Origin of the sequence: Oryzifoliimicrobium ureilyticum (assembly GCF_037199735.1) — a bacterium.
Classification (GTDB): Bacteria; Pseudomonadota; Alphaproteobacteria; order Rhizobiales; family Rhizobiaceae; genus Rhizobium; species Rhizobium ureilyticus.
This window is the reverse complement of record NZ_JBBBVQ010000005.1, coordinates 57,672-115,342: the sequence shown is the minus strand read 5'-3', so window position 1 is coordinate 115,342 and position 57,671 is coordinate 57,672. Positions and strand designations below refer to the sequence as shown.

Annotated in this window: 45 protein-coding genes (2 of these 45 cut by a window edge); 25 read left to right on the top strand and 20 right to left on the bottom strand. The window is 55.3% G+C overall.

All coding sequences use genetic code 11. The features are described from left to right. From VQ830_RS09180 to VQ830_RS09150, 7 genes are all read left to right on the top strand, one after another. Window positions 1-659, top strand: the 3' portion of a protein-coding gene (locus tag VQ830_RS09180) for a lysine-2,3-aminomutase-like protein (RefSeq protein ID WP_337267796.1). It extends 400 nt beyond the left edge of the window; only the last 659 of its 1,059 coding nucleotides appear in the window; the start codon falls outside the window, past its left edge; it ends in the stop codon at window positions 657-659. A 213-nt stretch (window positions 660-872) separates the two neighbouring features. Beyond that, window positions 873-1,124, top strand: a complete 252-nt coding sequence (locus VQ830_RS09175) for an acyl carrier protein (protein ID WP_337267795.1) — start codon at window positions 873-875, stop codon at window positions 1,122-1,124. 1 nt (window position 1,125) lies between these two features. Beyond that, window positions 1,126-2,307 carry an acyl-CoA dehydrogenase family protein gene (locus tag VQ830_RS09170; RefSeq protein ID WP_337267794.1) on the top strand — a complete coding sequence of 394 codons (1,182 nt, stop codon included), beginning with the start codon at window positions 1,126-1,128 and terminating at the stop codon, window positions 2,305-2,307. 5 nt (window positions 2,308-2,312) lie between these two features. Beyond that, window positions 2,313-3,221 (top strand): amino acid--[acyl-carrier-protein] ligase, encoded by a 909-nt coding sequence (locus tag VQ830_RS09165; RefSeq protein WP_337267793.1) that lies wholly within the window; start codon window positions 2,313-2,315, stop codon window positions 3,219-3,221. After that, window positions 3,212-4,192 carry a DUF1839 family protein gene (locus tag VQ830_RS09160; RefSeq protein ID WP_337267792.1) on the top strand — a complete coding sequence of 327 codons (981 nt, stop codon included), beginning with the start codon at window positions 3,212-3,214 and terminating at the stop codon, window positions 4,190-4,192. Before VQ830_RS09165 ends, VQ830_RS09160 begins: the two co-directional genes overlap by 10 nt. A 13-nt stretch (window positions 4,193-4,205) precedes the next feature. Next, a complete protein-coding gene (locus tag VQ830_RS09155) occupies window positions 4,206-6,680 on the top strand; it encodes a glycosyl hydrolase 2 galactose-binding domain-containing protein (protein ID WP_337267791.1) in 2,475 nt (824 codons plus the stop codon). Window positions 6,681-6,751: 71 nt separating this feature from the next. Next, on the top strand, window positions 6,752-10,066 hold the full coding sequence (locus VQ830_RS09150) for an alpha/beta fold hydrolase (RefSeq protein ID WP_337267790.1): 3,315 nt from the start codon (window positions 6,752-6,754) through the stop codon (window positions 10,064-10,066). 42 nt (window positions 10,067-10,108) lie between these two features. Here VQ830_RS09150 and VQ830_RS09145 read toward each other — a convergent pair whose 3' ends face one another. The 3 genes from VQ830_RS09145 to VQ830_RS09135 form a co-directional block, all read right to left on the bottom strand. Next, entirely contained in the window at window positions 10,109-11,260 is a 1,152-nt protein-coding gene (locus tag VQ830_RS09145) for a glycosyltransferase family 4 protein (RefSeq protein WP_337267789.1), read from the bottom strand. A gap of 94 nt (window positions 11,261-11,354) precedes the next feature. After that, window positions 11,355-11,591 carry an Lrp/AsnC ligand binding domain-containing protein gene (locus tag VQ830_RS09140; protein ID WP_337267788.1) on the bottom strand — a complete coding sequence of 79 codons (237 nt, stop codon included), beginning with the start codon at window positions 11,589-11,591 and terminating at the stop codon, window positions 11,355-11,357. A 60-nt stretch (window positions 11,592-11,651) separates the two neighbouring features. After that, window positions 11,652-12,545 carry a LysR substrate-binding domain-containing protein gene (locus VQ830_RS09135; protein WP_337267787.1) on the bottom strand — a complete coding sequence of 298 codons (894 nt, stop codon included), beginning with the start codon at window positions 12,543-12,545 and terminating at the stop codon, window positions 11,652-11,654. A gap of 187 nt (window positions 12,546-12,732) precedes the next feature. Here VQ830_RS09135 and VQ830_RS09130 point away from each other — a divergent pair, with 187 nt between their 5' ends. The 5 genes from VQ830_RS09130 (at window position 12,733) to VQ830_RS09110 (ending at window position 18,526) form a co-directional block, all read left to right on the top strand. Continuing rightward, window positions 12,733-14,016, top strand: a complete 1,284-nt coding sequence (locus VQ830_RS09130; RefSeq protein ID WP_337267786.1) for an NAD(P)/FAD-dependent oxidoreductase — start codon at window positions 12,733-12,735, stop codon at window positions 14,014-14,016. A gap of 172 nt (window positions 14,017-14,188) precedes the next feature. After that, complete coding sequence (locus VQ830_RS09125) at window positions 14,189-15,178, top strand: Ldh family oxidoreductase (protein ID WP_337267785.1); 990 nt, start codon at window positions 14,189-14,191, stop codon at window positions 15,176-15,178. 148 nt (window positions 15,179-15,326) lie between these two features. Continuing rightward, window positions 15,327-16,355: an iron ABC transporter substrate-binding protein gene (locus tag VQ830_RS09120; RefSeq protein ID WP_337267784.1), complete on the top strand. Its 1,029-nt coding sequence runs from the start codon at window positions 15,327-15,329 to the stop codon at window positions 16,353-16,355. A 174-nt stretch (window positions 16,356-16,529) separates the two neighbouring features. Then, window positions 16,530-17,642: a 3-isopropylmalate dehydrogenase gene (leuB, locus tag VQ830_RS09115; RefSeq protein WP_337267783.1), complete on the top strand. Its 1,113-nt coding sequence runs from the start codon at window positions 16,530-16,532 to the stop codon at window positions 17,640-17,642. Window positions 17,643-17,764: 122 nt separating this feature from the next. Next, window positions 17,765-18,526, top strand: a complete 762-nt coding sequence (locus tag VQ830_RS09110; RefSeq protein WP_337267782.1) for a phosphatase PAP2 family protein — start codon at window positions 17,765-17,767, stop codon at window positions 18,524-18,526. A gap of 137 nt (window positions 18,527-18,663) precedes the next feature. Here VQ830_RS09110 and VQ830_RS09105 read toward each other — a convergent pair whose 3' ends face one another. Further along, window positions 18,664-20,550 (bottom strand): MFS transporter, encoded by a 1,887-nt coding sequence (locus VQ830_RS09105; protein WP_337267781.1) that lies wholly within the window; start codon window positions 20,548-20,550, stop codon window positions 18,664-18,666. Window positions 20,551-21,039: 489 nt separating this feature from the next. Here VQ830_RS09105 and VQ830_RS09095 point away from each other — a divergent pair, with 489 nt between their 5' ends. Both VQ830_RS09095 and VQ830_RS09090 read left to right on the top strand, forming a co-directional pair. Continuing rightward, window positions 21,040-22,074 carry an aspartate-semialdehyde dehydrogenase gene (locus VQ830_RS09095; protein WP_337267780.1) on the top strand — a complete coding sequence of 345 codons (1,035 nt, stop codon included), beginning with the start codon at window positions 21,040-21,042 and terminating at the stop codon, window positions 22,072-22,074. 132 nt (window positions 22,075-22,206) lie between these two features. After that, window positions 22,207-23,028 carry a lytic murein transglycosylase gene (locus VQ830_RS09090; protein WP_337267921.1) on the top strand — a complete coding sequence of 274 codons (822 nt, stop codon included), beginning with the start codon at window positions 22,207-22,209 and terminating at the stop codon, window positions 23,026-23,028. A gap of 45 nt (window positions 23,029-23,073) precedes the next feature. Here VQ830_RS09090 and VQ830_RS09085 read toward each other — a convergent pair whose 3' ends face one another. Both VQ830_RS09085 and pdxY read right to left on the bottom strand, forming a co-directional pair. Continuing rightward, window positions 23,074-23,712: a carbonic anhydrase gene (locus VQ830_RS09085; protein ID WP_337267779.1), complete on the bottom strand. Its 639-nt coding sequence runs from the start codon at window positions 23,710-23,712 to the stop codon at window positions 23,074-23,076. Window positions 23,713-23,762: 50 nt separating this feature from the next. Then, entirely contained in the window at window positions 23,763-24,635 is an 873-nt protein-coding gene (pdxY, locus tag VQ830_RS09080; protein ID WP_337267778.1) for a pyridoxal kinase PdxY, read from the bottom strand. A gap of 261 nt (window positions 24,636-24,896) precedes the next feature. Between pdxY and VQ830_RS09075 the strand changes: the two genes are divergently transcribed. Next, the gene (locus VQ830_RS09075) at window positions 24,897-29,648 is read left to right on the top strand and encodes an NAD-glutamate dehydrogenase (RefSeq protein ID WP_337267777.1); all 4,752 of its coding nucleotides are present in this window, start codon (window positions 24,897-24,899) and stop codon (window positions 29,646-29,648) included. 31 nt (window positions 29,649-29,679) lie between these two features. Beyond that, window positions 29,680-31,071 carry an MFS transporter gene (locus VQ830_RS09070; RefSeq protein WP_337267776.1) on the top strand — a complete coding sequence of 464 codons (1,392 nt, stop codon included), beginning with the start codon at window positions 29,680-29,682 and terminating at the stop codon, window positions 31,069-31,071. 144 nt (window positions 31,072-31,215) lie between these two features. Here the strand turns inward: VQ830_RS09070 and purH are convergent, their stop codons facing one another. The 4 genes from purH to htpX all read right to left on the bottom strand — a co-directional run bounded on the left by purH (window position 31,216) and on the right by htpX (window position 37,141). Continuing rightward, window positions 31,216-32,832 (bottom strand): bifunctional phosphoribosylaminoimidazolecarboxamide formyltransferase/IMP cyclohydrolase, encoded by a 1,617-nt coding sequence (purH, locus tag VQ830_RS09065; protein WP_337267775.1) that lies wholly within the window; start codon window positions 32,830-32,832, stop codon window positions 31,216-31,218. A gap of 185 nt (window positions 32,833-33,017) precedes the next feature. Beyond that, window positions 33,018-34,643, bottom strand: coding sequence for a heparinase II/III family protein (locus VQ830_RS09060; RefSeq protein ID WP_438617552.1), 1,626 nt, complete (start codon window positions 34,641-34,643; stop codon window positions 33,018-33,020). A 138-nt stretch (window positions 34,644-34,781) separates the two neighbouring features. Then, window positions 34,782-36,185: an RsmB/NOP family class I SAM-dependent RNA methyltransferase gene (locus VQ830_RS09055; RefSeq protein WP_337267774.1), complete on the bottom strand. Its 1,404-nt coding sequence runs from the start codon at window positions 36,183-36,185 to the stop codon at window positions 34,782-34,784. Next, window positions 36,176-37,141 carry a zinc metalloprotease HtpX gene (htpX, locus tag VQ830_RS09050; protein WP_337267773.1) on the bottom strand — a complete coding sequence of 322 codons (966 nt, stop codon included), beginning with the start codon at window positions 37,139-37,141 and terminating at the stop codon, window positions 36,176-36,178. The genes VQ830_RS09055 and htpX overlap by 10 nt, the downstream gene beginning before the upstream one ends. A gap of 117 nt (window positions 37,142-37,258) precedes the next feature. On the opposite strand from htpX, the gene VQ830_RS09045 reads away from it, so the two are divergent. Continuing rightward, a complete protein-coding gene (locus VQ830_RS09045; RefSeq protein ID WP_337267772.1) occupies window positions 37,259-37,480 on the top strand; it encodes a DUF1674 domain-containing protein in 222 nt (73 codons plus the stop codon). A 115-nt stretch (window positions 37,481-37,595) separates the two neighbouring features. On the opposite strand, the gene acs is transcribed toward VQ830_RS09045, so the two are convergent. Further along, window positions 37,596-39,554 (bottom strand): acetate--CoA ligase, encoded by a 1,959-nt coding sequence (acs, locus tag VQ830_RS09040; protein ID WP_337267771.1) that lies wholly within the window; start codon window positions 39,552-39,554, stop codon window positions 37,596-37,598. A gap of 218 nt (window positions 39,555-39,772) precedes the next feature. On the opposite strand from acs, the gene VQ830_RS09035 reads away from it, so the two are divergent. Together VQ830_RS09035 and VQ830_RS09030 are read left to right on the top strand one after the other, a co-directional pair. Further along, on the top strand, window positions 39,773-40,468 hold the full coding sequence (locus VQ830_RS09035) for a DUF1013 domain-containing protein (RefSeq protein ID WP_337267770.1): 696 nt from the start codon (window positions 39,773-39,775) through the stop codon (window positions 40,466-40,468). A gap of 88 nt (window positions 40,469-40,556) precedes the next feature. Continuing rightward, complete coding sequence (locus VQ830_RS09030; RefSeq protein WP_337267769.1) at window positions 40,557-41,333, top strand: FkbM family methyltransferase; 777 nt, start codon at window positions 40,557-40,559, stop codon at window positions 41,331-41,333. Here the strand turns inward: VQ830_RS09030 and VQ830_RS09025 are convergent. Further along, entirely contained in the window at window positions 41,330-41,989 is a 660-nt protein-coding gene (locus VQ830_RS09025) for a YggS family pyridoxal phosphate-dependent enzyme (protein ID WP_337267768.1), read from the bottom strand. The genes VQ830_RS09030 and VQ830_RS09025 overlap by 4 nt on opposite strands. A gap of 177 nt (window positions 41,990-42,166) precedes the next feature. Between VQ830_RS09025 and leuS the strand changes: the two genes are divergently transcribed. The 3 genes from leuS (at window position 42,167) to holA (ending at window position 46,605) form a co-directional block, all read left to right on the top strand. Beyond that, complete coding sequence (gene leuS / locus VQ830_RS09020; protein ID WP_337267767.1) at window positions 42,167-44,797, top strand: leucine--tRNA ligase; 2,631 nt, start codon at window positions 42,167-42,169, stop codon at window positions 44,795-44,797. Next, window positions 44,787-45,311 carry an LPS assembly lipoprotein LptE gene (locus tag VQ830_RS09015; protein ID WP_337267766.1) on the top strand — a complete coding sequence of 175 codons (525 nt, stop codon included), beginning with the start codon at window positions 44,787-44,789 and terminating at the stop codon, window positions 45,309-45,311. The genes leuS and VQ830_RS09015 overlap by 11 nt, the downstream gene beginning before the upstream one ends. A 253-nt stretch (window positions 45,312-45,564) precedes the next feature. Then, window positions 45,565-46,605 (top strand): DNA polymerase III subunit delta, encoded by a 1,041-nt coding sequence (holA, locus tag VQ830_RS09010; RefSeq protein ID WP_337267765.1) that lies wholly within the window; start codon window positions 45,565-45,567, stop codon window positions 46,603-46,605. Between the two features lie 38 nt (window positions 46,606-46,643). Here holA and VQ830_RS09005 read toward each other — a convergent pair whose 3' ends face one another. From VQ830_RS09005 to hemE, 8 genes are all read right to left on the bottom strand, one after another. Next, entirely contained in the window at window positions 46,644-47,531 is an 888-nt protein-coding gene (locus VQ830_RS09005; protein ID WP_337267764.1) for a ParB/RepB/Spo0J family partition protein, read from the bottom strand. Between the two features lie 10 nt (window positions 47,532-47,541). Continuing rightward, the gene (locus tag VQ830_RS09000) at window positions 47,542-48,336 is read right to left on the bottom strand and encodes a ParA family protein (RefSeq protein WP_337267919.1); all 795 of its coding nucleotides are present in this window, start codon (window positions 48,334-48,336) and stop codon (window positions 47,542-47,544) included. A 13-nt stretch (window positions 48,337-48,349) separates the two neighbouring features. After that, complete coding sequence (gene rsmG / locus VQ830_RS08995) at window positions 48,350-48,973, bottom strand: 16S rRNA (guanine(527)-N(7))-methyltransferase RsmG (RefSeq protein ID WP_337267763.1); 624 nt, start codon at window positions 48,971-48,973, stop codon at window positions 48,350-48,352. Beyond that, entirely contained in the window at window positions 48,970-50,832 is a 1,863-nt protein-coding gene (mnmG, locus tag VQ830_RS08990; RefSeq protein WP_337267762.1) for a tRNA uridine-5-carboxymethylaminomethyl(34) synthesis enzyme MnmG, read from the bottom strand. The genes rsmG and mnmG overlap by 4 nt, the downstream gene beginning before the upstream one ends. Window positions 50,833-50,898: 66 nt before the next feature. Then, window positions 50,899-52,215: a tRNA uridine-5-carboxymethylaminomethyl(34) synthesis GTPase MnmE gene (gene mnmE, locus VQ830_RS08985; protein ID WP_337267761.1), complete on the bottom strand. Its 1,317-nt coding sequence runs from the start codon at window positions 52,213-52,215 to the stop codon at window positions 50,899-50,901. A gap of 70 nt (window positions 52,216-52,285) precedes the next feature. Further along, window positions 52,286-53,551, bottom strand: a complete 1,266-nt coding sequence (rho, locus tag VQ830_RS08980) for a transcription termination factor Rho (RefSeq protein ID WP_337267760.1) — start codon at window positions 53,549-53,551, stop codon at window positions 52,286-52,288. Window positions 53,552-53,739: 188 nt separating this feature from the next. Then, window positions 53,740-54,276: a protoporphyrinogen oxidase HemJ gene (gene hemJ / locus VQ830_RS08975; protein ID WP_337267759.1), complete on the bottom strand. Its 537-nt coding sequence runs from the start codon at window positions 54,274-54,276 to the stop codon at window positions 53,740-53,742. After that, on the bottom strand, window positions 54,277-55,308 hold the full coding sequence (hemE, locus tag VQ830_RS08970) for a uroporphyrinogen decarboxylase (RefSeq protein WP_337267758.1): 1,032 nt from the start codon (window positions 55,306-55,308) through the stop codon (window positions 54,277-54,279). A 399-nt stretch (window positions 55,309-55,707) separates the two neighbouring features. Between hemE and VQ830_RS08965 the strand changes: the two genes are divergently transcribed. The 3 genes in view from VQ830_RS08965 to VQ830_RS08955 are tightly spaced (each overlapping or abutting the next) and all read left to right on the top strand, a layout consistent with a single transcriptional unit that may run on beyond the window. After that, window positions 55,708-56,529, top strand: a complete 822-nt coding sequence (locus tag VQ830_RS08965) for a pyruvate, water dikinase regulatory protein (RefSeq protein ID WP_337267757.1) — start codon at window positions 55,708-55,710, stop codon at window positions 56,527-56,529. Next, a complete protein-coding gene (locus tag VQ830_RS08960; protein ID WP_337267756.1) occupies window positions 56,529-57,158 on the top strand; it encodes a Maf-like protein in 630 nt (209 codons plus the stop codon). The genes VQ830_RS08965 and VQ830_RS08960 overlap by 1 nt, the downstream gene beginning before the upstream one ends. Next, a protein-coding gene (locus VQ830_RS08955; protein WP_337267755.1) for a shikimate dehydrogenase crosses the window boundary here: on the top strand, window positions 57,151-57,671 show its 5' portion. Its footprint extends 337 nt past the window's final position; 521 of the gene's 858 nt are visible here — the first part of the coding sequence; it begins with the start codon at window positions 57,151-57,153; its stop codon lies beyond the right edge, outside the window. The genes VQ830_RS08960 and VQ830_RS08955 overlap by 8 nt, the downstream gene beginning before the upstream one ends.

Genomic DNA, 57,671 nt, shown 5'->3' with positions numbered 1-57,671 from the left:
TGGACTATATTCGCGCCCATCCGCAGATCTGGGAGGTCATTTTGACCGGCGGCGATCCTCTGGTGTTGTCCCCGCGCAGGCTGGGCGAGATGATGGAACAGCTTGCAACGGTTCCTCATGTCAAAATCGTTCGCTTCCATACGCGCGTGCCTGTGGTGGATCCTTCGAAGATCGACGACACACTGATCGAAAACTTGAAGAAGGCCGGCAAAACGCTTTATGTCGCGCTGCACGCCAACCACCCACGCGAGTTGACGGAAAAGGCGCGGGAGGCCTGTGCCCGCCTGATCGATGCCGGCATCATGATGGTAAGCCAGACCGTTCTCCTCAAAGGCGTGAATAATGATGTGGAAGTGCTTTCGGATCTGATGAGGGCATTTGTCGAAAACAGGATCAAACCCTACTATCTGCATCATCCGGATCTAGCGCCCGGAACATCGCGATTCCGACTTTCGCTCGAAGAGGGCCAACGGCTGGTTGAAAGCCTTCGCGGTCATCTGTCCGGACTTTGTCAACCCGACTATGTCTTGGATATCCCCGGAGGTTATGGGAAAGCGCCGCTGATGTCCAAAACCGCAACGCGCAATTCTGACGGCTCCTACACCATTACCGATTATCATCGCCGGGCACACACATACCCACCATCCAAGCTGGATTAAATCGGCACAAGAGAAAATCTGTGACAAAAACGATTTGCCAAGTTAAAACCTTTATTGGGGAAGGTAAAATCTGTGATCGGAGCGGCACTGCTTCAATATATGGCAAGGTGCCGATGTTTTGTTAACGCTATGAATTAGCGGAATCTTGGCTTTTCTCTCCTATTACCTCCTCCTAACGCAGATGAAATGCGGATATAAAACGGAGAAATGGGGATGCATTCGAAAATTCGAGAGCTTCTGGCGAAATTTGGGAAGCTTCCGGTCGATATCGACCAAGTCAGCGATGACGCAGATCTTTATGCGGCGGGCCTGACGTCTTTCGCATCTGTCCAGCTGATGCTTGCAATCGAGGAAGCATTCGACATCGAATTCCCTGATAATCTACTCAACCGCAAGTCTTTCAGCAGCATCAACGCCATCATCACCACGGTCGGTCAAATCACCGGCGACCGGAAGGTCGCGTGAGATGAACCTCGCCGTCAATCTTGGAAAAGACGGCCTTGATAAACGGGTCGCCAGAGTTGCGGAAGTTGCCGCAAGACATGCTGATCTCGTCGACAGCGAGGGGCGGTTTCCCGCCGAAGCCGTCAGCGCGATGAAGTCGGAAGGGCTTTTCGGCATTCAGGTGCCGAAAAGTCTAGGCGGCGAGGGCGCATCGACATCCGAGATCGCTTCGCTATGCACCGTCCTTGGCCAGGCCTGTGCTGCAAGCGCGATGATCTTCGCCATGCATCACATCAAGCTGTCGAGCATGGTGGAGCATGGGCTTGATAGCAAATGGCACAGCATGTTCATGAGCCGGATTGCCTGCGAGCAGTTCCTCCTTGCCTCGGCAACGACGGAAGGCGGTATTGGCGGCAATTTGCGCAATTCGATCTGCGCCATTGAAGTCGAAGGCGACATATGCCGCCTAAAGAAAGATGCGACGGTCATTTCCTATGCCGTTTATGCCGATGCGATTTTGATCACCTCGCGTGCTCATGCCGAAGCGGCTCCTTCCGATCAGGTCATGACGGTGTTCCTGAAAGACCAATATCGGTTGGAGCGCACTCATGTATGGGATACGCTCGGCATGCGCGGCACTTGCTCCGACGGCTTCCTCTTTGAGGGAGAGGCGCCGACCGAACAAATTTTTCCTAAGCCTTTTGCAGAAATTGCGGCCCAGTCGATGCTCGCTTCCTCGCATCTTCTCTGGAGCGGTGTTTGGTACGGTATCGCTGTGGACGCCGTTGCCCGCGCGCAATCATTCGTCAGAGCCGCAGCGCGAAAATCTCCCGGCGTAACGCCGCCCGGAGCCCTCCATTTGGCGGAAGCCTGCACTCTGCTGCAGATGGTGAGATCCAACATTCGAAGTGGTCTCGGTGCCTATGAACAGGCAAAAGCTGATCCGGACGTCCTGTCATCGATGGCTTTCGCGGTTGCGATGAACAACGTGAAGATCGCCTCGTCTGAAACGATTTTGACCATCATCAACAAGGCCATGATCGTCTGCGGGATCATGGGCTATAAAAACGGCACGCCATTCAGCCTTGGCAGGCATCTGCGCGACGCCAATTCCGCTCAATTGATGATCTCAAACGACCGTATCCTCGCCAACACGGCGAGCATGCTCCTCATCCACAAACAAGATACCAGCCTATTGGGATAATGACGATGGACATGCAGACCTCCTTCCTAGACCGGCTTTTTGAAAGCGGTCTTCTGATTGATACGGGCGTCGACGGTCTCTACGGCCGCAGTGGACAGTTCGAAGACGTCATCTCAGGTTTCGAACGCCTCATCGGCCAATACGGCGGTGCAGATGGCGCAGAAGCCATGCGCTTCCCGCCTGGCATGAATCGCGCTCTCTTCGAAAAGAGCGGCTATATGAAGAGCTTTCCGCAGCTTGCGGGTACGGTTCATAGCTTTTGCGGCAGCGAGCTCGACCACATGAGCTTGTTGCAGTGCATAGATGCTGGCGAGGAATGGACGAAAGGCCAGGAGGCAACCGATATCGTTTTGACGCCGGCAGCCTGCTATCCCCTTTACCCGACGGTTGCCAAGCGCGGTCCGCTGCCGAACGCGGGCGCTTTGTTCGATCTGCAATCCTACTGCTTCCGGCATGAGCCCTCGAAAGACCCGGCGCGCCAGCAACTGTTCCGGATGCGCGAATATGTCTGCATGGGAACCGAAGATCACGTCACCGCCTTCCGCCAGCTCTGGATGGACCGTGGTGTCGAGATGATGTCGAAGCTGGGGCTCGATGTCGTCATCGACGTCGCCAACGATCCGTTCTTTGGACGCGCCGGCAAGATGATGGTCAACAATCAGCGTGACCAGAACCTGAAGTTCGAGTTGCTGATCCCTGTAACTTCGTCGGCCAAGCCCACCGCGTGCATGAGCTTCAACTATCACCAGGACTCGTTCGGCCAGAAATGGGGACTGGCCCTTGAGGACGGCAGCGTTGCCCATACCGCATGCGTTGGTTTCGGACTGGAGCGGATTGCGCTTGCCCTCTTTGCTCATCATGGCCTTGAGGTCGAAACCTGGCCGATAGCGGTTCGCGAAGCGCTATGGGCATAAGTACGACGATAAAAGCCGTTTTTCCTGCGCTGACACCGGAAGGTTATCGGCGCCATCGGCTGCACGAGTCTGACCGTATTTGGCCGGAAACCAATTGTTACGCCGACTTATGGATCGAGGTGCTGAACAGCCTCCAGGTCCCGCCAGAAGCCATGTTGGCTTTCACCCTGACCCAGGATTTCGAAGGCGATCAGTTTACCTTTTTCAAGGTGCCTCTCGAAGATCTCGAAACCCTTTACGATATCAGGGTCACCGAGCTGGCAATTTTCGATTCCGTGGAAGGTCATATCGAGACGCAGATCGCGCGTGGCCGCCTCTGCCTCCTGGAGATGGACTCGTTTTATATGCCTGACACGGCTGGAACGGCCTATCGCAGTGAGCATGGTAAGACGACGATCGCTGTCAATCGCCTTGATCGCACCAGCAAAAGGATCGAATATTTCCATAACGGTGGCTATTTCGCGCTCAACGGCGACGATTACGATGGGCTGTTTCAGCTGAACAGACCGGAAGGCGATCTGCCATTCCTGCCTTATACGGAATTCGCCCGTCTGCCTCAGCGGCAAGCATTGTCGAGCGAGGCCTTACGGGAGATTACCTTCGGCCTTCTGGCAAAACATTTCAAAAGAAGACCGGATCGCAATCCACTGCAGGCATTTTCGACGGTGTTTCCGCAGCAGGTAGAAGCCTTGGCGGATCGTCCCTTCGAGTTTTTCCATAAATATGCCTTCAACACCCTGCGGCAATTTGGGGCAAATTTCGAACTCGCTGGCGAGGTGCTGGATTGGGCCTCTCCGCAATTCTCGACCGCCGCCGGGGAGGCGCGCCGAATTGCAGAGGTTGCCAAATCCGTTCAGTTCCAGCTTGCGCGTGCCATCACGCGACAGAAATTCGAGCCTTTGCGCACTGCGCTTGAGCCCGCAATCGAAGCATGGGATGCGCTGATGCAGCGCCTTGCCAAGCAGCTATAGACCGGGGACGACAATGAGGGGTAGGCTAGCGGCGATCGGTGCCGATGAAACGGCGTTGAGTGAGGGCTGGAACCTCGTTCTGACTGAACCGAGTGCCTATCAGTCTCCCCAGGATCTTCCGGTAAACGCGCCGTTTGTTCCCGCGTTCGTGCCAGGCACGGTGGCGCAGGCCCTTGAAAACCAAGGACAATTTGACCGGCAAAAACCGGTGCCGCTGGACGACCGCGATGCGTGGTATATTTGCCGCCTGTTCGGTGAAGAAGCCGGCGAAGCTATTCTTCGTTTTGAAGGACTAGCCACCTTTTGCGATGTGTTTCTGAACGGCACGCAGATTCTTGCCTCGCAAAGCATGTTCAGTCGCTATGAGCTTCCTGTGACCTTGAAGGGAGGAGATGAACTCGCGCTCTGCTTTCGCGCGCTCCTGCCGAAACTCGCGGAGCCGGGCCTGCGCGCGCGCTGGCGCCCGCAGATGATCAAGCCGCAAGGCTTGAAGAACATTCGCACGACCCTTTTGGGAAGGATGCCCGGCTGGTGCCCGGAGATACAGGCCGTCGGGCCTTGGCGCCCCATCATGCTGGTGCGAAGGAAAGACATCACCTTCGACGACGTCACGATCCGGGCAGCTTTGCATGAAGACGGACAAGCAACTCTCAGCGTTTCGCTGATATCCAAGAGCCAAGAGCCGCTACATCTGCAGTGCGCTGGTTGCACCCAGCCTTTTGAAAGGGTCGGACAGGATCGCTACTCGGCAATTCTTCGTCTCAACAAAATTGAGCCGTGGTGGCCAAACACGCACGGTGCAGCGAGGCTTTATGACATAACGCTGATCGCAGGCGCCCATCAGTTTTCTTTGGGAAAGACTGGTTTTCGTCATCTGGCAGTTGAGCACGGGGCCGATAACAGTGACTTCGCCTTGAAGATCAATGGACAACGCATCTTCTGCAGGGGCGCTGTATGGACCACCGCCGACATTGTCCGTCTGCCCGGAGAGAGGCAAGACTACGAGCCATTCTTGAGACGAGCCGCTGAGGCCGGAATGAATATGATCCGGATCGGCGGAACAATGGCCTATGAAACGCCAGACTTTTTCGCCCTGTGCGACGAGCTGGGTTTGATGGTCTGGCAGGACTTCATGTTTGCCAACTTCGATTACCCGGCGAAGGACCGAGGCTTTATCGAACATGTTCACGCCGAGGCTGAGCACTTTTTGCATGCAACCCAAGCATCGCCATCGCTGACGATCCTTTGTGGCGGGAGCGAGGTTTTCCAGCAGGCGGCCATGATGGGCTTGCCGAAGGAAGTCTGGAGCGGACCGATCACGGATGAGATCCTGCCTGCTATCTCATCCCGTATGCGGCCTGACGTTCCCTTTGTTGCCAATTCTCCGTCTGGCGGCGCGATGCCCTTTTCACCCGATGCAGGCGTTACGCACTATTACGGGGTAGGCGCTTATATGCGTCCGCTTGAGGATGCACGTCGTGCCAATGTCAGATTTGCGGCAGAGAGCCTTGCCTTTTCTCAGGTTCCACAGCAGATCACGCTTGATCGGCATCTCGATGTTCCCCCCGTTCACCACCCCCTGTGGAAGGAGCGGGTACCAAGAGATCGTTCTGCCTCCTGGGATTTTGAAGATGTCCGCGATTTCTACCTTCAGCTCCTCTATGGTCTCGATCCGCAAAGGCTACGCCGCGAGGATCTAGCTCTCTACCTGGATCTGTCTCGAGCCGTAACCGGCGAGGTGCTGGAGGAATGTTTTGCGGAATGGCGGCGTCCGGCCTCAGGCTGCAATGGAGCGCTCGTCTGGACGCTCCAGGATCTCTTGCCGGGCGCAGGTTGGGGCGTCATCGATTCGACCGGAGAGCCAAAACCGGTCTGGTATGCGATGCACCGGGCCTTCCGGCCGCTGCAAATCTTGTTGAGCGACGAAGGCACCAACGGCCTTGATCTACATGTGCTCAACGAAACGCGTGAAGTGGCTGCCGTCGAGGTCGAGCTTTCCTGCCTTCGCAACGGCCGGCAGCGTGTCAATCATGCAAGCCAGGCCCTCGCCTTGCAGCCACGCTCTTCGCATTCTTTTGCCTGCACCGATCTATTCGGCGGGTTTTTCGATACGAATTATGCATTTCGTTTCGGCCCCCTTTCCCACGACGTCGTTGTAGCACGGCTAAAGAATGCAGACGGCACTGTGTTGGCCGAAGCTTTTCATTTCCCAGCGGGACGCGCAAAGCTGATGGGGCCTTCAAATATCGAGGCCACACTGCTCGGGGAAAAAGATGGACTGGCAGTGTCGCTATCGACCGACAGTTTTGCGCAATCGGTCCATTTGATGATCCCGGGCTACAGGCCTGCAGATGACTGGTTTCATCTCGCACCTGGCACGTCGAAGCTGGTTCGGCTGACACCACTTTCAGAGCGTCATCAGGAAGAAGTCATTGAAGGTCACGTCAGCGCGCTGGGTGGACCAGTGATCAATATTAGAAAGGCTTAAGGATAGACGTGCCGGTTTATCTTAACCCATTGATCGTAGGAACGAGTAGTCAAGGCGAACCAGGATAGACCATGTCGAAAGGGATCATTGCAAACTCGGTGATGAACGCCGCAGGCGGCATGTTGCTCCTGCTTGCCGGCTTCTTCTGCTCGATCCTTACGGCGCGTCTTCTTGGCCCGGAAGACAACGGCATCATCGCCTTTTCTCTTTGGCTCTGCACCACAGGTGCGGCCATTGCAGAGCTCGGCTCAGGCATCACGATGGCGCGGTTGCTGCCGCAATTGGAGGTGCAAGGCTATAGCGCCCGGCAGCGGCGTGGCTTTGCAGCGATCCTCCTCCTGCTGATGCTTGCCTCTACTCTCGTTCTCTTGGGTCTCTATACCGCCGTATTCTTGACCTCCGAGGAGCTCCATTGGGCGAAGACCAGCCCCCAAGTTGCCATTTTGACGGGGATTTTGTTCGCAGTTCAATCCGTCGGCTCTTTCGCTAAGCTGTATCTGATCGGTGAACGCCGCCTTGTCGATTTTTTCAAGCTAACAGTTGCTGCGTCGACAGTTCAGATGATCGGCGTGGGCATCGGCGCTTGGTATGACGGCGTGACAGGTGCCCTGATCGGCTACATCGCGGGGCAGATCGTCATGCTGGTGGCAACGCTTCCAACCTTTTTCGTGCGGCGCGACAAATGCGGCGTTGCGCTTGGCACTTTGACAATTTCTTCGATGGTCCTGGTCGGCCAGTATCTCATCGACTCAGTGTTTCTCAACCGCATTGAGCTTTTGTATCTGCAACAGTTTTGGTCTGTCGAAATGGTCAGCTATTACGCGATCGGCCTGTCGATTTCCAATATTGCCTTGCAGCTGCCAATCCAGCTGACCGGGAGCATTCTGCCCTACTATTCTGAAAGACGGCATCAAAGTGCCGATGGCACATTGCCAGTCGAGGTCTTTTCGTCCGTCACGCGCGCGATGGGATATCTCGTTCTTCCGATGAGCTTGGGTCTTGCGGCCATCTCCAACGAGCTTGTTGAGACCGTGTTTGGTCCTGCTTTTCGTCCTGCTGGTCCAATCGTCGCGGTTCTCGCACTGACGGCGCCTGCAAGCACCTTCATGCAAACGCTCGGCATCTATCTGCTTTCGATGGAACGCGAGCGCGACCGTTTGAAAACGGGAATTGCCGGCGCGGCTGTGATGATATTGGGATGCCTCATCCTCGTGCCCTTCTTTGCCGGCGTCGGGGCCGCGCTCGTGCGCGTATTGGCCTTTGCAAGTATGGCTCTCATCCTTTTGAAATTCACCCGGCTCAATGCCAAGCTCGGGGGACTGTATAGGGATTTGGCGCGCACCTTGGCTGCGGCCATTGCATGCGCCCTTGCCGCCTACACAACTGTTACGACCCTGCAGGGGCCGCTGGGTCTTTGCGCCGGCATCGTCGCAGGCGGTCTCATCTATTTTCTATGTCTTCGCCTTCTTCGCGTTCTACCTCAGGAGGATATCGAGGTGCTCAACTCCATCGTCAGCAGGGTGTCTCCCATCCTGCGCGGGCCGCTTTCGACGACGGTTCGCTTCATCGCACCGGAGAAAGTTCAATCATCGATCGCTGCTGACCCTGATAAGAACGAAACCTGTAAAGCTGCCATACCGGTGGTCGTCGATGGCACGATCGGTCTCTTCAAGGACACCGAAGGAAGCTTGGTACAACGCGATATTGCCGTTCTTTTTCTCAGCGCTTGGGGCTTTGAGGAAATGTGCGGCCGCAAACTCCTGCGCAATGCGGCGGAACATCTTTCAACTATCGGCGTCCCCAGCCTACGGTTCGACTATCGCGGGACGGGAGATGCGCTGGACTTTGAAGAAGGAGCGGCTGCCTGGGAGGTATGGGAGCAAAACGTTCTCGAAGCAGCAAATCTGCTACGCAAGCGAAGCGGGCGCCGCAAGATTGTCCTCGTCGTACAGTCGATCGGAGCCATTCTAGCGGAGCGCATGGCCCCTGTTATTGGCGGCGTAGAAGCTATTGTGATGATCGCGCCTGCCCTGAACGGTCGGTCCTATCTGCGTGAGGTCAAGATGTGGTCCAACATCGTTGAGGCCGATCTTGGTGTTGCCGATGATCGTCCCAATGTCGTTTCGATCGCCGGCCTGACCATGCCGAAGGAAATCGAAGCACGCCTACGCGCCTTCAATCTTTCCGCGCCGGAGAAAGCGGCGGCGCCGCAATACCTCATTCTGGAGCAACCCGGCCGAGCCGATGATATGAGTTTGGCGACCGCTCTGAAACAAAGCGGCGCGATCGTCGAACAGGACGAATTTCCCGACTATGAAAAGGCCTCGCGTAATCCTTTGATCGGGAAGGTGCCGGAAGCCGGCTTGCGCCGAATGACCGACTGGTTCGAGGCGACATTTCCGGTGACTTCGTTCACTGCAATGGCAGCTGATGGCGAAGGTCCTCAGCGTCTGACGGGACATGGATTTGAGGAATTGCCGCTGCGCTTTGGCGCACATCAGCATCTCATCGCCGTTCTCACACGACCCACAGGACCACAAACGGGTGATCCCGTTATCTTCCTTGGGGCGTCGAACGAACGCCATGCAGGATGGGGCCGTACCAATGTGACGATGGCTCGCGAACTGGCACAGCGCGGCATTCCTTCCCTGCGATTTGACGTCAGCAGTATTGGCGATAGCGCAGCAGCAGCGGATGGACCCGATCAGATCATCTATTCGGCCATGCAACTGAAAGACGCCAGGGCTGCGCTTGATCTGCTGGAAGATCATGTACCTGGTCGGCCCGTCGGCGTCGGGCGATGCAGCGGCGGTTACCTTGCCATTCAGCTTGGCTATGTCGATCCTCGCATCAAGGCAGTCGTCGCAGCGAATCCGGCTGTCTATTACTGGGATCCGTCCCGCAAGTTGAGTGAGGACTTTGATAGAACCATTCCGCGCAGCATCGAAGATTATGGCCAGCGGCTTATGAGCTTCAATACGGTAAAGCGCCTGCTTCGCGGAGAAATCAACGTCAAAGCGGCGATATGCAACCTCTTCATCGCCTGCTGGCGACGCATGTCGTTCCGGTTTTCGCCACTGGTCCGGATGTTGCCGAAGAGCGGCAAGTCCGCACGCCAGGTTCATTCGATTTTTTCAACACTGCAGACACGCAAAACGCGTTTGATCATGCTCTACAGCGAACGTGACATCGGCCTTGACGAGATGTACTTTCATTTCGGTCCGGGCGGACGCAATTTGTCTCGCTACGGCAACGTGGACCTCGTCATGCTGAGCAATGCCGACCACAATCTGACGCAAGCCGCCGCGCGCCGTGCATTCCTGGACAATGTTATCAAAGCCGTCGAGAGCTCGCAGACGATCAAGCCTGCCGATCAAGCCGCGTGAGCTGGGGAGATTAAACGCAAGCAGAAGAAGCGCCGCCAATCTTTACGAAAGAATGTCGCGGTAAAGCTCGAGGTAGCGCTTCCCGGCAAAGTCCCAGGAGTAGCCGCGGGCTTCGTTCATCAGGTTGGTCCGCACCGTCTCGTCATCACCGCTCAAGCGCTGAAACGCTGCTTCAATGGCATCGGCCGATTTTTTCGGATTATGGAAATCCGCGAGGGTGATCTCTTGGTGACGCTGCGCCAGAGTTTGAAAAGCCTCGTTGGGGTTTAGGACGGGACAGAGCCCCGCACTCATCGCTTCCAAGGCGACCAGTCCGAAGCCCTCGTAGTCAGAAGCCGAAGCAAAGATCGACGCTTGAGCCAAAAGCTCCCGGATCTGATCGTTTTCCGGCTCGACATGAACGCGTATGCGAGACGAAAGATGATGGCCCTCGATCACCTGCTCGAGATCGGAACGCTTTAAATCAGATTCCGCCCCGATAATATCGAGGGTCCATTCGCTGGGCAGAGACGCGACTGTCGCGACAAGATTCGCAAGCCCTTTGTTGAGGGAAAATCGGCCGATCGTGACGATGCGTCGCTGCGGTGTGCGTGAGGCAGAGTTGGCAAACTTTCCGATATCGACCCCATTTTCAATCAGCACGCACCGGCTGGACGCAATTTGCGCAAACTGGCTCATATCGGAAGCGCTGCAGCAGACGATATTTCGATAGGCAGACGCCGAGAACCGCGTCAGGCTGTTAAACCAAACTGTCTTTAACGCGGCATAGGCCTGCGTATGAAAAAAGCCGCCATGTGTCGTCGCGACCATCGGCTTGCGATGCATCAAACGCCCGATGGCCAAGGCGTCAAAGAAGAAATCGATGGCATGCACATGGACAATATCTGCATCACCGAGATGGCGAAAGACCGTGGGCGCTAAGGGATAGCGCGAGCTGCCGCGCCAGGGAATGCGCACAATCTCAATTCCATCGAGATATTCGTGAGGAGCCAGTTTTTGCTCGCGCGCAGTAAAGAGCGTATCGAGTGTGACGACCTTGACCCTGAAACCTGCCTCAAGCGTCTGTCGCGCCAGATTGGCAACGACATCTTCAAGCCCGCCCCGATTGGGCAGAAATTGGCGCACGACATGCGTGACAAGCGGCGAACTCTGTCCGCGGCTCGGACTGGGTGGGATGGTTGGCAAAGAGGCCAAAGATAAACCCGCGTTTCTGATCTGTCTCGATCAATAGAGGAAAGCATTTAAGGCAGCGTTTATTTACCCTTTGCTTTGGCTCGACCGATGCGGTTCAGAACGCTCTGAATGTCAGCGTCGTCAGTGACCGCACGATACCGGGAATGCTGGCAATGTTGTCATTGATGAATTTGCCGATGTCTTGACCTTCTTCGATATAAACCTTCAAGAGCAGGTCGTAGTCCCCACTGGTCGAATAGAGTTCGGACGCAACTTCCTTCTCGTAAATCGCGTCGGCAACTTCGTAGGTTTTACCGGGCGCGCATTGGAGCTGTACGAAAATCGGCTTCATGAATGTTGTGTCCGTTGTTCTGTCGGTTGGAAATCGCCATGCCGGTGAGGCTGCTAGCGGTTAGTCGGCAATGCCTGCTTCAGAAATGATCCATTTGCGAAACGCTGACAATGGCGGGTAATCTGCGCGCTCGGCACGATAAGCAAGATAATATTTTTCGGCGCTTTCTATCTCGCCGTCAACGATCGAGACGAGCTGTCCCCGCTCCAACTCCTCCGCGATGAGGAATGTCGGCAAAAGGGCAATACCAAGCCCGGCAGCAGCGGCCTGTGCCATGATAGTGAATTCATCGAACAACATGCCATGCAGGCTTTGGAACGAGACACCTTGATGAATAAACCATCGCTCCCAAGCATCCGGACGGCTATTGAGGTGCAGGAGCGGCTGATCGAGGAGCTGAGCAGCGCTCGAAACGTAGCATTCGCGACGGAATTGAGGGCTGCAAACAGGTTGGACCTTTTCTGCCATAAGAAGATCGAGCTGGGCATCGGGCCACTGCGCCGATCCCACATGAATAGCAGCATCGATGGAATCTGTCCGGAAATCAAACGGCGTGAAACGCGTCACGAGGTTGACGATTATTCCCGAATTTTCGCGCAGGAAACCGGCAAGCCGCGGTGCAAGCCAGCGCGCACCGAATGTCGCGGGCACCGCCAAATTGAGCGTTCCGCCGCGTGGATTGGCACGAAGGTTTAGTGATGCGTTCGATATCCGGCGGAGGGCCTCTCGAATCTCCCTCGCATATCCATCGCCCGCCAGGGTGAGCTTCACCGTCTGGCGCTCGCGCAGAAAGAGATCAACGCCTAGCTTTTCCTCCAAAAGACGGATTTGCCGGCTCACTGCGCTTTGCGTGAGGTTCAGCTCTCTGGCGGCAAGCGTTACGCTACCGGTCCGCGCCACGGCTTCAAAAGCCGCAAGAAGCGAAATTGACGGAAGAAACCGACGTTCATGCACCTTAGATCATTTCAATCCAGAATGAGCTCTGTCTGAAAAAGCGATATTCACGCGCTTCTGTGCTTTGTAAAGATAATGGCAGAACAAATTTGGAATGAATGCCGCCGATCGACAGGCCATGACCACTAGACCATCTTACATTGATAGTGCAACGCGCCCGTGAACGGGTTTACATACGGATATCACCATGCTCGACGATCCGCACTCGCACGGACTATGGGAAAGGTCAGCGCCACCGGCTCCCACGACGACAGAATTGGTCGACGAGCTCACTGTCGATGTCGTGATCGTCGGTGCGGGTTACACAGGTCTTTCCGCAGCGCTTCATCTGGCAGAGGCAGGCGTCAAGACTGCCGTCCTCGAAGCGACCGCCATCGGCTTTGGCGGCGCTGGCCGCAATGTGGGTTTGATCAATGCGGGCATGTGGGTCATGCCGGATGATCTTCCGGGCGTCCTCGGACCAGTATATGGCGAAAGGCTGCTCGACCTTCTGGGCAATGCGCCGCGCCTCGTCATGGAGATAATCGAAAGGCACGGGATCGACTGCGAACTGACACGCAACGGAACCCTTCACCTTGCGGTAGGCGATAAGGGACTGAAGGAAATAGAGGATCGCGCGCGCCAATGGCAGGCGCGGGGCGCACCCGTTGTTCTGCTGGATGCGGCTGAGACGGAACGACGTGTCGGAAGCAGAAGCTATACGGGCGCTCTTCTCGACAAACGCGCAGGAACACTCCAGCCGCTGGCATACGCCCGCGGGCTCGCAAAATCTGCCTTGGCCGCAGGTGCTGCAATTTTTACCGCAAGCCCGGTGACCGAAGCGATAAGAAAAGACCGTCACTGGCAGGTTGCAACGCCAAAAGGGCACGTGACGGCGCAATGGGTCATCGTTGCAACGGATGCCTATAGCACAGGCCCCTGGGAGAGGGTCCGCACAGAGCAGGTGCATCTTCCTTATTTCAACCTCGCGACCCAACCGCTGAGCGACAATCTCAGACGATCGATCCTCCCTGGTCTTGAAGGCGCATGGGACACAAAAGAGGTGCTTTCTTCCTTTCGACTGGACAAGGCAGGACGGCTGGTCTTCGGTAGCGTCGGCGCCCTGCGAAACAGCGGCAAGATGATCCACCCCGCCTGGGCGAAGCGGGCGATGCACAAGCTGTTTCCCCAGTTGGGCGACACTAACTTCGACTACCAATGGTACGGAAAGATCGGCATGACCGTTGATGCCTTGCCGCGATTTCATCGCTTCGATCAGAACGTCATCGGCTTTAGCGGCTATAACGGCCGTGGGATTGCACCAGGCACAGTGTTCGGTCGCACGCTGGCAGAACACATCTTAGGCCAACGGCTCGAGGGCGATCTGCCGCTACCGGTCTCCGATGTCAATGAACCAGCTTTCCGCACGTTAAAGGAAATCTGGTACGAAGCGGGCGCGCAAATCGCCCATATGGCGGATTCTCGCCTTTAGCGTTTGCTCGCTTTGATGGCGTCAGATCGCTGTCTCAGTGCGCGGAAAACCTGTCGGTTATTTTCCCAGCCCGGCATACCAGATCCAAAACAGCTCTTTCCGTTCTCGACATAAAATGTTTCACGTGAGACGAAGGCGCGAGGCTTTTTGCCCGCCAGAGGAACAATTACCTATGATTTTGACAATCGCGGAAGCGGAAAAGCTAGTCGTTGATGCCTTGCTGCGCAGCGGAGTGGGCAGGGACAATGCAATGTCGGTGGCAGCCGCGCTGGTTGCGGCCGAAGCGAGCGGGCAGGGCGGTCATGGTCTGCGCCGCGTCCAAGCCTATTCCGCCCAGTCGAAAGCTGGCAAAGTGGACGGGAAAGCCAAACCCGTCGTCGCCAACCCGCGGCCGGCCGTTCTCACCATAGATGCCTGCAATGGCTACGCCTATCCCGCTCTCGATATCGCGGTTTCGATGATGCCTGCTTTGGCTCGCCAGGAAGGTATTGCTGCCGCCTCGATCAATAGATCGCATCATGCCGGAGTTCTCGGGCTAACGGTCGAACGATTTGCAGAGCAGGGCCTCGTTGCGCTGATGGTGGCAAATGCTCCAGCCTCCATGGCTGCTTGGGGCGGTACGCGCCCGGTATTTGGAACCAATCCTATTGCCTTTGCAGCACCTTTGCCGGGCGAGGATCCGCTCGTAATCGACTTGGCGCTCTCCCGCGTTGCGCGCGGAAAAATCATGGCGGCCAAACAAAAGGGCGATCCCATTCCTGATAATTGGGCTTTCGACCGGCAAGGCAAACCGACAACCGATGCGACCGAAGCAATTGCCGGGACAATGGCCCCGTCCGGCGAAGCCAAAGGCGCCGCCCTTGCGATGATGGTCGAGGTCCTGGCGGGAGCACTGACGGGAGCGAACTTTTCTTTCGAATCTTCTTCACTTTTCGACGACCAGGGAGAGCCGCCAGGTCTCGGACAAATGCTGATCGTCATCGATCCTGCCGCGACAGCCGGAGGCGCTGCCGCGCAGCGATTGTCGCGGCTCGCTGATCAACTCGGCTCTGATCCCGGCGTGCGCCTGCCGGGAAAGCGCGGCCGCACGGCCCGCCAGCTGGCGCTGGAGACGGGGTTGGAGATCGAACAAGATGTGCTCAATGCCATCGCGGCTATCTGACGAGGCATCTGTGCGGACGGGCCAAGCAGATTCTTGCGACCTCAAGGAATTTTGAAAAGAAGCCGCGTCGTTAAACTTGAAATTGTTACTCATGATATTTATAGGCAGTTCACGCCTGGTTGCCGGGCAGGAACGTAATGGAGCCTTTATGAAAAACTTTATTAAGCCTCTTTCTGGCGCGCTGGTCTTTGCGGCAGCGATTTGCGGGACGGCATTGACGACATCGGGAACGGCACGCGCTCAGGATTCAGAAGGCATCGTCGTTTATAACGCGCAGCACGAAAGCCTTGGTCGCGAGTGGATCGACGCCTTTACCAAGGAAACCGGCATCAAGGTGACGCTGCGTCAGGGCAGCGACATGCAGTTTGCAAACCAGATCATTCAGGAAGGCGACGCTTCCCCGGCCGATGTTTTCCTTACCGAAAACTCCCCAGCCATGACACTGGTCGCCAATGCGGGCCTGTTTGCACCGCTCGATAAAGCGACTTTGGAACAGGTTCCGGCAGAATATAGGCCGTCCAACGGCCTTTGGACCGGCGTTGCTGCCCGCTCAACCGTCTTTGCGTATGACAAGACCAAACTCACGGAAGACAAGCTTCCCAAGTCGATGCTTGACCTCGCAAAGCCGGAATGGAAGGGTCGCTGGGGTGCATCGCCAGCCGGCGCCGACTTCCAGGCGATTGTCAGCGCACTTCTGGCGCTGAAGGGTGAAGACGAAACGGTCAAGTGGTTGAAGGCACTGAAGGAAAACGCAACGCCTTATAAAGGAAACAGCGTTGCTATGAAGGCCGTCAATGCCGGCGAGATCGAAGGCGCGGTCATTTATCACTATTATTGGTTCGGCGATCAGGCCAAGACCGGCGAAAACAGCAAGAACGTTGCACTTCATTACTTCAAGAATCAGGACCCCGGTGCCTTCGTCAGCATCTCGGGCGGCGGCGTCTTGAAGTCGAGCCAGCACATGAAGGAAGCGCAAGCGTTCCTCAAATTCATCACGGGCAAGGGCGGCCAGGACATCCTGAAGAACGGCACATCTTATGAATATGCTGTCGGCAAGGACGCTGTCTCCAATCCGAAGCTTGTTCCGCTCAAAGACCTGGATGCTCCCAAAGTAGATGCTGGCAGCCTCAACAGCAAAAAGGTCACAGAGTTGATGACAGCAGCCGGCCTCATCTAGGCCTTGGGTCCGACTGGAAAACCTCGACATGACAGCCGGCGGTCACTCCGCCGGCTTTTTTCTTCGCCAGAACCGGCCTCTGTGGCAGGAACCGTACCGCAAATGCGGCTCTTTCGCTTGAATTGCGAAAATGCGGGGGATAAGGGTTCGCCATTTCAAACCGCGGAGGCTCTCATGACAGCGCGCAATCTCTTCCTGCTGCCGGGCGACGGCATCGGACCTGAAGCAATGGCGGAAGTCCGCAAAATCATTGCCTATATGAACGACAAGATGAACGCCGGCTTTGTGGTGGATGAAGGTCTGGTTGGCGGCAGCGCCTATGACGCTCATGGCAAAGCTGTATCTGAAGACGATATGAAGAAGGCGCTTGCCGCCGATGCCGTTCTGTTTGGTGCGGTCGGCGGCCCTAAGTGGGATAGCGTTCCCTACGACGTTCGTCCGGAAGCTGGATTGCTGCGCCTTCGCAAGGATCTCGAGCTTTTCGCAAATCTTCGTCCGGCAATCTGCTATCCAGCGCTTGCCAACGCATCCTCGCTAAAGCCAGAACTTGTCGAAGGCCTCGACATCCTGATCGTGCGCGAGCTCACTGGCGGGGTCTATTTCGGAGAGCCGAAAGAAATCATCGACCTCGGCAACGGCCAGAAGCGAGGGATCGACACGCAGGTCTACGATACCTACGAGATTGAGCGCATCGCAGGCGTCGCCTTTGAACTGGCACGGACCCGCAACAACCGCGTTTGCTCGATGGAAAAGCGCAACGTGATGAAGTCGGGCGTTCTGTGGAACCAGGTGGTCACCGAAACGCATAAGGCGAAGTATTCCGATGTCGTTCTCGAACACATGTTGGCAGATGCCGGCGGTATGCAGCTGGTTCGCCAGCCGAAGCAATTCGACGTGATCGTTACCGACAACCTGTTCGGCGATATGCTTTCGGACGTCGCTGCCATGCTCACAGGCTCACTCGGCATGCTGCCATCAGCTTCGCTCGGTGCTCCGGACGCCAAGACTGGCAAGCGCAAGGCGCTTTACGAACCGGTGCACGGTTCTGCGCCGGATATTGCCGGCAAGGGTATCGCCAACCCGATCGCCATGATTGCGTCTTTTGCCATGTGCCTTCGCTACTCCTTCAACCTTGTTGAAGAAGCCGATAACCTTGAAAAAGCGATCGCGAATGTGCTCGATCAGGGTCTTCGCACAGCAGATATCATGTCTGAAGGCGGCAAAAAGGTTGGTACGACTGAGATGGGTGATGCCATTCTTGCTGAATTCAAGGCTCTGTCGGCCTGAGAGAGAGGTTCCACTGCAAAAGCGGTGATTCACGATCTCTGCAGCATTTATGTAAGGCGGGCAATATTGAAGCCCGCCTTCGTCTTTTCTATCTCCCTCAGCAAGGCGAAAAGGGAGATGGAATGAAGGCTGACGCTGAGGAGACCAAATCGTTCTGGAAACATCTTGCAAAGCGCTACCGCGCACGCGAGACGATCCATCGTCGGGTGCCTTGGAAAGGCTTCACCCTTTCGGCACTTAATGTCGTTGCGATCGCGTTCTTCGTGTTCGATCGCCCGCTTGGCCAAGCCGCCAAGTCAATATCCCCGCCACTGGTTTCCATAGCTGGCGATGTAACTGACATCGGCAGGATCGCCTGGATTTTGGCGGCACTCACAGGCATTACCGTCTGCGTTTATGCCTTACGCCACCGCCTCTTCAAAATCAGACCGAAATTCCGCTTCGCCTATTTCGGCCGGATGATCGCCTATGTGTTCACGAGTGTGGCGGCGGCCACCTTGATCGCCAACCCGTTGAAGTTTCTCATCGGCAGAGCCCGCCCGCTTCTCTATGAACAAGTTGGCGTCTTCAGCTTTCAACCCTTCAGTCTCGATTTTCTCCATCAAAGCTTTCCTTCAGGCCATTCATCGAACATCGGGGCGCTGTTTACCGCGCTTGCGCTGCTTTTTCCGCGCTACCGACTTTTGTTCATCGGCATCGGCCTATGGATGGGCGCAACCCGCGTGATTATCGGCGTCCATTATCCGAGCGATGTCGCCGCGGGCCTTGCCTTGGGCGGATGGCTTGCATTTGCAGTGTCGGTGCTGTTTGCCCGCTTGGGCTATGTCTTTTCGATCGGTCGCGATGGCTGGCCGCAGCCTCGCCTGGCCAGAGTGCTTCGTTGAATCCACTCGACCGGGGCTGCCGGCGAGCGACATGATGCTGGTAGCGAAAAAACTCACCTCCAAACGAAATCTTACATCGCCCAAAGAGAAAGGCCCGGCTCTCACACCGGGCCTCCCATGCCTTGCACTTCTTAAAGTTAATCAATCTTACTCAGGTCGCGATCCTTGGTCTCAGGCAGGAAGAGGACGCCGATGACGAAGGTGATGGCCGCAAAGACGATAGGGTACCAGAGGCCGTAATAGATATTGCCGGCGGCCGCGCTCATGGCAAAAGCCGTTGCGGGAAGGAGACCGCCAAACCAACCGTTGCCGATATGGTAGGGCAAAGACATGCCCGTATAGCGTATCCGCGTCGGGAAAAGCTCGACCAGAAGCGCCGCGATCGGCCCGTAGACCATGGTGACGTAAAGCACGAGCACGAACAGAACGGCAATCGTGCCGATCCAGTTGACCCGTTGTGGATCCGCGACCATGCTGAAAGCGCCGCCATTCGCGATGGTGTAGACTGGCATCTCCTGCGCAGCCTGCGCTTCTTCGGCCGTCAGCAACTTGTCGGTAACAAGCTGGCTGGTCGGGACAACCTGTTTGTCGCCGGCGCGAACGGTTTGGGCATTAAGCCCAAGTTCCGGGTTGGCTGCGATAAATGCATCGAGCTTGCTATCAGGTACGCGGGCGGAGGCCCGGTTCAACGGGTAGCCTGCGTCATGAAGGGCAACGTTGACGTTCTTTTCGAATGTCGCGTTCGTTGCTTTCGCCGAGGCGCCGGCTGCGACTGCGTCATAGCTTGTAATCGTCCTATCGCCGATCTTGACGGTGGCAGGCTGGCCGGCCGGACCGGAAACGACATCATAAGGCACCGAGTTTTTGGTCAGGAATGCCGTCGCAACATCGCACGAACTCGTAAACTTGGAGGTTCCCGTCATGTTGAACTGGAAGTGGCAATCGCTCGGATCAGCCGTCACTGTCGCACGGATGCTTGCCTGCGCTTCCGCAAGGGCAGGGTTCGCCATCCACGTCATCGCCTTGAACAGAGGGTTATAGGTGATCGCCGCAATCAGCAGCCCGGCCATGATGATGCCCTTACGACCGATGCGATCGGAAAGCCCGCCGAAGATGACGAAGAACGGCGCGGCCAAGGCAAGAGCAATGGCAACCATGATATTGGCCGACTGAAGGTCGACCTTCAAAACGCTCTGTAAAAAGAACAGCGCATAGAATTGGCCGCCGTACCAGACCACGGCCTGACCCATGGTGGCACCGAGGAGCGCGATTAAAGCAATCTTGGCGTTTTTCCACTGACCGAAAGCCTCCGAAAGTGGCGCCTTGGAGCCTTTTCCCTCAGCCTTCATCTTCTGGAAAGCGGGAGACTCGTTCATCTTGAGGCGGATCCAGACGGAAATGCCGAGAAGAACGCATGACAGCAGGAACGGAATGCGCCATCCCCAGGCCGCGAAAGCCTCCTTGCCGAGCATGAGTTGGACGCAGATGATCACGAAGAGCGACAGAAAAAGACCAAGCGTTGCAGTGGTCTGGATCCACGACGTGAAGTAACCGCGACGACCATGGGGCGCGTGTTCGGCGACATAAGTCGCAGCACCGCCATATTCACCGCCAAGCGCAAGCCCCTGCAGCAGGCGCAGGATGATCAGGATGATCGGTGCCGCGATGCCCATCGTCGCAGAACCCGGCAGGACGCCGACAAGAAATGTCGACAGACCCATGATCAGGATCGTGACAAGGAAGGTGTACTTGCGCCCGACAAGATCGCCGAGCCGGCCAAACACCAAAGCTCCGAAAGGACGCACGATAAAGCCGGCTGCAAAGGCCAGCAGGGTGAAGATGTTGCGCGTTCCTTCCGGATACTGGCTGAAATAGGTGGCGCCGATGAAGACGGCGAGTGAGCCATAGAGATAAAAATCGTACCATTCGAAAACGGTCCCGAGAGAAGAGGCAAAGATCACCTTCTTCTCTTCGCCCGTCATCGGCGCGGCTTTCGCTCGCCCGACGCTTGCAACATTTGCCATTGAGTGCTCCTCCAGAGTTACTGCGCTTGCAACCAAACCCGTAGGCTTGCCTCCTGCCGCAAAGCGCGTAGCTCCAGTTTGACAGAAAAGTGAAGCACAACGGAGAGATGCTTTTGGCTTATGACTTTAGTCTAATGCCGCGCCTTGCAACCGGCGGATCATCGGGTTCCCAAAGTCGAAGAGATGAAAAGACCGGCTCTGCAAAAACCTTGACTATTTCGGGGAAACTTCTATGAGCAGAGGTGGAATAGGAACGTCCCATGTCTCGCAGCGGTAACCTCATCGCCGAACTCAATGAACCGGTACATTGTGCCGGTATGGATGTTGCCGTTCCGGTTTCTTCCAAAACCAAGGCCAAAACGACGACGAAAACCGTCTGACGTTCCTGGCCTGCCGCTCTCTCCCCGGCCCGGCCGGGGACAGAAAGCGCGGATATAGTCGCGCTTTCCCCTCACCGGACAAGTGGAGAGAAGAGAAAGAGAGCTTGATATGGGTTTTAAAGTAGCAGTCGCGGGAGCAACCGGTAATGTGGGCAGAGAGATGCTCAACATTCTCTCGGAACGTGGTTTTCCCGCCGATGAAGTTGTCGCACTGGCGTCTGCCCGCTCGCAGGGCACGGAAGTCTCCTACGGCGACCGGACGCTGAAGGTTTCGAACCTCGAAAATTACGATTTCTCCGACACGGATATCTGCTTGATGTCAGCTGGCGGCGAAGTATCGAAGAAGGTTTCGCCCAAGATCGGCCAGCAGGGCTGCGTCGTCATCGATAACTCATCGGCCTGGCGCTATGATGCCGACGTTCCTTTGATCGTTCCGGAAGTCAATCCGGACGCAATTACGCAGTTCACCAAGCGCAACATCATCGCAAATCCCAATTGCTCGACGGCACAATTGGTTGTGGCTTTGAAGCCGCTTCACGATGCGGCAACGATCAAGCGCGTCGTGGTGTCCACCTACCAGTCGGTTTCGGGTGCAGGCAAGGATGGCATGGATGAGCTTTTCAACCAGACCCGCGCCGTCTTTGTTGCTGACCCCATCGAGAACAAGAAGTTCACCAAGCGTATCGCCTTCAACGTTATTCCGCACATCGACGTCTTCATGGAAGACGGCTACACGAAGGAAGAGTGGAAGGTTCTGGCCGAGACCAAGAAAATGCTCGACCCGAAGATAAAGGTCACCTGCACCGCGGTGCGCGTTCCCGTGTTCATCGGCCATTCAGAATCGGTCAATATCGAGTTCGAAAAGGAAATCACCGCCGATCAAGCGCGCGATATCCTGCGCGATGCGCCGGGTTGCCTGGTCATCGACAAGCATGAAAACGGCGGCTACATCACGCCTTATGAATCGGCCGGTGAAGATGCGACCTTCATTTCGCGCATCCGTGAAGATGCGACGGTGGAGAATGGCCTGAACATGTGGGTGGTGTCTGATAACCTGCGGAAAGGTGCGGCCCTCAACGCAGTTCAGATCGCAGAACTGCTGATCAACCGCGGATTGATTAAGCCCCGCAAGCAAGCGGCTTGACAATTAAACATTAACCATAAGTCTGATAAGAGCCCTGCTGACAAGCAGGGCTTTTTACGAGCAGGCGGACTTTTGCAGAAAGTTCTTCTTTGCTGCTTTTAACACTCAAGCGGTGGGATCGAGGTCGAAGTGATGTACCTAAGAAAACTAATCCTGGCAGCTGTCACGACGGCAGCGATTTTCCCTCTAGCCGCAGCTTCGGCGAATGCTGCGCAATGCGGCAATAACGGCGCGGGATTTGATGCTTGGGTACAGCAATTCAAACAGGAAGCGGCTGGCCGTGGCGTAAGCCGCTCTGTTCTCGATCGTGCTTTTGCAAACGTCTCCTACAATCGTCCGACGATCGCTGCTGACAGAGGCCAGAAGAGCTTCAAGCTCTCCTTCGACGCCTTCATGAAAAAACGCGGTGGAGCGGCTGTGATCGCACGTGGCCGCAGCATGAAAGCAGCCAATGCGGCACTGTTCGCCAATATCGAGCGGCGCTATGGTGTTCCGGCCGGACCGCTACTGGCCATTTGGGGCATGGAGACCGGATTCGGCGCCTACATGGGCAACCAGCACACGCTGTCTGCCGTTTCGACGCTAGCTTACGACTGCCGCCGCTCTGAATACTTCACCGACCAGCTTTATGCTGCCCTGCAGCTTGTCTCTGAGGGCTTCCTTAGCACATCTGCACGCGGTGCAGCGCATGGTGAAATCGGACAGACGCAGTTCCTGCCGCGAAATGTCGTGAAATACGGTGCGGACGGCGATGGTGACGGCCGCGTCGACCTGATTGGCTCCCGCGCGGACGCCCTCGCCTCGACAGCAAACTTCCTGGTTGGCCATGGCTGGCAAAGAGGCGCCGGCTATCAGCCCGGCCAGCCGAACTTCTCGGCAATTGCTGGCTGGAATGCCGCGACAGTTTATCAGCAGGCCATCGCCTATATCGGCCAGCAGATCGACGGACGCTGATCTGATCTCGCTTCGACGCGCGCCTTACGGCGCGCGTTTGAACCTTCAAAGCGACGGGCGCTTGAAGTCACCGGTGTCTGGATCCATGATCCAGAGTTCGCCGGTCGAGATATCGAACCAGGCGCCATGAAGACGAACATGCCCATCCGCTTCCCGCTGACGAATTTCGGGAAAGGTCCGCAGATTTGCAATCGAATTCCGGATGGACACACGCTCGAGCGCCGTTTGTCGCTCGCCCGGCGTCATCATGTGGTTGCTCTGAATCTGCTCGGCCGCTTTGCGCACCAGTGACATCCACCGGCCGATAAAATCGCCCTTCGACAAGGGTTCGGCCTCGGGGTCGAGCGCGGCGCGAATACCGCCGCAGCGTCCATGTCCCATGACGACGATATCGCTGACCTCCAGCGCATGCACCGCAAATTCAAGTGCTGCCGACGTTGAATGATATTGTCCGTCCGGCTCATAGGGCGGCACCATATTGGCGACGTTGCGGATCACGAAAAGCTCACCTGGGCCCGAATCGAAGATCAACTCAGGCGCCGCACGCGAATCGCAACAGGCAATCATCAAGGTCGTCGGCTTTTGACCGTGTTCGGCCAGCGCCTTGTACCGATCTCGTGCATCGAAGTAGCGCCCACTCATGAAGTTGCGGTAGCCGACAAGAAGAGATGCGGGAAAATTCATAGGCGGGTCACCCAATTGAGAGAGGTAGACTGTCGAAAGATGCGCGCTCCTTACCGCCTCCTTTGGGCAGGATGCATAAGATGGCGCATCTGAACCATGGCCATCGGCGCAGAAAGGCTGTCGGCGTCACGGGCAAGCGTCAGTTCATCGCTACCGCGTTTGACCGCGCGAGCAAGAACTTCAAAAACAGAGGCTGTGGCCAGCTGTAAAGCTTTTTCTTCCTCCATGCCGGACAAGAGTCGCGACAGGAAAACAGCGCCCAGAAGGTCACCCAACCCGTTCGGGGCGTTATCGACAGCGCGATGCTCGGCAAGAAGGGCATGTTTTCCGGAAAGATAAAGATTACCGATCCCGCCGACCATCATCGGAACAGCAGAGGTCACCAGCATGCGGGAAGGGCCGAGCGCCAAGGCGGCGTCGATGATTGCCGTATTGTCCATCAGTGGCGCACCCGCGAGCCATGCGAGTTCGTAGCGGTTCGGCGTTGCCAGCGAAGCGAGCGGAATGAGATAGTCGCGAATTGCCTCCGCGGTCGCAGGCGGAACATAAAGACCGCCGATATCGCCCATCACCGGATCGCACACGTAAAGAAGATCCGGGTTCTTCTCGCGCAGCGCCGCTACGAAACGGGACACCGCCATTGCCTGGGCGGCATTGCCAAAATAGCCGCTCAGCACCGCTTTGACCTCTCCGACCCATTGCGATGCCAGAAGATCGTTCAACGCCGCTTCGAAATCTGCCTCCACAAAACCAAGACGGGTGGAACGGCCGTGACCGGGGTGCCATGGCAAAACGACGGTAGGCAAAGCCCAGACTTGATGCCCAAGGCGTTCCAGAGCGAAAACAGCCGCTCGATTACCCACAGACCCGCGAACGACGTGGCTCGATATAACAACAACCGTACCCTGTACATCTTCCGGCATGGCAGGCATCCCAATTTTTGTCGCGTGTTGATGGGGTGTTGGTGCCCGCCTGTCAACTGCTCTTCACGCACAGATGAGATGCATAAAAAGCTGATTCGGCATTTCTGTCCCACAAACCGATTTTCAAGAATTTTCATGCTTTTTGATCAGAAATTGAAGAAGTTCGCGACGAAAAACACAAAATTTGCCTCTGTTTGGCAATTTTCTCATCCAAATTTCTGCTAGCTTATTGCAATCCAGTGAAACGAGGAGGGAATTTTCATGGTGACACGTCAACGTCTTAATCGGGAGAGTTTGCTGGCCGAGGCGAATAAGGGCCTAAAGCAGCACGCCGAAACCTGCGTCGACGCGAGCACCATTTTTGAACATGTCAGCAGTGACGACCTCCAGAACTACACCGCAGATATGTTGGCCAGGGCCGCCCTTCGCTCTGCGGAAGAACTCTCAGGCTGGGACCGCAGGACACCTCTCGTTCATATCGCTACGATCGATGGCGTAGAGCCCGCCGGCACGCCTGTTTCCGTCCTCACTGTCACGGAACACAATATGCCGTTTCTTTACGAATCGGTCATGGGCGAGGTGACAAGCAACTACCGCGATCTTTTCATGGCGGTTCATCCCATTCTCTCGGCTGCCGACATCACAAAGCAAGCAGCTGAGGATCCATCCGCTAAAATCAGCCATATTCAGATCCATCTGGCCCTGCTGAACGAAACGCAAGCCGAAGACCTGACGCAGCGCATTCGCTTTGTTCTCGATCAGGTGCGGCTATCCGTCAGCGACTGGAATCCGATGCTCGCCAAGATTGATGGGGTCGTGAACGAGCTAGGACAGTACGCGCCAAGCCGGCGAAAGGCCGAGCTTGACGAAGTCCTGGCATTTCTCCGCTGGCTGCGCGACGACAACTTCACCTTCCTCGGGATGCGCGAATATATCTATTCCGGAAGCGGCGAGAGCGCGACAGTTGAACGCGATACGGGTTCGGGTCTTGGCATTTTGACCAATCCGGATGTGAGGGTTCTGAGGCAAGGCGTCAACGCCGTAACGACCACGCCAGAAATTCTTGCTTTTCTGGAGGGTCCGGACTTCCTCATCGTCACCAAGGCAAATGTAAAATCCGTCGTTCATCGCCGAGCCTACATGGACTATGTCGGCGTCAAACGCTTTGATGCCGCGGGAAAAGTCACAGGCGAACTGCGGATTGTCGGGCTCTTCACTTCCACCGCTTATACGTCGGCAACCGAACACGTTCCGCTCATCCGGTTGAAGGCTGCAAAGGTCAAGCAGCACTTTGGTTTTGAACCCACAAGCCATTCCGGCCGCATGCTTGCCAACACGCTCGAATCCTATCCTCGCGACGACCTCTTCCAAATCGATGCGGCGTTGCTTGCCCGTTTCGCCGAACAGATCAATGATCTTTCCGATCGGCCACGGGTTCGCGTCTTGCCGCGCGTCGACCACTTCGACCGCTTCGTTTCCGTTATCGTCTATGTGCCGCGCGAGGAATATGATTCCATCGTTCGTGAAAAGATCGGCCTTTATCTGAAGACAGTTTATGACGGACGCGTGTCAGCCTATTACCCGGCTTTTCCGGAAGCTGGACTGGCGCGCGTGCACTTCATCATCGGTAGATCCAATGGAAAAACGCCGAAGATTAGCCAGCAGAAGCTTGAGGACGCCGTGCGGGCAATTACCGCTCGCTGGAGTGACCGGTTTTATATGCTGGCAGGACCGTCTGCGCCGAAGCTCTCCGTCAGCAATGCCTTTCAGGAGGCCTTCACGCCCGAAGAAGCTATTGCCGATCTCGCCCATCTCAAGGCGTGCCTCTCGGGTGCCTCGGTTCGAATTGCGTTCTATTACCGCGATGATGCAGATCGAGGCCGCATTCTGTCGTTGAAGATCTTTCATCGGCGCGAACAGCTTGCCCTGTCGCGGCGCGTTCCCTTGCTGGAAAACCTCGGCTTCAACGTTCTGAGCGAAAGAACCTTCGACATCGAAGTCGTCAAAGACGATACGCAGGATCTGATCGTACTGCACGATATGGAACTTGAACCGCGTCAGGGCGGCGACGTCGACTTGTCGAAATTCGGAACTCTTCTGGAAGAGGCATTTATTGCAGCTTTCGAGGGACGGATCGATAATGACGGTTTCAATCGGCTCATCCTCTCGACAGGCCTTTCCGCGCGTAAAGCCAATGTGCTGCGCGCCTATGCCCGCTATTTGCGCCAGGCCGGAATTACCTATTCGCAAGATTATATCGCAACGACGCTGGACCGATATCCCGGCGTGACATCGGCAATTTTCCGTCTCTTCGAGGATACACACAATCCGGCACTTCACGATAAAGCTCGGTTGAAGCGCCTCACGGATCTGCAGCAAGCGATTGAAGCGGGACTTGCCGAGGTCCCCAGCCTGGACGACGATCGCATTTTGCGCCGCTATCGCAACATCATTGAAGCGACGCTGCGGACGAACTATTTCCAGAAAACGCCCGATGGTGCACCAAAGGCAATGCTTGCCTTCAAACTGGACCCGCATCATGTCGAGGGTCTGCCGCAACCGCTGCCTTACCGCGAAATTTTCGTTTATGGCGTTGATGTCGAAGGCGTCCACTTGCGGTTTGGACCCGTGGCACGCGGCGGACTTCGATGGTCCGATCGCGCCGAGGACTATCGGACGGAAATATTAGGTCTCGTCAAAGCCCAGCAGGTGAAAAATGCCGTGATCGTGCCCGTTGGCGCGAAAGGCGGCTTTTACCCGAAGAACCTGCCGGCCGGTGGAAGCCGTGAGGAGGTCTTCAATGCCGGTCGAGAGGCCTACCAAATTTATATTCGCACCTTGCTGTCCATCACCGACAATATCGTCGGACCGGAAATCGTGCCGCCTGCCGATACCCTACGGCTGGACGGTGACGATCCTTATTTCGTGGTTGCTGCCGACAAGGGTACTGCGACTTTCTCCGACACAGCCAACGGATTGGCCATCGACGCGGGCTTTTGGCTAGACGATGCCTTCGCATCCGGCGGCTCTGCCGGTTACGACCACAAGAAGATGGGGATTACAGCCCGCGGCGCCTGGGAGACGGTGAAACGGCATTTCCGTGAAATGAATGTCGATATCCAGACCACGCCGTTCACGGTTGCAGGTGTGGGCGATATGTCAGGCGATGTCTTCGGGAATGGCATGTTACTTTCGCCCAAGATCAGGCTGGTAGCGGCTTTTGATCATCGGGACATCTTCATCGATCCCGATCCAGACATGGAAAAGACGCTTGCCGAGCGGCAGCGGCTGTTCAACCTGCCGCGCTCGAGCTGGCAGGATTTCAATAAGAAGCTGCTGTCTGACGGCGGCATGATCATTTCGCGGTCCGCAAAATCGGTAACGCTGAGCCCGCAGGCCATGAAGGTGCTGGATCTCGATAAGGCCGTGGCGACACCCTTTGAGATTATCACCGCCATTTTGAAGAGCCCGGTCGATCTTCTATGGTTCGGAGGGATCGGAACCTACATCAAGGCGCCTGGAGAAACCGACGCCGAAGTGGGCGACCGCGCCAATGATCCGATCCGCATCACCGGCGACGACGTTCGAGCCAAGGTGATCGGCGAGGGCGCCAATCTTGGCGTGACGCAAAAGGGCCGTATCGTTTATGGCCTGCGCGGCGGACGATCGAATTCCGATGCCATCGACAATTCGGCAGGCGTCAACACCTCGGATGTCGAGGTCAACATCAAGATTGGCCTCTCTTCCGCAATGCAGGATGGACGCCTGACGCGTGAGGAGCGCAATCGTCTCTTGTCATCGATGACCGAGGAGGTCGCGAGCCTTGTTCTGCGCAACAACTATCTTCAATCCCTGGCAATTTCTCTGACGCACCTGAAGGGAACGGCCAATGGTCTGGAATTGAACCGGCTGATGACGGTTCTAGAGGGTGGAAAGCAGCTCAACCGAAAAGTCGAGACCTTGCCCGATGATGCAACTTTTATAGAACGCTATGCATCGGGAAAACCGTTGACGAGAGCGGAGATTGGCGTTCTGCTCTCCTACGCGAAGATCGTCCTTTTTGATGCTCTGACAGCAAGCAATCTGCCCGACGATCCCTATTTTGCATCCGTCCTTGCCCATTACTTCCCGACCAAGATGCAAAAGAAGCACGCGGCCGATATCGCCAATCATCGGCTGCGGCGGGAAATCATCGCGACGGTCCTCGCCAATGACGTCATCAACCTTGGCGGTCCAGCGTTCGTCGTTTCCATCATGGATGCAACAGCCGCCTCCGCTGCCGAAGTCGTCCGGGCATCGGTGATTGCCCGAGACGGCTTTGGACTTGCTCGCCTCTGGGCAGAGACCGATGCACTCGACAACAAGATATCGGGCGAAAGCCAGAACGCGATCTACCAGGAAATCAGCTTCGCCTTCGCTGTCCTGACCCGTGTTCTTCTGAAGGCGAATTTGAACCGGGATATCCCGGAGACGATTGGCCAGCTGCAAGCAGGGCTGAAAAAATTGAGGCCAACCTTCACGGCCTCCATGAAAGCTGAACTGGAAGAGCGCCAGTCGAGGTTTACCGCACTCGGACTGTCCAATGAGCTTGCCGCAGATATCGCCGCACTAATCACGCTTCCGATGGTGCCGGAGATATTGCAAATCGCCGAGCGCACTGGGGCCTCTCTGCCGAAAGCTGCTGAAAGCTATTTCTCAGTGTCTCAGACCTTCAAGGTAGGCCGACTACTGACAGCCGGTGTTCGCATCTCCACGACCGACCACTACGAAAATCTTGCTTTGTCCCGGAGTCTCGATCAGATTGCCTTGGCACGGCGCGATATCACCATCGCTGCCCTGTCCGACCATATGGAAGAGAAGTCACCGGTGCAGGCTTGGCATTCACGTGACCGCATCCGCGTGAACCGGGTTGCGGAGGAACTGGCAAATATGGGAGACGCAGACTTCACGCTTCCGCGCATTATCGTTGCGGCGGGATTGTTGAGCGATCTTGCAAGGAGCGTAGCTGCATGATGAAGGCCGAGCGCCCCGACAGGCAACAGGCATGAACCGCGTTGACTGGGAAGGGCTGAGGCCCGCGAAAGCGGACCGGAAAGGCATATGGGGCTGGATGCTGTTCGATTGGGCAGCCCAGCCTTTTTTCACGGTAGTGACTACCTTTATCTTCGGGCCCTACTTCGTCTCTCGGCTCACCAGCGATCCGGTGAGCGCTCAGGCGATGTGGAGCAATATGGCGACGATCTCGTCTGTTATCATCGCTCTTTTGTCTCCCGTTCTCGGTGCAATCGCCGATCAATCGGGTGGCCGTAAGCCCTGGATAGCGCTCTTTGCTGTGATCAAGATTGCTTGCCTGATGGGACTTTGGCTGGCGGTTCCAGGATCACCGCTCATCTATCCGATGATCTTTATGATCCTCGCCTCGATCGCGGCGGAATTTTCTATCGTCTTCAACGATTCCATGATGCCGCGGCTGATTGAGCGCCACGAGGTCGGGAAGATCTCGAATATGGCCTGGGGCATTGGTTATCTCGGCGGCATGATCGTCCTGATTTTCGTCGTGGCATTTCTTGCGGGAAACCCTCAGACGGGGCTGACACTCCTTGGACTTCACCCCCTCTTCGGCCTTGATCCCCATACTGGCGCAGATGCGCGTATCACAGGTCCGATCGCAGCGCTTTGGTATCTGATCTTCATCCTGCCGATGTTTGTCTTCACACCCGATGCAGAAGCAAAACATCCGCTCCTAGCCGCCATAAAGATTGGCATCGCCGAAATCGGTTCTACACTCGGCGAACTGCGTCAACGTCGCAGCCTTCTTCGGTTTCTCGTTGCACGCATGGTTTACCAGGACGGCGTCAACGGCCTGCTGATCCTGGGTGGCGCGTTTGCTGCCGGGATGTTCGGCTGGGCCACCATCGAAATCGGGCTTTATGGTATCATTCTCAATATCGTTGCGATTTTCGGCTGCCTGGTTGCGGGCGTGATCGACAAGAAGATCGGGTCGAAAGCAACCGTGGTCATCAGCCTGACGCTTCTCCTGCTGGCAACCATCGGCATTATCTCGACGGGCCCGGGTTATACCTTCTTTGGCCTGATGACGCTTCCGGCAGACAAGACCTCAGGCCTGTTCAGTACCGGGGCAGAAAAAGCTTATATCCTCTATGGCGTTTTGATCGGACTGGCCTTTGGACCTGTACAGGCCTCGTCCCGCTCGTACTTTTCAAGAAGTATTTCGGTTCAAGAGGCCGGCCGGTATTTCGGCATTTATGCGCTGGCGGGTCGAGCAACAAGCTTCATGGCAACGCTCGCTTTCTCGGTTGTCACCTATACCACGGGTTCTGCGCATCTCGGGATGGCAACGCTCATCATCTTTCTTGGCGCCGGGCTGTTCCTGTTGATCTCAACACCCTATCCAGCGGATAGGAAGGAAGAATAACTTCCCTTTCCCGGCCGATCGTACTGGTCAAATGAGAACTTTGATTGAGAACGAAACTCGTCAGACAGAGTGCGCCGGCGCAACGGGCGTTGGATCAAAAGCGTTCCGCCGGCGATGTCTGAACTGTTGTACGCGATCAAAATATTAGTGGCGGAAGTGACGCATGCCGGCGAAGACCATAGCGACATCATGCGCATTCGCCGCATCGATGACTTCTTGGTCGCGCATCGAACCGCCTGGCTGAATAACTGCAGTTGCACCCGCTGCGATCATGGACAGCAGGCCATCAGCAAAGGGCAAAAAGGCTTCTGACGCAACAGCCGAGCCCTTCGTCATCGGTTCGGCGATACCGAGCGCTTTCGCGGCTTCCTCAGCTTTAAGCGCCGCAATTCTGGCAGAATCGACGCGGCTCATCTGTCCTGCGCCAATACCTGCGGTCTGGCCATCTTTCGCATAAACCACGGCATTCGATTTGACGTGCTTGGCGACCTTGAAGGCAAATTTCATGTCTTCCAGCTCTTGCGGTGTCGGCGCCCGGCGCGTGACGACCTTCAATTCAAGATCTTCGACCATTCCATTGTCACGGCTCTGGACCAGAAAGCCGCCGGAAACGGTCTTCGCCGTTAAGCCAGCCGCTCTAGCGTCAGGAAGACCACCCGCCGAGAGCAATCTCAAATTCGGTTTGCGAGCGATGATTGCTTTGGCATCCTCGGACACATCGGGGGCGATGATGACTTCGGTGAACAGCTTGACGATTTCTTCAGCAGTTGCGGCGTCCAGCGTCTTGTTCAGAGCGATAATGCCACCGAAAGCAGAGACGGAGTCGCAGGCAAGCGCCCGTTGATAGGCTTCAACGAGGCTCGAACCTGTCGCCACGCCGCATGGATTGGCGTGCTTGATGATGGCGCAGGCCGGCGCATGTTCGGGCAGAAATTCGCTCACCAGTTCATAGGCTGCGTCGGTATCGTTGATGTTGTTGTAAGACAGTTGCTTGCCCTGCAGAAGGACAGCCGTCGCAACACCAGGCCGGTTTTCGCCAGTGACATAAAAGGCAGCCTTTTGATGCGGATTCTCGCCATACCGCATCTCTTCCTTCAAGGTTCCACCGAGCGTGCGATGACGCGGCGTGTCGATTGACAAGGTCTCGGCAAACCAGTTCGCGATAACGGCGTCATAGGCTGCCGTGCGCGCATAGGCTTTGGCGGCCATGGTTTGACGAAAAGCGTAGGATACCTCACCGTTCTGAGAGCTGATTTGATTTACCAACTCGGCATAATCCGCAGGATCGGTGACAACAGTGACATAGGCGTGATTTTTGGCGGCCGCGCGGATCATGGCAGGACCCCCAATATCGATGTTTTCGACCGTGGTCGGATAGTCACCGCCCGCTGCCCGAACTTCTTCGAAAGGATAGAGGTTGATCACGGCAAGATCGATCGCGCCTATGCCGTTTTCGGCCATCGCCTTGCGATGTTCTTCATCGTCACGAATAGCCAAAAGACCGCCATGAACGACAGGATGCAGCGTCTTTACACGTCCGTCCATGATTTCCGGAAAGCCTGTGACGTCAGAAACATCGGTAACCGGGATGCCGGCACTCGAGATCGCCTTGAAGGTACCGCCGGTCGAAAGAAGCCGAACGCCAGAATCGTGCAGAGCTTGAGCGAGTTCGACGACGCCGGCCTTGTCGAACACCGACAGGAGCGCGGTCTTGACGGCAACTTTATCCGGAGCTGGAATTTTCTTTGAGGCGACGGCCATGGATCTTCTCCCTTGCGGCTGGCAGCGGCGGATGCCTTATGGCGCGGCGTTATCATAGCTTTGCGCCCACGAAAACCAGCTTTGCGTGGATTTTGACAAGAACAGGAAGAATCTCAGCGCGAATGCCGAATCATGCATCCGGGCAGAAAGCGTTCACTTCCGTTCATCTGCCTGGAGGCGGTGCATTATGACCGACGCGACAGGAACCAGCGGATCTCCGGCTTTTGATCACTGAAGGCGATCTCAAGCTGATCCGATGCGCAAATGCCCGACGCATCGGCAAAGAAAACATCTTCGGCAATCACCACCTCGTGGCCAGGGCAGGAAAACACCCATTTTTCGCCATCCGGCGCCATCAGGAGAACTGATTCTCGATCCTGCTGATAAAGATCGATCGCCGGGTGAATATGAAAACGGCTCACCGCATCAAATTCGGTTCCAGTGTCATTGCCATCAGGCATGAGAAGCCGGTCACGGCCCGTGATAATTGTGCCGGTCGCATTGAGGCTGATTTCTCGTTGATGCAGAAGTCCGAAATCCGACAGATATCCATCGTGGGTGGCGATGACGCAATCGCGTCCATCGTCCGCTTTCGATCTCTCGACTTGAACGGCTTCCACGCGTTCCTGCATGACAGGTTCAATGAAATCAGACTGCAGAAAACGGGAAGAAGACGTATCGTTCAAAGTCACGGTGCTATGCGCGGCTGTGGCGCGCGCCATTTGTACATAGCGCCGATCCGCAAATTTCGGCGATCCAGCGTTGACGATGAAGCGATGCCTGTAGGAAGACATTTCGAAGGAGAGACATCCAGCATGGGCGGACGCGGACAAGCGACCAAGTGGCGCAACACCGGTATCCATCAAGATCACCGTGTTACCTGATGCGAGCCGTTGAAAATTCGAATGCGGCATAGCCTTGAAGGGCTGACCTGTGGTTTCGTCATATCGTAGCACCGACATCAACTCTTCCGCAGAGGTTGTCGAAGCGCCATTGAACAAAGCAAGATCGCCATTGCTGTGACGGAAGAAGCGGAGCGCCGGATACATCCGATCAATGCCGGACATTAGCTTTTGCGGGAGGTCATGGCCGAGATTTACGTAGGTCTGACGTAACGGCAGGAGATCAAGTAATAGTTCGAGACCGATCCGCGGGTTGCGCGAGATATGTCCGCCGTCCGGCAAAATCTGTAGATCGAACTCCCGGTCGAGATCCTGTGCAGCGCGTTTCAGCGTCGCTGCTTTGGTTGGAACCGCAACGGTAGCCATGGCGAGTGCGATGCGAATCTGAAATAGCGTTGTTCCATCCGGTTGATAGCGTGCCGTGCGTTGAAGATAGCGGATTTGAAAGGCGAGCGAGCGCATAAAGCGGCGATAAAAGCCGCGTTCGGCCCCTTGCAGAAGAACCGGCGAATGTGACAGCCATGAGATGACGCGCTTGGCCGTCACCTCTTCTTCCCATGCGATCCCAACGATCCGAGTGCCGTGTATCGATAGCCAGCTATCCACGATGGTACGCGCTGCGGCACCACTGCGCGGGTTCTTGCGCGCGCGCATATGCCGCAGCCAACTGAAGTTGTGAAGACGAACTGCAAAAGCTCGGGATGGCAGCGTCAAATGAAACGGAGATTTTCCATCGGTTTCCAGAAGGCGACCGGCAAGGGGAAAGCGTCCACTCAGGATCTCATCGCAGACATGCGGATCAACGCCTCTCAGATCTGTCGGCGCAACAATCAGACGGTCTGGAACCCGCAAAAATCGAGATGACAGGCGTAGGCGCATCACGGCGATGCGTCGCCTCAATCGACGCATTGTCTCTCCCAGATACAACCCCGAAGATAGGCCCGTTCTCATCATACATTTTCTATCCGCTCCCAGCCTTAACAGGCGGTAAATATGAGGGGCGGATCGCTAGGATTGTTTAAAAAGGCGACATGGCGGGATCAACTGTTAAGCAAGGCGTCGAAGGACTGCCGCGTAGAAACCGTCGAGACCGGATGTAACATCCGGTTGCTTCATGTCCAGCATGCTGGGCAGCGTGCGAAATTCCCCAAGAGGCGTGATCGCATCTTCAAGGGCCGGCCAAGCGGTCGGATCGATTGCAACGCGCTCTAGATTCGGCATATCGGCGAGCACTCGAGCAACCACTGCTTCGCCCTCTTCTGGATCGAGCGAACAATTCGAGAAGACGATCGTGCCGCCAACTTTCAGGAGCGAGACGGCGTGGCGCAGAAGTCGTTCCTGAAGCATCGCCAAACGCTTGATGTCATCCGCATCCTTCGTCCACAGCACATCTGGATGACGGCGCGTTGTTCCCGTCGAAGAACAGGGGGCATCAAGCAGGATGGCATCGAAAGGCTCATCAGGCAAAAAAGTCGTCAGATCCGTCGCAATCGTTTCGGCTTGAAGATGAAGTCGTTCCAGGTTGCTTCTCAGCCGTCGAAGTCGGTTCTCCGATAGGTCGATGGCCGTTACCGATGCACCTGCCATCACAAGCTGCGCCGTCTTTCCTCCCGGCGCTGCACAGAGGTCGGCAACCCGCTTTCCTGTCAGATCACCGAATAACCTTGCGGGAATGCTGGCGGCCGCATCCTGCACCCACCAATGGCCTTCGGCGAAGCCGTCCAAGGACGGAATAGCACCAGCAAAGGGGCGAAGGCGCACACTGCCTGTCGGCAGGACAACACCACTCAGACGTTGCGCCCATTCGTCCGCGTTGGATTTCGTCGTCAAATCAATCGCAGCCGGCTGCAATTGCGACTGCGAAATTGCAAATGCTTTCTCCGCGCCATAAGCGGCAATCAGTCTGTCGAAAAACCACTTGGGAACCAGAGGAACATCGGAGATTTTTTCCAACGTTTCCTCTTTTTCGCGGCCCAGTCGGCGCAAGACAGCATTGACGAGCTTTGCAAAACGCCGGTTCCGCGGATCGCGGTTTGCCTGCTCCACTGCAAGATCAACCGCAGAATGGTCGGGCACATCGAGATAAAGAACCTGGACAGCACCGACGATAAGAACATGACGCAAAGACCGAGCCCCATCCGGCAACGGCGTCTCGAGCAGAAGATCGATTGCCGCTTCGATCCGAGGAAGATTGCGCAAACTCGCATGCAAGATTGCCCTGACCAAGGCGCGGTCGCTTTCGCTCAAAGCCTTATAGACGGGATTGCCGTGCTCGTTATCGAGCGCGCCATCCAGGGGAAGACGACGCTCAAGAACAGCACCGAGAATCTTAGTCGCAGCAGCTCTTACGGCAAATCCCGGTCTGTCAGGTTGATGCCGCCGGAGTTCTCCAGCCGGCTTTTCCCTTTTTTTATCAGACGATGCTTTGGAGCGATCCGGTTTTAAGACCACGGGCCTTTATATCCTTGCGAACTGCCGCCATGTCCGGACCCGGTATTGGGCACGGATCGGGACTTTCGCGTCGGATTAGCAGTCCGCGGAGGTGCCGTCGAGAAGAACTCGCCCGACTGTGCCATTTGTTGAAGAGCGGCAATTCTGTTCTCGGTATTCGGATGGGTGGAAAAGAGATTGTCCATGCGCTGGCCGGAAAGCGGATTGATGATGAACATATGCGCGCTGGCAGGGTGACGTTCCGCATCGTAATTGGGCACTTGCGCGGCACCGCGCGCGATTTTCGCAAGAGCAGATGCAAGCCATAGTGGATTTCCGCAAATTTCCGCGCCGCGACGGTCCGCCGAATATTCCCGCGTCCTGCTGATGGCCATCTGAACGACCATGGCAGCAAGCGGTGCGACGATCATTGCGAGAAGCACCCCGATAATGCCAAGAGGATTATTGTTGTTTTCGCGATTACCGCCAAAGAAGAATGCGAAATTGCCCAACATCGAAATCGCACCAGCCAAAGTTGCGGTGATGGTCATGGTCAATGTGTCGCGATTTTGAACATGCGCCAGTTCATGGGCCATGACACCGGCAACTTCCTCTGGCGAAAGAACATTCAAAAGCCCGGTCGAAGCGGCAACAGCTGCATTCTGCGGATTGCGTCCCGTTGCAAAGGCGTTTGGCTGTGGGTTGTCATAGAGATAGACGCGCGGCATCGGCAGACCCGCTCTATGGGCAAGGTCCCTCACGATCCCATAAAATTCGGGAGCATTGCGCTCGTCTACTTCCTGCGCGTGGTAGGCGGAAAGAACCATCTTGTCCGAATTCCAATAGGAAAACAGGTTCATACCCGCCGCAAATACGAAGGCGATCATCAGGCCGCCTTTCCCACCGACCAAAAACCCAACGGCCATGAATAGGGCCGTCATGAAGGCCAGCAGCATTGCCGTGCGCACAAGATTCATCGCGTTCTCCGTTCCCTATTCCGCCAACCGATCGACACCGGTCTTTAAATTTGGCGGCCTGGACACTAAGATTGGGAGAAGTGTGATTGTTTTCAATATTCCATGAGGCTGCCAAACATGCCTGCGAGCGACAACGATAACCAAGAGGATAAAACCAAAGCGCCGGGAAGCGCGCCGCGCATGCTGTCACCGGCGGCAAAACGTGCTCTTGCAGAGGCGGAAGAACGCCGGCGCAACGCTAAACCTTTGGAGCTTCCGCCGGAAATCAACGGGCGGGGCGGGGCCGAGCCCGTGCGGTTTGGAGACTATGAGATCAATGGCCGTGCTATTGATTTCTAAATGACGTGAGCCGCTACGGCGTGACCCGTTCAACTGAACGATCGCTATTGCACTCGATCAAAACGCCCCGCCGGCCAAAAGACCTGCGGGGCGTTTTTTGTGGTAAGGCTCTCGTTCAGGCAGCGTCTGCCTTGTTCTGTCGGTTCGCAATCAGTTCATCGACCACGCCTGGATCTGCTAACGTCGAGGTATCACCCAGTGCCCCGAAATCGTCTTCGGCAATCTTCCGAAGGATTCGTCGCATGATCTTGCCGGAACGGGTCTTCGGCAGTCCCGAGGCAAACTGGATCTTATCCGGCGCCGCGATGGGGCCGATTTCAGCCCTCACATGTTTGATCAACTGCTGGCGCAATTCCTCATTTCCCTCGTGGCCTGCCATCAAGGTCACATAGCAGTAGATGCCTTGACCCTTGATGGAATGAGGATAGCCGACCACAGCGGCTTCGGAGACGAGATTGTGTGAAACCAGGGCCGACTCGACTTCGGCCGTGCCAAGCCGATGGCCAGACACATTCAACACATCGTCGACGCGACCCGTGATCCAGTAATATCCATCCTCATCGCGCCGGCAGCCATCACCCGTGAAGTACTTGCCCTTGTAGGTGGAAAAATAAGTCTGGATGAATCGCTCGTGATCGCCGTAGACCGTCCGCATCTGCCCGGGCCAACTATCGGCAATACAGAGATTGCCATCAGCCGCGCCTTCCAGAACCTTGCCTTCGGCATCCACCAGTTCAGGCTTCACGCCAAAGAAGGGTACCGTCGCCGATCCTGGCTTGAGCGCTGTAGCGCCGGGCAGGGGAGTAATCATATGCCCGCCGGTCTCGGTCTGCCACCAGGTATCGACGACCGGGCAACGCTTTTCGCCGACCACATTGTAATACCATTCCCAGGCCTCGGGATTAATCGGCTCGCCGACCGTACCGAGCAAACGCAACGAAGACCGCGAAGAGCGCTTCACGAAATGATCGCCAGCACCCATCAGTGAGCGGATCGCCGTTGGTGCCGTGTAGAAGATATTCACCTTGTGCTTGTCGATAACTTCCCAGAAGCGCCCCTGATCGGGAAAATTAGGAACGCCTTCGAACATCACCGTGGTCGCGCAGTTCGCAAGAGGGCCGTAGACGATATAGGAATGGCCGGTAACCCAGCCTACATCGGCCGTGCACCAATAGATATCGCCCGGGCGGTAATCGAAAACATATTCATGCGTCATGGCGACATAAACTAGATAGCCGCCCGTCGTATGAAGAACGCCTTTCGGTTTGCCCGTAGAGCCGGATGTGTAGAGGATGAAAAGCGGATCTTCCGCCTTCATTTTAACCGGCGGGCAATCGGCCTTCACAGTTGCGACTTCCTGGTGATACCAGAGATCGCGGCCAGGAGCCCAACCCGTTTTGCCGCCCGTGCGGCGAACCACCAAAACCTTATTCACCGTCACATGCTGTCTGGCAGCAATATGAATGGCAGCATCGGCATTTTCCTTGAGCGGGACCGGCTTGCCACCGCGCACGCCTTCGTCACAGGTAATCAGGAAGGTGGATTGGCAATCGACGATACGGCCTGCCAAAGCCTCTGGCGAAAAGCCGCCGAAGACAACCGAATGGACAGCACCAATGCGCGCGCAGGCCAGCATGGCATAGGCCGCCTCCGGTATCATTGGCATATAGATGGTGACGCGATCACCCTTTTGAACACCATGCTTCTTTAGAACATTCGCCATCCGGCAAACATGTTCATACAGCTCGTTGTAAGTGATCTTCTTGTCGATGTAGGGGTTATCGCCCTCAAAAATGATTGCGGTCTGATTACCATTGGTCTTCAGGTGACGGTCGATGCAATTATAGGCGACGTTGGTTTGGCCGTCTTCGAACCACTTGATGGAGACCTTGCCGGTAAAGGAGGTGTTCTTGACCTTGGTATAAGGCTTGAACCAGTCGATACGCCGACCGTGCTTGCCCCAGAACTTGTCAGGGTTTTCGATGCTTTCCTCATACCATTTCAGATATTTGTCCTGGTCGATGAGCGCACGCGTCTTCACCGGCTTTGCGACCGGATAGATTTTTTCTGACATTCAATCCTCCTCATGCAAACGCCGCCATTTCGTGAGACGGCGCGGTACTGTCCCTATTCATAGCAATTCACAGGCGATCGGCAATTAGACGAAGGTCATTTGAGGCGGAATCAATTGCAATTCTGCGACAGCGCGGTTATATAGCGCCTAATTTCCGGACATTGTGGTGACATCCCACGGACCGCGACCCCGGCGCGGACGACAGAAGGACTATATCCATGGCTCAACAACTGCTTATGCCCAAAGCCACTGCAATCTGGCTTGTCGACAATACGGCCCTTTCGTTTGATCAGATTGCACAGTTTTGCAAGCTTCATCCTCTTGAGGTAAAAGCCATTGCCGACGGCGAAGCAGCGCAGGGCATCAAAGGCCTTGATCCGATAGCGACCGGACAGCTGTCGCGCGATGAAATTGTGCGTGGCGAGTCAAATCCGAACCACAAGCTGAGACTGCAGGAACCGAAGGTTCGCGTCCCTGAATCCAAACGACGTGGCCCCCGCTATACGCCGGTTTCCAAGCGGCAGGATCGCCCGAACGCGATCCTGTGGCTGGTCCGTAATCATCCCGAGCTGAAGGACGCCCAAATTTCGCGTCTCGTCGGAACCACGAAATCCACGATCGAGCAGATTCGCGAACGGACACACTGGAACTCGGCTAACCTGACGCCGATGGATCCGGTGACGCTCGGTCTTTGCAGCCAGATCGATCTGGATATGGAAGTGGAAAAGGCAGCCAAGGGTCGTCCGTTCCCGACGGCCGCAGAAGCAGGTGCAAGTCTGCAGCCAGCACAGGAAACAGAACATCTGTCCCCATCCTACGATCGCGACGACGAAAAAGAGATCGATGCGGATGCCGTCTTTGCAAAGCTCAAGTCGCTGAAGTCATCGACGCCCGAAGAAGACGAGAACTTCTGATCTGCCGGATTTCCGTAAAGCGATTTGAAGGCGCACACAATCGGGCCGCAGCTTACGCGGGCCCGCTTGTCCAGATCAGGTTTAGCCGATGAACGATTTTCTTTTCGAAAGAAGCCTCACTTACGCCAATGCCTATATGGCGTTGCGAGGCCGTAAAACTCGGTTCACCAAGTCGGATCAAAGCTACATCGAAGTTCGTGAAAACCAGGAGACCCTGGTTATTTGCCGCAAGAACAGGACCCGTCTGTACAAAGGCGGTCTTGCAAAGAGGCTTGATCGGCTGAACAAATCTTACCTCCTGCATTTGGTCGACCCTACGACAAAGGGCGCCTTTATTGATTGCGGCGCAAATATCGGCGAGCTCGGCTTTTTTGCCCGGCAGCGCAACTTTGACTATCATCCTTTCGAGCCTGAAGCTCTGGAGGCTTCATCCTGTGACCGTAATCATTTTGCAGGGGCCGCAAAAACCAATCGTCTTGCACTCTGGCACGAAGAGACGGTGCTGAAATTCTATTCAAAGCCTGCCACCGGCGATTCCTCCGTGATCGAAATGAACGATTACTCAGAAGTCAAAACCATTCCAACGACCACGCTGGATAAATATGTCGCCTCAAAAGGAATTTCGCGCATCGCGGTGTTGAAGATTGAGGCAGAAGGCGCCGAGCCGGAGGTTTTAGCCGGCGCTGAAAATGCGCTTGCGGTCACCGATTTCATCACCGTTGATGGCGGTTTTGAAAGGGGTAAGGAAAAGGCAACAACGGCGCCCCAGGTCATCAATACGCTTTTACATAAGGGCTTTGAGCTTGTTTCCTGGGATCAAAGCTGGGGACGCTTTTTGTTTCGGTCGACCGTTGTTTCGCGTTAACGGTGACCGAAGATCGCCGATCCGACCCGCACTTTTGTTGCACCGAAAGCAATAGCCGTCTCATAGTCACCTGACATACCCATGGACAGCTCTGCGGCCTTTGCCTCGCGCGCCAGCTTGGCAAGAAGAGCAAAGTGCGGCCCGGGATTTTCATCCGCCGGCGGGATGCACATCAAGCCTTCAACAGAAAGACCAAGCTCGCTTCGGCAAAACTCAACGAAGGAAACCGCATCATCGGGCGCAATTCCTGCCTTTTGCGGCTCAAGACCGGTGTTGATCTGGACGTAGAGGCGCAGACGCTTGTCCTGACGATCCATTTCGGCGGCAACCGCACGAGCAATCTTTTCGCGGTCGATGGTCTGAATCACATCGAAGAGTGCAACGGCATCGGCGGCCTTGTTGGACTGAAGCGGCCCAATCAAATGGAGTTCGACGTCGGGCGTTTCTGCCTTCAGCTGAGGCCATTTCGACTGACTTTCCTGAACTCTATTTTCGCCGAAGACGCGCTGCCCATGGGCAATGGCCGGACGGATGGCATCAGCATCAAAGGTTTTTGAGACGGCGACAAGCTGGATCGCATCGACGTTTCGGCCTGCCTCTTCAGCTGCCGCGCTGACCCGAGCACGAACCTCATCCAACCTGAGCTCCAGTTCCATCGCTACGCCTCTTATGAATAACCTTGCGGCTTCAGTAATGTGGCCAGCACGGGTTGCCAAGAAAAAACGGTCGTCGGGTGGGAGAGGAACCGCAGCAAGCGCCCGAAAACTTGACGCTTCGGCGGTTTCATGATGAAGGTCTCGCCAACTCCCTTGATTTTCTGGAATGTAAAGAAAATGGCAACCGAACGCTATAATCCTCGTGAAGCCGAGCCGCGCTGGCAGGAAAAATGGAACGCCGAAAAGGTCTTCGAGACCGACAACGGCGATCCTCGCGAGAAGTACTACGTTCTAGAAATGTTCCCCTATCCGTCGGGGCGCATTCACATGGGCCATGTGCGCAACTATTCCTTGGGCGACGTCGTCGCGCGCTATAAACGTGCACGCGGCTTCAATGTCTTGCATCCCATGGGGTGGGATGCTTTCGGCATGCCGGCCGAAAATGCCGCACGCGACAACAAGGTGCATCCAAAAACCTGGACCTACCAGAACATTGAAACCATGAAGAAGCAGTTGAAGGCGATGGGCCTTTCGCTGGATTGGTCTCGTGAATTCGCAACATGCGACGTGGACTACTATCACCGTCAGCAGATGCTCTTCCTCGACATGATGGAAAAGGGCCTCGTTTATCGCAAGGAATCCAAGGTAAACTGGGATCCGGTCGATAACACGGTGCTCGCAAACGAGCAGGTTATCGATGGGCGTGGCTGGCGTTCTGGCGCACTCGTCGAGCAACGCGAGTTGACGCAGTGGTTCTTCAAGATCACCGAGTTCAGCCAGGAATTGCTCGACGCGCTGGATACGTTGGAAGACTGGCCGGAGAAGGTCAGGCTGATGCAGAAGAACTGGATCGGCCGTTCGGAAGGTATGCTCATTCGCTGGGAAATCACGCCGCAAACGCCAGCCCACGGCGAAAGTGAAGTGGTCGTCTACACCACAAGACCAGACACTCTGTTCGGCGCATCGTTCTTGGCAATTGCCGCAGATCACCCCCTTGCGAAGAAGATTTCTGAAACGAATCCGGCTATCGATGCCTTCTGCGAGGAATGCCGGCATGCCGGCACATCACTTGCCGCACTCGAGACGGCCGAAAAAAAGGGCATGGACACCGGTATCCGCGTGCGCCATCCTTTGGATTCAAGCTGGGAACTGTCCGTTTACGTCGCCAATTTTGTTCTCATGGACTATGGGACGGGCGCCATCTTCGGTTGCCCGGCCGGCGACCAACGCGACTTGGACTTTGCTCGCAAGTACAATCTCCCGGTCGTTCCTGTCGTGATGCCGAAAGATGGCGATCCCGATACCTTTTCCGTTGGCGATGTGGCCTATGACGGCGATGGCGTGATGATCAATTCGCGGTTCCTGAATGGGAAAACCACGACAGAAGCATTCGAAATCATTGCCGACAAGCTTTCCGGCACAATGATCGGAAACATGCCGCAGGGTGAACGCAAAGTGAATTTCCGGCTCCGAGATTGGGGTATTTCACGTCAGCGTTACTGGGGCTGCCCGATCCCGGTGATCCATTGCGACAGCTGCGGTATCGTGCCCGTTCCGAAGCAAGATCTGCCGGTGAAATTGCCCGATGACGTCACCTTTGATCAGCCGGGCAATCCGCTTGATCGGCATCCGACGTGGCGTCATGTCGCCTGCCCACAATGCGGACAGGACGCGCGGCGTGAAACCGATACTATGGACACCTTCGTGGATTCCAGCTGGTATTTCACGCGCTTCACAGCACCTTGGGAAGAACAACCGACAAACCCCGCGGTGGCGAACCGCTGGTTGCCGGTCGATCAATATATCGGCGGCATCGAACATGCGATTCTTCACTTGCTCTATTCGCGCTTCTACACGCGCGCCATGCGCGAGACCGGACATGTGGACGTGACGGAGCCATTCAAGGGCCTGTTCACGCAGGGCATGGTGGTCCATGAAACGTACCGCCGTGGGTCGGGTCAGAACGGGGAATGGGTGTCTCCGGCTGACATTCGCATTGAAGAAGCGGACGGGAAGCGTCGCGCTTTCATGCTCTCGGACGGCGATGAAGTTTTGATCGGCTCGATCGAGAAAATGTCGAAGTCGAAGAAAAATGTCATCGATCCAGACGATATCATTGCCTCCTATGGCGCCGATACGGCGCGTTTCTTTGTTCTCTCGGACTCGCCGCCGGAACGCGACGTGATCTGGTCGGAGGCAGGCGTTGAAGGAGCGCATCGCTTTACGCAGCGCCTCTATCGTCTGATTGCGGAGGCAGCCGAGGCGTTGTCAGGCATTGTGGCCGCCCCTGCTAGCGAAGGAGAGGCGCTGGCCATTTCACAGGCCGCGCACAGAACCCTGAAAGCCGTTTCGCAGGATTATGACCGCCTCGCCTTCAACAAGGCCGTGGCGCGCATCTACGAACTCGTAAACAGCCTTGCAGCACCGCTGACGAAGGTCGCAAAGGAACCATGCAGCGAGAGCTATAGGGCAGCACTGCGCAATGCGGCCGAGATCTTGATTCAGATCGTTGCGCCTATGACGCCGCACCTGGCGGAAGAATGCTGGGCAATGCTTGGGCATAAGGAACTTGTCGCGCACACGCCTTGGCCGGTCCATGACGATGCACTTGTCCAAGAAAACGACGTCACCATGCCCGTTCAGGTGAATGGAAAAAAACGTGCGGAATTGACAATTTCGCGCGACGCGGATCAGAATGCCGTCATCCAGGCGACACTTGCTCTGGAGGATGTTCAGCGTGCGCTTAATGGACAAGCGCACAAGAAAATCATCGTGGTTCCTCAAAGGATTGTGAACATTGTCGTTTGACGTCACCTTCACCCTGACGCGCCGCGTCGGCCTTGCGGTTTTCATTGGCGCGATGATGTCGCTCGCATCCTGCCAAGTGCGGCCTCTGTATTCTGAGAGCTCCGGTGTCGTGGAAAAGCTGAAAGCCGTTGAGTTTTCGGCAGCAACGACGCGCATTGAGCAAGAAGTTCGCAACCGATTGATCTTCCTCGCATCAGGGGGCGCTGGCGAGCCTGCTAAAGCCGATTATACGGTAGAACTGCATGCTCGATCGGATGTCACCGAAACGCTGCTCCTCGCGCAGATCTCAGACGATTCGCGCGCGGGCCGCGTAACCGTCAGCGTCGACTATACGTTGAAGTCAAAGACCGATGGGCGCGTGATCAAGGCGGGTAACCGCTATGCAACAGCCCTGGTGGACTTCACCGAGCAACAGTTTGCAAAGCAGCGCGCGATCAGAGATGGCGAAAACAGAGCGGCCCGCGAAGCTGCCGAGTTGGTTGGTGCCGACATTGCTTCGGCCCTGGGACGCTGAGAATCAAAACAGCGGAAGCCCAGGTTTCACGCGTTCGATCTCGAAAATCTGAGACCTGAAATGTGGCGGAGGTCATAAACTCCGCTGCGTTTTGGCTGTTGTTGCGCTCCCACCGGAATTTTTAGGGGCAGCAACAGGCGCTGCACGGCATAGTCGACTCATCGTCACGTTTTAATGATATGCTCAAGAACCGCCTTCCGGATACCACCAGAAAGTCTTTTGGATCAGGCAGAGATGCAAGGAGCAATTGCCGGTGACGGAAATTAAGTCGCATGAGTTCGACGGTTTTTTGCAAAGGTCTGCGCGAAGCTACCGAATCTTTTTAGTCTACGGTCCGGATCGGGGACTTGTTTCCGAGCGTGCGACGGCATTAGCCAAGGCGTCAGGGATCAATTTGGATGATCCATTCGCAACCGTCAAACTCGATATGAATGATCTACAAAGGGATCACGGCCGCCTGTCCGATGAAGCAAGGACGACCGGTCTTTTTGGTGGCAACAAACTCGTCTGGCTCCGCGGCGCGGGGAATGAAAAATACATAGCTGACAGTTTGTCTGATATTGCCGCAACCGAAAACGACGCAACCTTGATCGTAGAGGCAGGTGATCTCAAGAAGGGTGCCGTGCTGCGCAAGATCGGTGAGACGACCCGTGCCGTCGCGTCGATAGCATGCTATGCAGACGACGCCCGCGCTTTGAATGCTCTTATTGATTTAGAAATGGCCGATGCCGGGCTCAGGATAACGCCAGCTGCGCGCTCGGCGCTTGTCGATCTTATCGGTGGAGATCGCATTGCATCCCGTAATGAGATCAGAAAACTCGCTCTGTATTGCCAATCCGAGGAAGTGGTCGAGGAGCATCACGTCCAGGAGATCATCGGAGATGCGAGTGCTATTTCGGTCGACGACGCCGTCGATGCGGTTATTTCAGGTAATCAACAGGCTCTGCTGCACGCCATGCAAAAGATCACGTCGTCGAAGACGGCGATCTTCCTGGTCATTCAGGCCTGCCTACGAATATTTCAATTGCTTGACGTCATGCGCACTGAGATGGACGACAAAAACACATCATCTAGTCAGGTAATGCAAACCCTCGGTCGGCATCTACATTTCAAGAGGAAGCCTCTGGTCGAACAAGCGCTGAGGGCCTGGTCTGCGGAAGCAATTGCTATCGAAACGCAGCGGCTTCAAGCTGCAGTCCTGCAAAGCCGCCGTCGACAAACCCTGGAAGAGAGCGTGGCTTTCCATTGCCTATTATCAACAACGCTGCAGGCCGCCAGAAAGGCGAGAACGTAAAAGAGCCAGTATAGACGGCGGGGAGGGCGCTCAGACTATTATCTACGTTCCAGAAGGCGGCAAATTTCTTCGAGCTGCTCCAATGAGCGATAGGTAATTCTCATCTGCCCACCCCCGGAAGACTTATGGCTGATCGTGACGTCCAAGCCTAGTGAGTCTGACAAGGTGCGCTCCAGTGCAAGCGTGTCAGAATCTTTTTGCTGGAGGCGAGCCTTTTGAAGCTCAGGTTCCGACTGTGCCTTGATATCATTTTGCGCAAGTCTTTCCGCGTCCCGGACGGACATCCCCTTGGACACGATCGTCCGCGCCAGGGTTGTGGGATCAGAGGTGGTGACCAGCGCACGGGCATGCCCAGCAGAAAGGCTGCCTTCGGCCAGCATATCCCGCACAGGATCAGGCAGCTTTAGAAGACGAAGTGAATTTGCAACGTGGCTTCTGCTCTTTCCAATAATCTCGCCAAGGTCATTCTGAGTGTAGCCATACTCAGCAATCAGTTGCTCATATCCCAGCGCTTCTTCCAGCGGATTAAGATCTGCGCGCTGAACGTTTTCAACAATGGCAATTTCGAGCGCGGTCTTGTCATCGACGTCTTTGATAATGACCGGTATTTCACTAAGACCGGCAAGCTGGGCGGCGCGCCAACGCCGCTCACCCGCTATGATCTGATACTGCTTAACCCCGACTGTCCTGACGACAACAGGCTGAACGATTCCATGCTGCCGAATAGAACTCGCAAGGTCCTGAAGTTCAGGTTCGTTAAAGGCGCGGCGTGGGTTGCGAGGGTTTCTGGTCACGAATTCGATCGGAACGAGACGGTCGGGAGTTACCGGAGCCTGCTGTTCGCCGATTGGCGTAGGCTGATCCATTTCGCCGATCAGCGCTGCCAGTCCCCGGCCAAGACGCCGCTTTGATACATCTTCGCTCATCGCTATCTCCTTACGCTGCCAGTCGCCGGCGCTCACGCTGAATCACTTCAGACGCCAGTTGAAGATAGGCCTGGCTTCCCGCACATTTGAGATCATAGAGGATAGCCGGCTTACCATAAGAAGGCGCCTCGGAAACTCTAACGTTCCGAGGGATGAGCGTGTGGTAGACCTTATCGCCGAGGTGCGTACGCACATCATTAACAACTTGTTGAGAGAGATTGTTACGGGCATCGAACATCGTCAACACGATACCTTGGATATCAAGAGCAGGATTAACGGACCGCCGTACCTGTTCTACCGTCTCTAGCAACTGGCTCAGACCTTCGAGGGCAAAAAATTCGCATTGTAAAGGCACGAGGATGGAATGCGCTGCCGCCATGGCGTTCATTGTCAGCAGATTGAATGATGGTGGACAATCGAGCAGAATATATGAGAAAGCGCCTGCCGATGCTTCAGTGAGGGCGCGCCGCAACTTGAACACTCGATCACTCTGTTGGGCAATCTCCATTTCAACGCCAAGCAGATCCATAGTTGATGGAACGATATAAAGATTAGGGACAGCTGTTTCTAACGCTGCTTCGACGACCGAGCTTTCCCCCAGCAATAGATCATAGGATGACAGCTTCCTGTCTCTCCGTCCAATCCCAAGGCCCGTGCTCGCATTTCCCTGAGGGTCTAGATCAATAATAAGAACCCGCTCACCGATCGCTGCAAGCGCCGTCGCGAGATTAATTGCGGTAGTCGTTTTACCGACGCCACCCTTCTGATTGGCGATGGTGATAATACGATTATGTCCGGCGCTCATCATTTTGGTTCCGCTAATGTCGTCTCTGTCGAAGATTATGCAACTCCAAAATCACAGAGTCTGTCTCGACTACACTCCGGTGTTCTACCAGATCGAAGCTCCAGCGGCTACGAGCCTCATCCAGCTCGCGCTGATAATCCCGGCCTTTGTGAAAGAAGCAGCGTAAATTATCATTTTTGAGCACCCATCTTTCTGCGTAACCGCACAGTTGATCGAGATCCGCCATAGCGCGTGCGGAAATCGTGTCACAGAAAGGGATAAGATCAGCGGCCTTTTCGGCTCGAACTGGATGAATTTTTCCCCGAGCCTGGGTCTCCATCAGCGCCACGCGTAAGAAAGCGGCTTTCTTCTGATTGCTTTCCACAAGGTCTACCCAGCCGTCATTACTTTCGCTGTAGAGAATCGCCATAATGACCCCTGGAAAGCCTCCGCCACTGCCGAGATCAATCCAGTGAATGGGGGAGGGTTCGATTCGATACAGCTGTGCACTGTCGACAATATGCCGCGACCAAAGCTGATCGAGAGTTGATGGTGAAGACAGATTCATCGTCTTCGACCACTTCAAAAATAGCGAACAAAAGTGTTCAAGCCTCTCAGTTGTTTCACGTGAAACGGCAAGACCAGGGATCGTCCTCATGCAGTCTTCCGCGCCTCGCTTCTTTTCAGCCAAGACAAGATCAAGGCGACAGCAGCCGGTGTCATACCTTCAATTTGCCCCGCCTGGGCAAGATTATGAGGCTTTATCCTGGTGAGTTTACTTTGAAGCTCGTTCGACAAACCTGAGAGAAGTGAGTAGTCGAAGTCCGCGGGTATCAACCTGCTTTCATCTTTTCTCACACTTATAACATCGACATGCTGGCGGTCGGTGTAGACGGAGTACAAGGATTCAATAGCCAATGTCTCTATCACCGCATTATCGATTTGACGGAGCTCGGGCCACATCGCAAATAGATGGTCTCGATGGACATTTGGATGAGAAATCAGTTCATACGCACTTCGTCGTTGACCATCGAGGTTAAGGCTCAGACCGTACTCACGAGCTGCATTTGGAGTTGTCGAAAGAGCTTTTAACGCGTCACGACCCTGATGAAGCAACGCTAAGAAATTCTGGAACTTCACCTTTCTCGCTGATGTTACGCATCCGATTCGAATGCCCAACGGCGTCAGCCGGAGATCCGCATTGTCTGCCCTGAGAGACAAACGATATTCTGCACGAGAGGTAAACATTCGGTATGGTTCGGTAACGCCTTTCGATGTGAGATCGTCTATCATCACCCCGATATAAGACTCGGTGCGACTGAAAATTATCGGATCAGAACCCGATGCTTTACGCGCGGCATTCAGGCCCGCAACGAGCCCTTGCGCTGCTGCCTCCTCGTAGCCCGTCGTCCCGTTGATCTGTCCGGCGAGAAAGAGGCCGGGCTGCTTTTTCACCTCAAGTGTTGGCAGCAACTCTCGAGGATCAACATGGTCATACTCGATGGCATATCCGACCTGAAGAATCTCAGCAGATTCAAGTCCTGGAATGGTGTGAATGAACGCCTCTTGAACATCGGCTGGAAGGGAAGTTGAGATGCCGTTTGGATATATGGTCGGATCATCTAAACCTTCAGGCTCCAAAAATATTTGATGACCATCGCGCTCTCCAAAGCGCATGAGCTTATCCTCAATGGATGGACAATAGCGCGGGCCAACGCCTTCGATCTGTCCCGAATACATCGCGGATTTGGAGATATTGTCGATGATGAGGCTGTGTGTCTTTTCGGTTGTACGCGTGATGCCACATTCGATTTGCGGCGTCGTGATCTGATCGGTCATAAATGAAAACGGGATAAGTTCTTCATCGGCGGGCTGCTTCTCCAGCGAAGCCCAATCAATAGTCTTTCCGTTCAGTCTAGCCGGCGTACCAGTCTTTAGACGTCCCAGCTTCAAGCCGAGCCTGATAAAGGTTTCGGAGAGTCCCATGGACGGCTCTTCGCCTACGCGTCCACCAGCGCGTCTTACGTTCCCAATATGGATGAGGCCGCGCAGGAAGGTGCCTGTCGTGACGACCACGGAAGGTGCGCTGAGTGAGCGCCCATCTTTGAGGACAACGCCCGTTACACAGTTATTATTAAACGTGAGGTCGAAAGCATCCCCTTCAACAACATCCAAATCCTTAGTGTCATCTATCTCTGCCTGCATAGCCATACGATAGAGTTTACGATCAGCTTGCGTCCTTGGGCCTCTTACGGCGGGCCCCTTCTTCTTATTAAGCATTCGAAACTGGATCCCAGCACGATCCGCAACTCGACCCATCAAGCCATCTAGCGCGTCCACCTCGCGCACCAGATGCCCCTTACCTAGACCCCCGATCGCAGGATTGCACGACATGACGCCGATTGTATCCTTACGATGCGTGATCAAGGCAGTTTTCGCACCAAGACGGGCAGATGCGGCCGCAGCTTCACATCCGGCGTGTCCCCCACCAACTACAATCACATCATAATTTTGCATGGAGTCACCTCAAAGGTTTCACGTGAAACGAAATGAGCGGGTTCGAACGGGAGTGTTTCACGTGAATCACTTCCCGATACAGAATTGCGAAAAAACAATATCAAGTAAATCGTCCGCGTCTTTGCGCCCTGTGATGCGCCCCAACATATCACCAGCGCGTCTTAAATACTCAGCACGGATATCGAGAGGATCGTCTTTCGCATCAAGCGCGAAATTGATTTGTTCCGCGCAGGCCTGCAGCCATTGCCTTTGGCGAGCGCGCACCGGCAGCAGGAACGTGCCTACATCAAGCTTCTTCCGAAGTCTAGAAACAATTGCATCGCATACCTTATCTAGATCCTGGACATCCGAAGTCGAGATTGCAAGGTCATAATTATGGTTGTTGTCACTCGCTCTATCTCGCTTCGTTCCGATCCTGATCGTATCGGAAACGAATCGGTCCACTGGCTCTTTAGAAGGAGCAGACATGTCTTCTAAATAGAGAACAAGATCGGCTGTCTCCAACTCAATTTGAGCGCGCCGAATTCCTTCTCGCTCAACGATATCCTCCGTCTCCCGCAAGCCGGCAGTATCAAAAAGCTTCACAAGGTATCCCTCCATATCGAGGTCGATATGGATTACATCCCTCGTCGTACCAGCTATATCTGTGACGATCGCGACATCGCGCTTGGCGATTGCGTTCAGAAGGCTCGATTTACCCGCGTTTGGACGGCCGGCGATGACAACCTTAAAGCCGTCTCGAATGATCTCGCCTGTTTGCGATCCTGCACAGTGATCGCCGATCTCGCGTGCGAGATGGCTTATGTCATCCCATACAGACGAAGATACGGAACCAGGAACATCCTCCTCATCGGGAAAATCAAGCTCAGCTTCAATCAGCGCGCGCCCACGGGTTAATCGTTCCGTCCACGAATCGTACAGCTTCGACAGTCGTCCAAAGGAATGCTCCTGAGCAAGTCGTCTTTGCATTTCGGTTTCGGCAGCAATGAGATCCGCTAAGCCTTCTACTTCTACAAGATCAAGCTTCCCGTAATCAAATGCACGTCGCGAGAACTCGCCCGCATCTGCGAGGCGTGTGCCTTGAAAGCTTTGCAAGCAGTTATAGAGAGCAGCGAGGACAGCGCGGCTTCCATGAACCTGAAGCTCTGCAAAATCTTCTCCGGTAAAGGAATTTGGGGCTGGGAAAAAGATAACCAATGCTTCATCGAGAACGACACCGTTACGGTCGTGAATCGTCCGCAAAGACGCACGTCGCGGCGACGGCAGAGACCCGGTTAGATCTTTCACAATGGTTGGCACCATCGCGCCACTTAAACGAATGACAGCGACACCCGCAGGAACGGCACCGGAAGAGAGCGCAAAAATCGTATCACTAGCAGTCATCGCTCATCACCAAAAGAAAAAGCCGATCATGCAAAGCAAGACCGGCTTAAAAGAGGAATCCGGCTAAGGGCTAGGTATTCATCGAATCGAAGAAGTCGCCGTTATTCTTGGTCTGCTTCAGCTTGTCGATCAGAAACTCGATCGCATCCGTGGTTCCCATAGGAGCAAGGATACGGCGCAGGACGAAGATCTTCTGCAGATCTTGCCTTGGTACGAGAAGGTCTTCCTTGCGCGTACCGGATTTCAAGATATCCATTGCTGGGAAGATACGCTTATCAGCAACCTTACGATCGAGGACAATTTCCGAATTGCCCGTACCCTTGAACTCTTCGAAGATCACCTCGTCCATGCGGCTACCCGTATCGATCAAGGCAGTTGCAATAATCGTAAGCGATCCACCTTCTTCGATGTTACGCGCAGCGCCAAAGAAGCGCTTCGGACGTTGCAGGGCATTTGCATCCACACCGCCGGTGAGAACCTTGCCGGATGAAGGGACGACCGTGTTGTAGGCGCGGCCGAGACGCGTGATCGAGTCCAGGAGAATGACCACGTCTCTGCCATGTTCGACGAGGCGCTTCGCTTTTTCAATCACCATCTCAGCCACCTGAACGTGCCGTACAGCAGGTTCATCAAACGTGGATGAGATAACTTCGCCGCGCACGGAGCGCTGCATATCCGTCACTTCCTCAGGCCGCTCATCGATCAACAGCACGATCAGATAGCACTCGGGGTGGTTTGCGGTGATAGAATGCGCGATGTTCTGAAGAAGAACAGTCTTACCAGTCCGCGGTGGCGCAACGATCAGACCGCGCTGACCTTTGCCGAGCGGAGCGACCAGATCGATCACGCGCGGCGAAAGATCCTTGGACGTAGGAATGTCCAGCTCCATCTTGAAACGCTCGTTCGGATAAAGCGGCGTCAGGTTGTCGAAGTGGACCTTGTGACGGATCTTTTCCGGATCATCGAAATTGATCGTGTTGACTTTGAGAAGTGCGAAATAGCGTTCGCCTTCCTTTGGTCCGCGAATAGGACCTTCGACTGTATCCCCGGTCTTCAGCGAAAAACGCCGAATTTGTGACGGCGAAATATAAATATCGTCAGGTCCTGGAAGGTAATTCGCGTTAGCGGAGCGCAAGAAGCCAAAGCCATCTTGCAGAACTTCGACAACGCCTTCGCCGATAATTTCCACGTCCTGGCTTGCGAGCACCTTCAAGATCGCAAACATCAGTTCCTGCTTGCGCATCGTGCTGGCGTTTTCGACCTCTAGTGATTCGGCGAAAGCCAACAGATCCGTAGGGGACTTACTTTTGAGTTCTTGAAGCTTCATTTCAGCCATGAAGTGACCATTGCTTGGTATTTAAGGGAGAAAGGCGATGTGGTCGATGATCTGACCTGCGCTGTATTCGGCAGGCGAATGAACTCTACATACATGCCACGAGAGGAGATGCGCGGAAAATAGCGACTCGTAATCCCGCCCGCAAGAGGGGGATGAACATTCTTGTAAATTTTAACGCCGATTTAGCCCTAGAAAGGTTTTACCACCACCAAAATGACGATCAATATCATCAAGATTGTTGGCCCTTCGTTCATCAGACGCCAGTAGCGGGTCGTATGCCTATTCTCATCGCGCGAAAAGGCTCGGACGGCGTGACTGAAGTGCATATGCAAACCCGTCATACCGATGACCAGCGCAATCTTGGCATGCAGCCATCCACCCTGAAAACTGAAGCCCTCCCAGGCAAGATAAAGCCCGAAGATCCAGGTCAGCATCATTGCAGGGTTCATGATGATCTTCAGAAGACGACGTTCCATTACTTTGAAGGTTTCTGCGCTTGCGGATCCGACTTCCGCCTCCGTGTGATAGATGAAGAGCCGCGGAAGGTAGAACAGACCGGCCATCCATGAGATCACCGCAATGATGTGGAGTGCCTTTACCCAGACATAGAGGTTGTCTGGCTGCCACATCACGAGCGCCATCGCCAGCGCAGCGAATACCATCAAAGCCGTGGCAGCGCGTAATCTCGCTTTATGACCCGCTTTTTCGGATGTCGGCATTTCCATCTAGAGCGCCTTCCTGACGCGATTGACCAAAGCCGTCACGTGGTTCGGATTGGTTTGCGGAACGATCCCGTGGCCGAGGTTGAAGATCAGTGGACCTTGACCAAGATGATGCAGGATATCGTCAATCCCGTCTTCCAGCGCATGTCCACCAGCCACCAGCCGCATGGGATCGAGGTTGCCCTGGACGGGTCCTTCTTTCTGCAGCTCGGCTGCAAAGGAAAGTGGAACGGACCAATCAAGGCCTATGACATCGGCACCCGTTTTCCGGCGGTAGTCCTTCAAGAGATATCCGGCATTCTTGGCAAAGGCGATGATCCGCGCCTGAGGTCGTCGGGATTTCACCGCAGCGATGATGCGCGTGACGGGCTTGATGGCATAATCTTCGAATTCGCGTTCCCCCAGCACCCCGGCCCAGGAATCGAAAATCTGGACAGCATCAGCGCCCGCATCGATCTGCGCCACGAGGTAGTCAGCACTAATGTCGGCAAGGATCGACAAAAGAGCTTCGAATGCGCCTGGGTTCTGGTAGGCAAAAAGACGGGCTGGCGCCTGGTCAGGCGTTCCGTGGCCGGCGATCATGTAGGTAGCAACTGTCCATGGCGCACCACAAAAACCAAGCAGAGCCGTCTCCGATGGAAGTTCCTTCCTAAGCCGCTTTACCGTTTCAAAGACAGGAGAAAGATGCTCGATGACGTTATCCGCCTTCAGGCGCGCGATGCCTTCAGCATCGATCGGATCGAGCTCTGGTCCTCGCCCCTCGCTAAAGCGCACGTTGCGTCTCAGGGCATCAGGAACAACAAGAATATCAGAGAATAAAATGGCGGCATCAAAAGCGTAACGCCGAATCGGCTGAAGGGTGACCTCGACGGCCTTCTCGGGGCTGTAGCAAAGGTCAAGGAAACTCCCAGCCTCCTTTCGCGTTTCGCGATACTCTGGAAGATATCGTCCAGCCTGACGCATCAGCCAGATGGGGGGAGGGGTCAACGTCTCTCCTGAAATGACCCTCATTAGCCTGCGCTGTGAGTTATCCAAACCCTCGTCCTTAAAAATACAAATCTATTTTAAAGAGTTTCTATTTCTTAGAGTCTGTGTCTATCAAGGATTAAAATCCGTCCACCATTGAGGCCAAAGGTCGCGTTAAACCGGGAATGCCGGAATAGCGTGACGCTTATAAGCCATGAAAAGCGCAGGAATTCCGTTTTATTCATTTTTCTCAAACACTTACAGAGTAGTCCGTAATCCCGTTTTTGTGGAAAACCTGTGGATTTACCTGACCTAACTTTCTCTTCTCCCCAGTTTGCACAAGTGCCTTCATTCCCAATCTGGAAAAAGCCGAATGTGGACAACCTTAAAGGTTTTCCCTTGCCTTCCGACCCGCCTCGCCGTTAGCTCCGATCTATCCCTAGTTTTCAACAGATTGCGGAAAATAGCTTGGAGAACCGTCCGAACTTCTTCCATTTGCACCTCATTTCTGACTCTACCGGAGAGACTCTTATTTCAGCAGGGCGCGCCGCGTCGGTTCAGTTCCGGGGTGCGCAGCCAATCGAGCATGTCTATGCTTTGATTCGAAATCGCAAACAGCTTCTTCCCGTTTTGGAAGCCATTGATCGCGAACCGGGTATCGTTCTCTACACCGTCGTTGATCAGGAGCTTGCTGCCATCATTGATAGTCGTTGTGCTGAGATCGGCGTTGCCTGTGTCAATGTTCTCGAACCCGTTCTCGGCGCATTCCAGATTTATCTGGGCGCGCCATCGAGGCGGCGTGTCGGGGCTCAGCACATCATGAATCGCGACTATTTCGCCAGGATTGAAGCGCTTGATTTCGCCATGGATCATGACGATGGCCAGATGCCGGAGGATTATGATGAGGCTGACGTCATCGTGGTCGGCATCAGCCGAACCTCAAAGACACCTACCAGCATTTATCTCGCCAATCGCGGGATCAAAACAGCGAATATTCCGATCGTACCGGGCTTGCCCTTGCCGGACATGCTCTTCAAGGCAACTAAGCCCTTAATCGTGTGCCTCGTCGCCACATCCGATAGAATCTCGCAGGTTCGCGAAAACCGCGTGCTCGGCACCACCCAAGGCTTCGATCGCGGCGAATATGTCGATAGAGCCGCGATCGCCGAAGAACTGAAATACGCGCGTTCGCTTTCAGCAAAGCATGGTTGGCCGATGATCGATGTAACGCGCCGCTCCATCGAGGAAACGGCGGCCGCGATCGTTGCCCTACGCCCAAAGCTGCGCTAATGGCCTTCGTCAACTTCAGAGAAAGTCAGACGACCACCATGCTTGTGCTTGCCTCCTCCAGTCCATTTCGCCGCGCTTTGATGGAAAATGCTGGCCTCTCCTTCACCGCACAGCCCGCCGATATTGATGAGCGTCAAATCGAGGCGGCGCTAGAGAAGGATGAAGCGTCGCCCAGACAGGTTGCGCTTGTTCTCGCCAAGGCGAAAGCAAGGGATGTGAGTGCGAAGCACCGCGATGCTCTCGTCGTGGGATCAGATCAGACCATGGCGTTTGGTGATCGTGTGTTTCATAAGCCGAAAGAGCGAGACGAGGCGCGCGAGAATTTAAAACTGCTGTCGGGAAGGACCCATATTCTTCATAGTGCCATAGCCTTGGTCAGGAACGATGAGGTGGTCTGGGAACATGTTGCCGAAGCAAGACTGACTATGCGTGAGCTCAGTGAACACTTCATCGATCTTTATCTCGACCGTATCGGCGATGAGGTAAAAAAGAGTGTTGGCGGCTATCAGCTTGAGGGGCAGGGCATCCAGCTTTTTTCAGGCATCGAAGGAGATTATTTTACCATCATTGGCTTGCCCATGCTGCCGCTTTTACAAAAGCTCAGGGATCTCGGACTGATCGATGCTTGATTCACGTGAAACATTTCCCACTCAAGCCTTCGTCGCCGGCTATCCCATTGGTCATTCACGATCTCCCATCATCCACCGGCACTGGCTGAAATCCTGCGGTATAGAAGGTCAATATTCAGCGGTGGAGGTTGAGCCCTCCGCTTTTGCCGAATTTATTGAAAAGCTGAAATCTCAGACATCCTTCTATGTCGGCGGCAATGTCACGATACCCCACAAAGAAACAGCTCTAAAGATGGCGGATCGGCCAGATGAAACAGCGCAAGAGATTGGCGCAGCCAATACGCTTTGGCGGGAAGAAGGGCGCTTGTATGCGACCAACACCGATGCCTACGGTTTCCTTGCCAATCTCGACGAGCGCCGACCCGATTGGGATAAGGTGGATCGCGCCGTCGTGCTGGGAGCAGGCGGCGCAGCCCGGGCTGTCATTCAAGCGCTTCGCGAGCGAGGGATTGGCGAGATCCATGTCGTCAATCGGACGGTTGAGCGGGCGCAGGAATTAGCCGATCGATTTGG

Bases quoted from the DNA above. Each gene is read 5' to 3' on its own strand.
- VQ830_RS09175 (WP_337267795.1), top strand. From the start codon at position 873: ATGCATTCGAAAATTCGAGAGCTTCTGGCGAAATTTGGGAAGCTTCCG.
- VQ830_RS09170 (WP_337267794.1), top strand. From the start codon at position 1,126: ATGAACCTCGCCGTCAATCTTGGAAAAGACGGCCTTGATAAACGGGTC.
- VQ830_RS09165 (WP_337267793.1), top strand. From the start codon at position 2,313: ATGGACATGCAGACCTCCTTCCTAGACCGGCTTTTTGAAAGCGGTCTT.
- VQ830_RS09160 (WP_337267792.1), top strand. From the start codon at position 3,212: ATGGGCATAAGTACGACGATAAAAGCCGTTTTTCCTGCGCTGACACCG.
- VQ830_RS09155 (WP_337267791.1), top strand. From the start codon at position 4,206: ATGAGGGGTAGGCTAGCGGCGATCGGTGCCGATGAAACGGCGTTGAGT.
- VQ830_RS09150 (WP_337267790.1), top strand. From the start codon at position 6,752: ATGTCGAAAGGGATCATTGCAAACTCGGTGATGAACGCCGCAGGCGGC.
- VQ830_RS09140 (WP_337267788.1), bottom strand. From the start codon at position 11,591: ATGAAGCCGATTTTCGTACAGCTCCAATGCGCGCCCGGTAAAACCTAC.
- VQ830_RS09130 (WP_337267786.1), top strand. From the start codon at position 12,733: ATGCTCGACGATCCGCACTCGCACGGACTATGGGAAAGGTCAGCGCCA.
- VQ830_RS09125 (WP_337267785.1), top strand. From the start codon at position 14,189: ATGATTTTGACAATCGCGGAAGCGGAAAAGCTAGTCGTTGATGCCTTG.
- VQ830_RS09120 (WP_337267784.1), top strand. From the start codon at position 15,327: ATGAAAAACTTTATTAAGCCTCTTTCTGGCGCGCTGGTCTTTGCGGCA.
- leuB (WP_337267783.1), top strand. From the start codon at position 16,530: ATGACAGCGCGCAATCTCTTCCTGCTGCCGGGCGACGGCATCGGACCT.
- VQ830_RS09110 (WP_337267782.1), top strand. From the start codon at position 17,765: ATGAAGGCTGACGCTGAGGAGACCAAATCGTTCTGGAAACATCTTGCA.
- VQ830_RS09105 (WP_337267781.1), bottom strand. From the start codon at position 20,550: ATGGCAAATGTTGCAAGCGTCGGGCGAGCGAAAGCCGCGCCGATGACG.
- VQ830_RS09095 (WP_337267780.1), top strand. From the start codon at position 21,040: ATGGGTTTTAAAGTAGCAGTCGCGGGAGCAACCGGTAATGTGGGCAGA.
- VQ830_RS09090 (WP_337267921.1), top strand. From the start codon at position 22,207: ATGTACCTAAGAAAACTAATCCTGGCAGCTGTCACGACGGCAGCGATT.
- VQ830_RS09085 (WP_337267779.1), bottom strand. From the start codon at position 23,712: ATGAATTTTCCCGCATCTCTTCTTGTCGGCTACCGCAACTTCATGAGT.
- pdxY (WP_337267778.1), bottom strand. From the start codon at position 24,635: ATGCCGGAAGATGTACAGGGTACGGTTGTTGTTATATCGAGCCACGTC.
- VQ830_RS09075 (WP_337267777.1), top strand. From the start codon at position 24,897: ATGGTGACACGTCAACGTCTTAATCGGGAGAGTTTGCTGGCCGAGGCG.
- VQ830_RS09070 (WP_337267776.1), top strand. From the start codon at position 29,680: ATGAACCGCGTTGACTGGGAAGGGCTGAGGCCCGCGAAAGCGGACCGG.
- purH (WP_337267775.1), bottom strand. From the start codon at position 32,832: ATGGCCGTCGCCTCAAAGAAAATTCCAGCTCCGGATAAAGTTGCCGTC.
- VQ830_RS09060 (WP_438617552.1), bottom strand. From the start codon at position 34,643: ATGCGTCGATTGAGGCGACGCATCGCCGTGATGCGCCTACGCCTGTCA.
- htpX (WP_337267773.1), bottom strand. From the start codon at position 37,141: ATGAATCTTGTGCGCACGGCAATGCTGCTGGCCTTCATGACGGCCCTA.
- VQ830_RS09045 (WP_337267772.1), top strand. From the start codon at position 37,259: ATGCCTGCGAGCGACAACGATAACCAAGAGGATAAAACCAAAGCGCCG.
- acs (WP_337267771.1), bottom strand. From the start codon at position 39,554: ATGTCAGAAAAAATCTATCCGGTCGCAAAGCCGGTGAAGACGCGTGCG.
- VQ830_RS09035 (WP_337267770.1), top strand. From the start codon at position 39,773: ATGGCTCAACAACTGCTTATGCCCAAAGCCACTGCAATCTGGCTTGTC.
- VQ830_RS09030 (WP_337267769.1), top strand. From the start codon at position 40,557: ATGAACGATTTTCTTTTCGAAAGAAGCCTCACTTACGCCAATGCCTAT.
- VQ830_RS09025 (WP_337267768.1), bottom strand. From the start codon at position 41,989: ATGGAACTGGAGCTCAGGTTGGATGAGGTTCGTGCTCGGGTCAGCGCG.
- leuS (WP_337267767.1), top strand. From the start codon at position 42,167: ATGGCAACCGAACGCTATAATCCTCGTGAAGCCGAGCCGCGCTGGCAG.
- VQ830_RS09005 (WP_337267764.1), bottom strand. From the start codon at position 47,531: ATGAGCGAAGATGTATCAAAGCGGCGTCTTGGCCGGGGACTGGCAGCG.
- VQ830_RS09000 (WP_337267919.1), bottom strand. From the start codon at position 48,336: ATGAGCGCCGGACATAATCGTATTATCACCATCGCCAATCAGAAGGGT.
- rsmG (WP_337267763.1), bottom strand. From the start codon at position 48,973: ATGAGGACGATCCCTGGTCTTGCCGTTTCACGTGAAACAACTGAGAGG.
- mnmG (WP_337267762.1), bottom strand. From the start codon at position 50,832: ATGCAAAATTATGATGTGATTGTAGTTGGTGGGGGACACGCCGGATGT.
- mnmE (WP_337267761.1), bottom strand. From the start codon at position 52,215: ATGACTGCTAGTGATACGATTTTTGCGCTCTCTTCCGGTGCCGTTCCT.
- rho (WP_337267760.1), bottom strand. From the start codon at position 53,551: ATGGCTGAAATGAAGCTTCAAGAACTCAAAAGTAAGTCCCCTACGGAT.
- hemJ (WP_337267759.1), bottom strand. From the start codon at position 54,276: ATGGAAATGCCGACATCCGAAAAAGCGGGTCATAAAGCGAGATTACGC.
- VQ830_RS08960 (WP_337267756.1), top strand. From the start codon at position 56,529: ATGGCCTTCGTCAACTTCAGAGAAAGTCAGACGACCACCATGCTTGTG.